The following is a 57,259-nucleotide window of genomic DNA, read 5'->3' on the forward strand; positions in this document are numbered from 1 at the left end:
TTCCATCCTGAGCTTCTTTTCCCGGCAGCCCTCGCACGAGTATCTGCAAGCCCTGACGCCGTGCACGCTGTGGTCGTTGGGTTACGAGCAGTTGCAGCACCTGTACCAGCAGTTTCCGGAGTTTAACTACATCGGCCGCGTACTCACCGAGAAATACTACGTGCTCAGTGAGCAACGGGCTCTGCACCTGCGCATGCTCTCGGCCCCGGAACGCTACGAAAAGCTTCTGCTCGACTTCCCGGATATCTTTCAGCGGGTTCCCCTGAAGCTGTTGGCCTCGCACCTGGGCCTCACCCCCGAAACGCTCAGCCGCTTGCGTGCCCGCCGTTCTTGATAAATGTCAAGAGTTGTCAGAAGCTGAACCCTCACCTTTGAGCATGGTTTCACCTTCTCTTCTGGCACTGTATGGACGCCCAGTTTCTTGCCCTGCTTTCCGGTAACGCCTTCCCAAGTTTAGGCCTACCCTCCTGGAGTGCCCCGCCCATGCTGGTGGTTATTTTCGTGGCCTTCGCCTTCTGCTTTGTGCTGGAACGGCTTATTCCGGGCTGGAAGCTCCCATGGGTGCCTACCTGGCCCGTACGGGTGCTAACTGTAAATCTGGCGCAGCTGCTGGTGGTCGTCGTGGCCGGGCTGACCTGGGAAACCTGGTTTTCGGCGTACTCCGTTTTTCACGTATCACGCCATGTTCATCCGGTAGCGGCGGGCGTCCTGGCGTACGTTATTGCCACCTTTATTTTCTATTGGTGGCACCGCTGGCGCCACACCCAGGATTTTTTGTGGCTGCACTTTCACCAGATTCATCACAGCCCCCAGCGCATTGAGGTCATTACCTCCTTTTACAAGCACCCGCTGGAAATGACCGTCAACTCCCTGATTGGGGGCCTGCTCGTGTACACCCTACTCGGGCTGAGCCCGGCGGCCGGGGCGGTTTATACCCTCTGCACCGCGCTGGGCGAGTTTTTCTATCATACCAATGTGCGCACGCCGCGCTGGGTAGGCTATATCTTTCAGCGGCCGGAAATGCACCGGGTGCATCATCAGTACCAGCAGCACAGCCATAACTACGGCGACCTGGTCATCTGGGACTGGCTGTTTGGCACGTACCGCAACCCCGCGGAGTTTCAGGCCACCTGTGGCTTCGATGCCGACAAGGAAGAGCAGTTGCTGGCCATGCTCCGCTTCCAGGATGTGCACCAGGAAAAGGAGTTGAGTAACTCCACCTCCAACTAGCCATGAATACCATAACGGCCACTTTGCTTTCAGCGCTTTTGCTGGCGGGCAATGTTCTGCTGGGCTACTACCTGGCACCGTGGGAAATCCTGCTGACCCCGGTAGTAATTGTAGCTACTACCCTGCTTCTGCTCACTGCCCGCTCTTCGCGCCCTACCCCCATGCTCCGCACGCTCCTGCTGGCCGGACTGATTTGCGGGCACGATATGGGAGTGAAACTCTACGGCGGCGGCAGCCACGACGCGGAAGGCCAGGGCTTTATTCATGCCTTTCTGTTGATGGGCTTGCTCCCTGCTTATGGCATTCTAGTCCTGAAGGTAAGTCAGCTTAAAGGGGTAGTGCCCGGGTATCTCCGAGTGGCAGCTTGCCTGCTGTTTCCGCTACTGTTGGCGCTGTACCTCTACTTTTTTGGCGAGGTAGGGTATGGCCTCGCGAATGAGTGCCGCTACGGCTGCTGACGAGGCGCTTAAAACCGGGCAATGACCCGCAGGTTCACCAGGCGGCGCGACAGGAAGTTGGGCACGGCGTAGGTGCGGCCGTTCAAATCCTGGATGTAATTGTAGCCGGCCAGGTTATCGGCGGCCAGAATGTTGAGAATTTCCAGACTGGCCCACAGGGTTTTCAGCTGCACGGCCCGGCCACTAGCTTCCTCCACCGGAGTGCGCAGGGTCAGCACTTTGGTAAAGCCCAGATCCACGCGCTTGTAGGCCCGGGTCAGCTCGCTGGTACCGCGCAGGTTGGGGTCGTCGGGGGGGCTAAAGGGCAGGCCCGTACCAAACACCAGGTTCACGTAGCCTTTCACCGAGGGGTTGCCCGGCAGGTTGTCCTGCAGAAATATGCCCAGGTTCAGGCGCTGATCCGAGGGGCGGCGGATGTAGCCCTTGGGCTGGCGGCCGATTACCGTGGTCCCGTCCTCGTCGTAGATGTTGAGAGAGTCGCCGGTCAGGTTTTCGCGGGTGGTGAGCAGGCCCAGGCTAAACCACGACTCGGTACCCGGAATAAACTCCCCGCTCACGCGGGCATCGAGGCCGGCGGCGTAGGCCGTGGCGTTGTTTTGGGCGTAGTAGCGCAGGCGCACGTTGTCGATGTCGTAGGGCACTACGTCGGTGAGGTACTTGTAGTAGGCCTCGCCGGTGAAACGGAATGGCCGCCCCCACTTGGTAAAGCGCAGCTCATTACCCACAATAACGTGCACAGAGCGTTGGGCCCGCAGCGCCAGGTTCAGCTGGCCCTGCTGGGCCTGGGGCGCCCCGGACTGGTAGCGCAGTTCCCGGTAGAACGGCGGCTGGTAGTACACGCCGGCGGCGGCCTTCCACGACACCCGCGGGTTGCGGGCGCTGGTAAAGGCGTACTGCACCCGCGGGCTGAAGGTCAGCTGGTCATTAACGGTCCAGTGGTTGAGGCGCAGCCCGTAGGTGAGCGTCTTCAGCGAATCGAACTGGTAGGTGTGCTGCAGGTAGCCCTGGGTGCGGGTGCTTTCCAGGCTCTGATCAGAAACCAGACGGGTGCGCCGGGCATCGGGCACGTAGTCGGCCGAGTCCGTGAAGCTGTACTCGTTGAGTTGGTCCCCGATTCTTTCCCGCCCCACTTTCAATCCCCAGCGCACGGCGCTTCGTTCGCCCGGCGTCCAGGTGCCGCGGGTTTCCAGGGTAGCAATACGGGCCGTGAGATTGTTGCGGGAGTGGTCGAAGCGGGAGCCGAGCCCGCGGCGGTTTACGTCCAGATTGTAGTCCGGCGAGTTCGGGTCGCGGTTAATTTCGGCAATGCTGTAGCTGGCTTCCACGTCGCGGTACTCAAACTCGCGCGAGTACAGCAGCCCCCCCAGCAGCTCCAGCTGCAGGTTAGGCCGCAGCGCGTGGCGCAGGTTCAGTCCGCCCTGATAGGTATCGTACTGCATGCGCTCCTGTCCCCCGTAAATAATATACAGGCGGGAAAGCTGATTGGCGGCCGTGCTGAAGGTGCTTTCCCCACTTTCCGGGTTAAAGCGGTAATCGTTGTGGGCGAAGGTATTCAGCAGGCCCAGGGTAGTACGCTCCGGGTTACCCTGGGGGCCCAGGGCTACGGTAATCAGGCTCTGCCCGTCGTAGAAGGTAGGGTTATAGCGGCCCTGCTGCTGCTGCAGGGAGTTGAACACGTAGGTGGCATTCTTGTAGCGCACCCCGGCCAGGTAGCTCACCCGCTTGTTTGGTGAGGACGCCTCTACGTGGGCCGTGCCGCCCACCAGGCTGGCCGTGGCCGAAGCCCCGAATTTCACGGGCTGCTTGTACTCAATATTGAGTACCGAGGATAGCTTGTCGCCGAACTTGGGCTGCCAGCCCCCAGTTGAAAACTCGACCCGATTGACCAGATCGGGGTTGATAAAGCTGAGGCCTTCCTGGGTGGCGGCCGTCACCAGAAACGGCCGGTACACCTCAAAGCCGTTGACGTACACCAGGTTTTCCTCGTAGTTGCCGCCGCGCACGGAGTAGGTGCTGGTCAGCTCATTGGTGCTGGCTACCCCCGGCAGGGTTTTGAGCACGGCGCTGAAATCACCGAAGGGCGAGGGAATTTCCTTGGCCGTGCGCGGCTCCAGCTGCAGGATACTCACTTGCTCCCGCGAGTCGGCCGCCTCGGCGCGGCCCCGCACGGTTACGTTGCCCAGGGCCCGGGAATCTTCGGTCAGGGTAAGGCTCAGCTCCCGCTTCTCCTGCAGGTTTAAGGGTAGGCGCAGGGTCTGGTAGCCCAGGCGGCGCGCCACCAACACGGGTTCCTTGCCGCTCAGGGGCCGCACCACGCTCAGGGCAAAACGGCCCCGGTCATCGGTATTGGTGCCCCCGGCCAGGCCCTCCACCCCTACCGCTACCTGCTCCAGGGGCTGGCCGGCCGCGTCGCGCACGGTGCCCGTTACCAGCACCCGCGCCGAGGCCGGCTGCTGGGCCTGAACCGCCCACAGCGGACCGGCTGCCAGCACCAGGGTAGCGCAAACGGGAAGCGGCCGGAGCAGCAAGGGCAGCCACAGCAGCGGATGAGAGCGGGAAAGAGTGGGCATCTGCGGGCTTAGTTGTAATCTTCCATATCAGCCGGCGCTACCAGTTGCTGGCGCATCTGGGCCAGGGTAGCGACGGGGTCGGGGGAGTTGAACACAAAGGAGCCGGCCACCAGCACATCGGCGCCGGCCTCTACCAGGGCACTGGCGTTATCCAGGGTCACGCCGCCGTCAATCTCAATCAGGGCCGCCGAGCCGCTATCTACCAGCAGCTCCTTCAGGGCCGCTACTTTGCGCAGGGTATTCGGGATAAACGTTTGACCGCCGAAGCCCGGATTGACGGACATCACGCAGACCAGGTCCAGGTCGGCGGCAATTTCCTCGAGCACCCACACCGGCGTATGCGGGTTCAGGGCTACCCCGGCCCGGCAACCCAGCTGCTTGATCTGCTGCACCACCCGGTGCAGGTGAGGGCAGGCCTCGTAGTGCACCGTGATATTGGCGGCCCCGGCGTCGCGGAAGGCGCTGAGGTAGTGCTGGGGCTCTTCTATCATCAGGTGCACATCAATGGGCTGTTGGGCGTGCCGGTGCACGGCCTGCAGCACCGGCATACCAAAGGAGATATTGGGCACGAAGCGGCCATCCATCACGTCGAAGTGCAACCAGTCAGCGGCAGAGCCGGCCAGCCGTTCGGTTTCAAATTGCAGGTTGCCAAAATCAGCGGCGAGAAGTGAAGGGGCCAGCAGCGGGGCCATACGGCGGGTCGGGTTCATAGCACGAAAGTAGCGGATTGCCGTGAGGTGCAAACAGGGTCAGCCCCGGATACTCCCCGGAAAGCCATGGGCAGTTCAGCCTGTTAGGCTGCCCATGTCATTTTCCCGGGCTACCTGCGGGCCCAGCAGGGCGCCACACGAAACAACGAGGCGCCGGAACAACTAGTGTTCCGGCGCCTCGGCTTCTATCAGGCAGCAGGCTAAAAGCTAGCTGGGCTTTTCCCAGGCCCGCCAATCGAGCTTGCCATCCTCGGTTTTACGCAAAAATACGGTTTGGTCGTCGTCCTGGCGCTTGCCAAAGGTCACGTCGCCGCGGCAATCCAAGCACTTCACGGAGGTGTACTTGAACTTATCCTGGGCTACTCGGGCCGTGAGGTCCAGATTCTCGGAGCCGCAGAGGCCGCACTTGGGCACGTCGGGAAAGCTCAGCCGGTCGTACTCAGCCACCACTTCGTGAAAATTGGCGCCCTGCACCGTGAAGTGAAACTGCCGGCGCCCGATGCGCTTGGAGACCATCATTTGTAGCATGCTGGAAGAGAGTTGAAAAGTGTATAAATGCCTTTATGGCCGTTCTTGTCAAACAAGGCCGTCCCCTGATGAGTGCCCCGTTGACTAATTAAATTTGCACATCACTAATCACAATAGCAAATCAAAAGCGACTATTCCTCAACACATGGGCAACTTTCCGAGCCTACGGCACCCAACGCGCCCAGCGCGGCCTAGAGTTTCACGAAGCGCACGGTGCGCTGCTCCCGGCCAGCACTCACGGTGCAGGTGTACACGCCCTTGACCAGCACGCCAGGCTGCAGGCGCACGGCCGCGGCCGTGGTGGCCGCTACCTGCTCTTCGGCTACCAGCGCCCCCCGGGCGTCATAAATCCGTACGCGCAGCGGCACGCCCTGGAAGCCAACGGCCAGCTGCAGGTACAGCTCCGTTTCTTTCACCGGATTGGGGTAGATAAACAAGTTCTGCTGGGCTGAGGCAGCCTGGGTTGCCAACGGGGCCCCGGGGTTGGCCAGGTTATAGGCCTGCACAAAGTCGGGGATGCCGTAGCCCACCTCATCGTTGGGGGTAGCAGCCCGGCTACCGGAACGCTGCAGAAAGCTGATAACCTGTTGGGCCGTTAGCTGCGGATTCGCCTGCCAGAAGCCGGCTACCATTCCCGCCAGTACCGGGCACGAGTACGAGGTGCCATTGCCCCGGTTCACGCGGCCGTCCGGCGTCACAATGGCGGTCTGCTCACCCATGGCGGCCAGATTGGGCTTGATGCGCCCATCGGCCGTAGGGCCGCGGGAGCTGAAACTGGCCCGCCCCCGCAAGGAGTCCACGGCTCCCACGGTCAGGATGGAGTCGGCATCGGCGGGAGCCGTGATGTAGCGCCAGGTATTGTTTCCCTCGTTGCCGGCGCTGTTGACCACCAGCATGCCTACCCGGGCGGCCAGGGTAGCGGCGCGGGTAGAAATAGCCGTGCGCCCGTTCAGATCGGCGTAGGTATAATCGATGGACGGGTAATCAAAGGTGGTATAGCCCAGCGAGGAGCTGATGATATCCACTCCTGCCGAGTCGGCGTACTCGGCCGCAATCAGCCAGTTGGCTTCCTCCACCGGATGCTCGGAGTAACTATCCTCCGTAATACAGAGGTGGTAGGTAGCCTGGGGAGCCGTCCCGATGTACACGCCGGGCTCGTTGGCGGCCATGGTGGACAAGCAGTGGGTGCCGTGGCTGTTGCGCTGATAAACCGCCTTATTCTTATCCACGAAGTTGAAGGTGCTGGCCAGCCGCTGCTCGTTGCGCAGGGCGGCAAAAGCCGGGGCCGTGTTCACGCCCGGAAAACCGGCGTCAAATACGGCAATCTGCAGGCCCTCGCCCCGAAAGCCCGCCTCGTGCATGCGCACGGCCCCAAGCATCTGGGCCTGGGGGTACGCCTTGCCGTAAGGGTTGGCGGCCGTGCTCTCCGGCGCAGTGGAGGTCTGTTCGCCTTCGCCCCGCTTGCGGCTGCCGGGCAGGCCCCGGTTCAGGGTCCGGGCCCCGCGCACGCACGGCAGGGCCTGCAGTTGTTGCAGGGTGGCCGAATCGCAGGCCACCACGGCGGCGTTAAACCAGCGGGAGGTGTACCAGAGCTGAGCGCCGGGTACGGCCTTTACCTGCTGCACGTAGGCCGGACTGACCGGCAAATCGCGGGGGAGCAGCGCAATGCCCTGCCGCTGCCGCCGCTGCACGGCCCGGGCCGAGAGAAACGTTTGGGGCCGGCTGAGTTGGTGGGGCGTGCCGGCTTTGTCCTTGAAATAAATCAGATGCTTACGTACGGTACCAGGGGCCGGTGAAGCAGGCCCGGGGGCCGCCGGCCGGGAGCTTGCTTCGGCAGGCGTGGGGGCCACTGATGCACTCAGCCCAAGGGCCAGCGCCAGGCCGGAAAAGAAACGAGAAAAAACCATTCGGATGGCAACTTGACTTGCCGGAAGATACAAAGGAATCCGGTCTTTTGTCCTTTTCCGGGGCCTTTTGTACGGCCTCACCTACTCCCTCGAAAGTAAAAAACCAGCTGGCGCAGCTTGCTGCACCGGCCGGTTTTGCTGGCAGGGGACTTCGCGCAAGGCGCCTACTTGCCCGAATCAATCAGCACCTCACTGCGCGACTGGCCCTGCTGGCGGAAAGCTGGGTTACAGCCAATGGCGTCGCAGCGGCTGATGAAGCGGCGGCGCACCCGGTACACCGGTCCTACCCCGCGCGCGAACGTTGTCCGGAGCACGGTGGCATAGGCAGCATTCACGTCCTGGGCTACGTCGTTGATGGTGGTAACGGTTTGGTTATACTCGTAGGTCTGGCCGTTGCGCGTAATCCGGAACGGCTGGCCGGCGCCCACGTAAAACCGGTTTACCACCGGCAGCGTGTCCAGGGTATTGAAGGCGTTGATGTTCCAGGACTTGCCCTCCCGCACCGGAAAGACCAGCTCCACGGTGCGGCGGTTGTTGCGCTGCTCGGTCAGGGCCCGGCCATTGGCCGTCACGGTGATGACGGAATCCACCTGCCAGGCCTGCGTGGGCAGCGTGCGGCGCGAGCGAATGATGCGGTACACGGGCTGCCCGGTAGCATCCGGTTCCAGCCCGGCATCTACCTGCTCCTTGAATTGAAAGCGGCTGACAGTGGGCACGTTGGCCTGGTAGGCAGTATCCACCACATCATACACCCGGTAGGCGCCCACCTCCAGGGGAAAATAGTCGCGGCCCAACTCGGGTGCGGCTTCCGTCTGGTTTTCGCAGCCCGCCAGCCCGGCTGCCAGCAGCCCGCCCAGCCACAGCCCGGCCCGGCCCCCCAACACGAAAGGTGCTAGTGAATACTTCTGATTCATACAGTCTTAATAAGGGCCGAAAAATAGCACAGGAATCTGACACCTTCCCCTGCCGCCGGCTGAAACCCTATTCATTGCCGACCGGTTCCGTCGCTGGCCCCGTCAGCCGGTAACACGGGGGGCGCACACTTACGCTTGCGCCCCCAGTGTTGCTCGTGCCCTACCCTACCGGCCGGCCCGTAGGCTTAGCCGGCCGCGGCTACCGCGGCCGAAGGCTCCGGAATTTCGCCGATGGTATGGCGCTCAATCCAGCCGCCGCCCAGCACATCCTGGCCCTCGTAGAACACGGCGGCCTGGCCGGGGGTTACGGCGTGCACCGCTTCCTCGAAGTAGATGTAGATTTTGTCGCCTTTCTGCTCCAGAAAAGCCGGGGAGCCGTCGTGGTTGTAGCGGATTTTGGTGATGCTGGGCACCAGCCCGCGCCCTTCCAGGGAGGCGTACTTGCCCATGTTGAGCTTGCCAACTACCGTGCGGGTGCTGGCCAAGTCCTCGAAGTTGCCCAGCACCACCCGGTTGGTTTCGGGGTCGATGGCCGTGACGTAGGCCGGGAAGCCCAGGGCCACACCCAGCCCTTTGCGCTGTCCGATGGTGTAGAAGGGGTAGCCCTCGTGCTTGCCCACTACGGTGCCGTCGCGCAGCACAAACTCGCCCCCGGCCACGCGCTCCTCCAGGCCCGGCACCCGGCGGCGCAGGAAGCCGCGGTAGTCGTTGTCGGGGATAAAGCAGATTTCGTAGCTCTCGGGCTTGTTCACCAGCTCCGTGAAGCCCCGCTCCCGGGCAAAGTCGTAGATGGCCGTTTTGCGCAGCTGCCCCAGCGGAAACAGGGTGCGGGCCAGGCTTTCCTGGGTCACGCCCCAGAGCGCGTAGCTCTGGTCCTTGTTTTCGTCGATGCCTTTGCTGATGACGTAGCGGCCGTTTTCCTCGCGCACCTGGGCGTAGTGGCCCGTGGCAATAAACTCGCAGCCCAGCTGGTCGGCCCGGCGCAGCAGCGCGTCCCACTTGATGTGGGTGTTGCAGAGCACGCAGGGGTTGGGCGTGCGGCCCGCCAGATATTCCTCGGTGAAGTTGCTGATAACAAAGTCCCCGAACTCGTCGCGGATGTCGATGATGTAGTGCGGGAAGCCGAGCTCCACGGCAATCTGCCGGGCGTCGTTGATGCTGTCGAGGGAGCAGCAGCCGGTTTCCTTTTTGCTGCCGCCCGCCGAGGCGTAATCCCAGGTTTTCATGGTCATTCCCACCACTTCGTAGCCCTGCTCGTGCAGCAGCACGGCGGCCACGGAGCTGTCGATGCCGCCGCTCATGGCAACCAGCACCCGTCCTTTCGTTGTGTTCATATGCAGTGAAATTGCGCCCGAAGCGTGAAAGGTTCCGGCCGAATACGCAAAGGTACGCCAATTGCCAGTTTTGCCGGTTGCCGGGGCGTTCGTTTCTGCCTGTGGCCCATTTGGGCTGGCGATAGTACCCGCCCCACGCGAAACGGTTATTTCTTTTAGCGGGCTAGCGGCATGTTTTAGAGGCATTTGTCCGCTCCGGATCAAGCACTTCATACTAGGCACATAAAAATCTCCGAATATTGCACTCCCATACCGCGCTGGCGTCTTCGTCAGGGCTCCGCTCCTTCGGTTTCTTTTTGCCTCTGCTTACTCTTTTTCTATGCCTTTGATTGTTCCCGTGATGGTGCGCGGCATCAATAACCTCTCCGATGCCCGGTACTGCGCCGGCATGGGCGCCGACTCGCTCACCTTCCGTCTCGACTCCGCCTTCCCCGATGCCCTTACGCCGGAAACCGTGCAGGAGCTCAGCAGCTGGGTGGCGGGTGTGCAGCTCATCGGCGAGTTTGACACGCTGCCCATCGACCAGATTAATTCCCTGGCCCGGCAGTGCGGCCTGCACGCGGTGCTGCTCCACCGCCGCCACACCCCCGATGAGCTGGCCGAGCTGACTATTCCGGCCCTGCGTGCTATCAACTGGATTCCGGATATGCTGCCCGAGGATGTGGATATGCTGCTGCGGGAGCAGGCGCCGCACTACGCCGGCTTTGTTATTGCCACTGCCCCCCAGCCCCTACCGAACCCGGCCGAAGTAACCCGCCTCACGGAGCATGCCCGCATGTACCGCATCTGGCTGGGCGCCGGCTTTGCGCCCGATAACCTGCGCAGCTACGTAGAGGCCGTAAACCCGGCCGGTATCGTGCTGCAGGGCGGCGACGAAATCAAGCCCGGCCTGCGCGACTTCGACGAGATGGAAGCCGTCTTCGAGCAGCTGGAAGACTAGTTCAGCGAGCCATATGCATACGTAACGGGGCCCTTCTCTGCGCAGAGAAGGGCCCCGTTACGTTTAGGGATGCCGGTACTTTCTAAGCCATTACCGTGAGCAGAGAATACACTGGAGCCGTTAAGAGCTCTGGCCCCCGTAGCACCAGGCGGGTTTTGGCCTCGGCGAGGGGTAGGCTTTTAGTGAGCAGGCGCCACGCTACCTCGCCGGGCAGCTTTATATCGGCAGCTACGGGGCCCCCGGTATAATTCTGCCCCAGAACCCAGCCCGCTGCCGTCCGGAGCAGAAACCATGTATCGCCGCCCTCCCCGGTAACGTGAAAGCGCACCGCCGTCCCTTTGGGCGCCGCCACGGCCCGGTAGTGGTGCGGCAGAGCCTGCAGGCTGGTGGCCAGGAAAGGCCGGTAAAGCTGCGGGCTCAGCAGGGGGGGCCCCTGCCCTACTGCCTGCCGGATTTGCTGCTGATGATGCCACTTCTCGGTGTACTCGCGGGCCACGTGGAAGTGGTTGGTTGACTGTGCCTCCCCGGCCCACGCCACCGCAAACATGGCCGGCGCGGCGGGGTCCAGCGAGGCCAGGAAGGCGTTGTACTCGGGCCCTACCCCTTCCAGCAGCCCAATCAGCACCGCCGGGCTGAGCCGCTGTCCCACCTGTACCCAGGAGTTGTTCAGCTCGTTGAGGTAGCGTACTACGTCCGGGTACTCGCCACTGGCGGGGCCGGGCCCGGCGAAATGGCCGTCGCGGAGCATGGAGAGGCTGCGCAGGCTGCCATCGAGTAGGTGCAGGGCCACGTCGCGCACCGTCCAGGCGGGGGCTAGCGTGGGCCGCGCCCAGTCGGCCGCAGACAGGCTGCGGAGTACTTCGAGCAGCAAACGGTCCAGCTCCGGGAACAGCGGCAGGGTATCGGGGATAGAAGCAGGTGTCATGCCGCTAAACTAGTAGTTTCGGGCTTTTCTCCTACCCCCGCTACCGACCCGAACCCTAACTCAGCTGAAACTGCAGGTACTTGATAGGTACGCCCAGCGTGCGGTATTTCCGCTCAAAGGTCGTCTGGATGTCCTCGGCGTGCGGGAGCAGCTCGGGGGTTTGGTAGAGGTCTTTGGTGTGGGCGAGGATGGTAGCGCCGGCCCGCTGCTGGAGGGTTTCGAGAGAGAAATCGAATAAGCCTTCGTTATCGGTTTTGAGGTGCACGAGGCCGCCGGGGCGTAGCACCTGCTGGTAGAGGTCCAAAAAGCGCGGGGCCGTGAGGCGGCGCTTGATGTCCCGGTCGCGGGGGCGCGGGTCGGGGAAGGTAATCCAGATTTCGTGCAGCTCACCGGGCGCGAAGTGGGTAAGCAAATCATGGGCGCGGGTGCGCAGGAAACCCACATTGGTCAGGCCCAGAGCCTCGGCGCGGGTGCTGCCCCGCCAGATCCGCTCCCCCTTGATATCAAGGCCCAGAAAGTTGCGCTCGGGGTAGCGTTCGGCCAGCCCCACGGTGTATTCGCCCTTGCCGCAGCCTACTTCCAGGGTAATGGGGTTGGGGTTGCGGAAGAACTCTTCGTGCCAACGTCCGCCTAGCTGCTGGTAGGTAGCCTTACCGGGTTCAATTACGTCGGGGCGCTCAGCGTTATCGGCGAAGCGCTTCAGTTTAACTCGACTCAAAACGAGGAAATGGTGAAATAGTGAAAGGGTAGGTTTGAACAGCCGACGGGGGTAGCAGCCCTCCGCTAGTGCTCAGAATTGAGAAAGCAGAACCGAGAACCAGGCGACCTTCTTGTGCAGAGACGTAGAAGCGCCAGAGCCGCTACAGCTCCTCGATTTCGGCCACTACAAAAGTACTACCCCCAATGAAGACCACATCATCGGGCGCGGCGGCGGCGCGGGCGGCGGCTACGGCAGCTGGCACGGGTCCGTACGCCTGGCCGTGCAGTCCCACGGCAGCGGCTCGCTCAGCCAGCTCGGCAGCCGACAAGGCCCGCGGAATGGTGGCCTGGCAGAAATAATACGTGGCGTGCCGGGGTAGCAAGTTCAGCATCTTGCTCACGTCCTTATCATTTACTACCCCCAGCACGAAGTGCAACTGCCGCTGCGGCAGCCGCGCTAGCTGCCCGGTGATGAATCTAATGCCCGCTTCGTTGTGGCCCGTGTCGCAGACCACCAGGGGCCGGCGGCCCAGAATAGTCCAGCGGCCCCGGAAACCGGTAAGGCGGCCTACTTCCCGCAGTCCTTCGCGCACGGCTGCTTCGGGTATCACGAAGTCCTGGCGGCGCAGCTCATCCAGCACGGCCAGCACGCCGGGCAGGTTCAGGCGTTGGTAGTCGCCCACCAGGCCTAGCGCTACGTCTTCCAGATAGGTTGCATTCTGGTAGGTCAGGCGCAGGCGTTGGGTGTCTTCCTCGGGGGTAGGCTCCTGCAGCAGCTCGGCGCGGTAAAGGGCGTCAGCAAACAGCAGTGGGGCGCCTTCCTGCTGAGCTTTCTGCTCGAACACCGGGGCTACCTCGGGCTGGGTCTGACTGATGATGGCCGGTACGCCGGGCTTGATGATGCCGGCCTTTTCGCTGGCAATCAGGGGTAGCGTATTGCCCAGCAGGTTCTGGTGGTCGAAGCTGATATTGGTAATCAGGGAAACCAGAGGCCGGATGATGTTGGTGGAATCGAGGCGCCCGCCCAGACCGACTTCCACCACGGCAATGTCCACCTGCTCCTCGGCAAAGTAGTCGAAGGCCAGGGCCACGCACATTTCAAAGAACGAGGGCTGCACCTCCTCGAAGTATCCGCGCCAGCGTTCCACCCAAGCCACCAAGTAGTCGGGGGCTAGATCCTGGCCGTTTACTTTGATGCGCTCGGTAAACTCCTTGAGGTGGGGCGAGGTGTAGAGGCCGACCTTGTAGCCGGCCGCCTGCAGCACGGCCGCCAGCAGGTTCGAGGAGCTGCCTTTGCCGTTGGTCCCCGCTACGTGCACGCTTTTGAACTTCCGCTCCGGGTTGCCCGTAGCCGCCGCCAGGGCCTCCGTGCGCTCCAACCCCGGCTTGTACCCCGCTTCCCCTACCCGCTGAAACATGGGCAGCTGCTGGTAGAGGTAGTCAAGGGTTTGCTGGTAAGTCATGGGTAGCATAGCGAGGATTCAGACCGCAAAGGTAAGCGGCTACATCTGCTTTGTGTTCCCACCATTAAAAGCCAAAAGCGCCGCCCTACGTGGTAGAGCGGCGCTTTTGGCTGTCATTCCGAGCTTAAGTGAGGAATCTGGGTTAGCCTCTCGTGAGTAACCCAGATTCCTCGCTCCGCTCTGGATGAAAAATTTACTGAACGGTAAAGCGGAACGTGTAGAACCCGGTAGCTCCGCCCTCTGCCGAGTTGGTGCGGCGGAACTCCACATTTTCCAGAGCGTCGCGGCAGACCTTTTCCTGAGCTGGCGTCACGTTGCCCGAAACTTTGGTCACGGACTCTACCTCGCCATCGGCGTTAATCTTGATTTTGAAGCGCACGAAGCCGGAATTGTTGTCCAGGAACTGCGGATTCGGCTTGCTGACCACGGCCCAGCCGGCCATTTCCAGGCCGCCGCTGCCGGGGCTGGTGCCGCGGCCGCCTTTGCCCGGCTCGCCGGAATAAGCGGTGCCGCCGTAAGTGCCGCGCGGGTCGCCTTTGTCACCCACGGTGCCGGGGTTGTCGCCGTTGTTGTTGCCGGTGGGTGCGTTGCTGGTGCCGTTCACCCCATTACCACCCCCATCGGCGCGGTTGGCGCGCGGCGTAAATACGGCCCGCTGATCCACCTTCGGGCGCGGTGGTTCAGGCTTCACTTCTTCCCTGGGCGCCTCGGCTACCTTCTTCACGGGCGGCACTGTTACGGGGCTTTCCTCGGCCTCACTGGTGACTACCCGCTGCTCAGTGGGCGGTGTGGGGTCGGGTTGGGCTACGGGGCGGGGCGGGGTGGGGTCGGGCTGCGAGGCCGGCGGACGGCTGTCCTCCCGGTTCTTCGACTCGTTGGCCGGGGCCTGACTCTGGATGTCGCCGGAGCCGACCTCATCCACCCCGTAGTTTAGCTCTACCCCGTCGCCGCCGGCCAACTCCTCCAAGGGCGGATCGGGGCCTTTGAACACGGTAAAGAAGAACAAGGCAGCCAGCGCCGCATTTATCATCACCGTGCCCAGGAGGGCTTCCCGCCGATGCTCTTCCCGATATTCGGTTGCCATGGGACTTGTATTTTTAAGAATGCTACCCCGCCGGCAACAGCCAGCTGGCAGCTTCTGGTAATCAATACGCCCCGCTCCGAAAAACGGCAGACGGGGCGCTGTATTGCTTTCTATAACGGCCGAACCCGCTTAGCTGGTTCACGAGCCGCCGGCTGAGGTAGCGACCTACTTACCCGACGCTTGCTGGGCCTGGGTGGCCATGACCATTTTAATCTTGAGGCGGTTGCCTACCTCCAGAATATCGACCAGCTTCTGTACGTTCAGCGAGGCATCTACGCGCAGCACGGCCGTGGGACTTTCCAGGCCCTGCACGCGGCGAGCCAGCTCGGGCTCCAGCTGATCGGGGGTGATGTTCTGGCGGTCAATGAAGTACTTACCGGCCGCGTCCACGGAAACCGTGATGGGCTGCTTCATGGCCTGCTTGCCCGAGCGGGCGTTAGGCAGCATAAGCTTAATAACATTGGGGTTCACCATCGTCGAGACAATCAGGAAGAACAGCATCAGGAAGAACATGATGTCGTTCATCGAGCTGGTCTCGACGTGGGAAGAAACTTTGCGGCGCCGGCTGAGGTCCATGCTGAGTTGTCAGTTGCCGGTTGCCAGTTGCCAGTTTGTTTTTGCTACCACTTCAGGCTTTCCCCTGTTGGCAACTCGTAACTGGCAACTGACAACTGATTAGTTGTCCTGAAGAATGTCCATGAACTCGATGGCCGAGTTCTCCATGCGGAACACCATGCGCTCCACCATAATGCTGAGCCAGTGGTAGCCGATATGGGCCACGATACCCACGATAAGGCCGGCCGCCGAGGTGACCATTTTGGTGTACAGACCGCCCGAAATCTGGGCAATACCGAAGTCGCCGGTGGAGCTGATGGCATAGAAGATTTTGATTACGCCAATAATTGTACCCACAAAGCCGAGCATGGGCGCAATACCGGCCACGATGCCCAGCACGTTGATGTTCTTCTCGAGGCGGGCAATTTCAATCTTCCCCACGTTTTCCACGCTGGTTTCGATTTCCTTGAGGGGTAGGCCAATGCGGCGGATACCCTTCTCAATCATGCGGGCCAGCGGCGTGGGGTTCTGGGCGCAGAGCATTTTAGCTCCCTGCAAATCACCTTTCACCATCAGCCCCCGGATGCCGGGCATAAACGACTCAGGCACGGCCCCAGCCTTACGGATGGTCAGGTAGCGCTCCAGAATGATGTAAACGGAAACGAAGAAGAGCAGAAACAGCGGCACCATAATCCAGCCCCCGGCCAGAATCAGGTCGATAAGCGAGAGGCCGGGCGCGGCATTGGCGGCCGCGTTGGCTGCGGTAGCAGCCGAGTCGGCAGCGGCGGGCGAAGCGGCCGGAGCCGCGTCGCTGCCAACCTGGAGTTGCAGCAGCAGGGAGAGCAGGTGCGTCATGCGTGGGGTGAGGTGAGAAGCAAAAGAATAGCTAAAACACTCGAGGCTTTTATTACTCTGCCTGAGCGTTTTAGCTATTCAAATTTTCTAGTTACTGATTCAAGTTCTGGTTAGTAGTTTTTAATCCACAGGTCGCCCATGCGCTTGCGCAGGATGCTGGCCTGACGGTCGGCCGAAGCCCGGTCGGGGAAGTCGGCCACCGACAGCATGTACTGGCGGCTACCGGGCGCGGGCAGAATCACGCGGGCCGGGTGGCCCAGGCGCACCAGGGCCTGGCGGCCCTTCTCGGCGTTAGCCAGGCTGGTGTACGAGCCCGCCACGATGTAGTAACGGCCCGTCCGGCTTTTAATTGTCGCGGCCGAGGCCCCGGCGGTTGCATTGGTAGCGGCCGCTTTTTCCCAACCCGGTGCTTTGGGCTTAGCGGCGGGCTTGCTTTTTACAGTTTGTACCGGGGCGGCGGTTACCGTGGCGGCAGGCTTAAGGGCCGAAGCGGGTACTGTGGCCTTCGCAACCGGTTTAACTGCCTTGGCGGGGGTAGTAACGGGCTTGGCGGCTGGCTTCAGGGCGGCTTTGGGAGCAGCAGCCGGGGTAGCGGCTTTCTCCCACTCCTCGTGGGCAGCGGCTTCGGCGGCCGTGATGGCCGGCGTGGGCGTAGCGGCCAGCTCCGAGGGCCGGGCGGTATTCACTAGGTCTGCCTGCTGGCGCAGTACCGGCTTGGCGGCCAGCGTGGGGGTAGCAGCCGGAGCCTCCGCCGTGGTAGCCGACAGGGCGTTAAGGCGCAGGTTTTCGGGGAGGTAGCCGAACATATCGGCAAAGATGTAGTTGGCCGACAGTACCAGCCCGGCAATAGCCACCGAGCCGATAACGCGGAAGACGCGGGCGGCCCGTGCCGAGCGGCTCGAAGCCAACAGGGGCGCGGCCACGGGCCGCTCGCGGGCCAGCAGGGCGTCCGTCGCGCGCACGGGGCGCGACACCAGCTCGGGCAGCCCGAAGCTGGCGCTTAGCAGGTTCTGACCGCCGGTGTACTCAAAATCCAGGCCGCGACCGGGGGCCCGGCGGAAAACGCCTACCCCTTGCAGCTCGGTGCGCTGACCGGTTTCCAGCTCCGTTTCCATGCGTACCACGGCCTCGCGCACCAGTTGGCGGGCCTGGGCGGTGCTCACGTTCAGCTCCCGGCTCAGGGCATCTACCAGCAGGCCGTCGTTGCGGGTCAGGGACTGGTTGAAAGCCACGCGCTTGGTCGGCGGGGCCAACGTGTGCCGCACCGGATGAATCTGGGCGGGCGCATAATCGGCAATCAGGCCGCCAAAATCGGGGATGATGACGCAGTCATGGTCCCGGAGCAAGGTGCGGATATGGTCAGATAGCATGCTGAAGGAGGCGAGGTGGGAAGAAGGTGCGGCGGGAGCCAAGGTAGCAGCCCAGGCACGGCAAAGGACCTTATCAGCGGAGAACGGAACGCTGGTACGTTGGCGGTTCTCGCGTGATAAGGTCCTTCGCTGTGCTCAGGATGACAGATGGCCGGTGCCGTGCCGCATCAAGTTCAGATCAGATTAAAAGTCGTAGGTGACACCGGCCAAGACGTTGATTCCTTTCACGGGGTAGTTGAGGAATCGTTCGTATTTCTTGCCGATGAGGTTGTTGCCCAGAGCAAATATGGACAGATTTTCCATAATGCGGTAATCCCCGCGCAGATTCAGGTCGATGACCGTGTCGGTGGGGCGCACCACGGCTTCGAAGGGCACGCCGACCGTGGTGGGCCGCCGGTAGCCCGTACCATAGCTCGAACTATAGGTGTACAACTCGGCGCCTAGCAGGAGCTTGTCGTAGAGATTATACGTGCCGAACAGCACCGATTGGAAGGCTGGGCGGTGGAAGGCTTCGGCCAGGGTTTTCACGTTGTACCCGTTGTAATCGGCCTTGAAACCGAGGCGAAATTGCTCGGCGGCGTTGTAAATAATTTCGCCGTGTACGTTAATCAGCTGGGTCGCCTTGGGGTCGTACACCAGGTCAAACTTGCTGGAGTCGCGGCGGGAGTTGTTGTAGAAGTACAGGTTCCGGTCGTTGGACAGGGTCACGCGGGCGTTTACCTGCAGGGCCCGGGCCGGGGTAGCATTGAAGCCGAAGTAGAGGGTAGGCCCACGGCGGGTGTCGGCCACGCGCACATTGGGAGCCAGCCAGGGGTTCTCCGTGGTCAGGTCGTACATCGTCACGCGCTGGATGGCGCCGCCGAGGCCCGCAAAGGCCACGAACTTATCTTCGGTTACAGTGTAAGCGACCCGCACGGCCGGGTAGGCGTTGAACTGCCGGGCCTTGCCGATGGTGTCGCCGGTGTAGCCCAGAGTAGCGCCCACCGACAACGCCAGCCGGTTCAGGGTCACCTCGTAGGCGGGGGTTACCTGCACGAAGGGCCGGCTTACGGTCAGGGAATCCTTATGAGAGAGGAACGACACGTCGCCGTTGATGCTCACGCGGCTGGTTTCGCCGAGGCGGTAGCCGGAGCGCAGGGTGGCGTACACGTTGCTTTCCCGGGCCTGGTAGTAGTCGCTCCAGTAGTTGAAGCCTAGGCCCAAGTCGTACTGGAAGGCAGCGTCCTGGGCGCGGTTGCGGGCGTACACCTTGATGGCCGCGCGCTTAAACACCTGCTTGATGCTGTCCTGGGTGGGCAAATCGGCTACGTTGCGGTTGTAACCATAGAAGTTATACCGCTCCCGGCCCAGGTCAATTTTGGCGCCCAGCGCCACGGGGCCGCTGTAGGTTTCGCCGTTGAGGCCTAGGCTGGTTTGGGCCTGGCTGGAGTTCTTCTTGTCAACTGGCCCGCGGGAGGACGACAGGTGCTGGAAGTCGAGGCCGTAGGAGGCGGTTTCGGAGCGGGTGTTGTGCAGGTAGGCCCGGCCGTAGGCGGTGCCGTAGTTGCCCAGGGCGGCCTTGAGGTAGTTGCCCGTGAGCGGAGCCAGCTCTTCCTGCCGGATGGTAAGCACCCGCACCGAGGGATTAAGCTTATCGGCCGGGAGGCGGAAATCGGGGTAGGTGTAACCAACGGCCTCGCCGGTTTTGGCTGGGGCTTCCATCTTTACTTTCTCGAAGTTGCGGGTAGCTTCGGGCAGCTCATTCACCCGCTCCTTCACAATCTCAATTTCGGCGTCCTCAATCTTGCCGCGCGTCTTCTGCGCCCAGGCATCCGTAGCCGGAACGGTGGTAGTCAGCAGGGCCGCGGCGGCCAGTAGTTTATGCTTCATATAGGGTCTTGGGGACTTGGGGCTTCGGGTCCTGAATGATGCGCATAGGCTCATTCTTGCTTGCCACCCCTCTCCTATTATTTTCTGACTTTGAATGATTTACAACCTTCTTCCTGAACATATACTTCAGGAAAATCCCTACCGCAACCCGTCCCGCTCGCTGCATGCCGGATTGCGGTAGGGTCGGCTACTCTTCTTGGGGTGAGGCCGTGGAGTTGGTTGTAGAATCGGTGGGCACGGCCTCGCTCGGCACCAGGGAACTGCGCACCGACGTTTTGCCGGTAGCGGGCTTGCTGGTGGTTTTACCGGTAGCCGGTTTGGTAGCCGGCGTGGTGGCTTTGGGCGTGGCCTTGGGGGTAGCGGGCGTAGTCTTGCCCGGTTGGGTTTTGGGCGCGCTTGGGGCCGGCGTGGCGGCCGGGTCGGCGGGCAGGGCGGCAAGGCGCTGCTTAGCACCCTCCACAATTTCCGCTACCGGGAATTTATTGTCGATGATGGAGTTGAGCGTGGCGCGGGCCTGGAAGATTTCATTCTGCTCCTTGTACACGTCGGCAATCAGCAGGAAGGCCCTCCCCAGCCACAGGTCGTAGTTGGCGAAGTCGGAGTTGCTCTTGTAGGCCGCGTCCAGGGCTTCGGGGTATTTTTTCTGCTGGTAGAGCGCACTAGCAATGAGGTACTGAGCTTCGGCCCCGCTCTCATCCTTGGCCGTGTTAGCCGCCGTGGTCAGCTCGCCAATGGCCTGCTCCAGGCTGCCGGCTTTGTAGCTGGCCTTACCCATATACAGCAGGGCCAGGTTGGTAGCGTTGAGGGAAGCCCCACCCTGAGCCTGCAGTTCCTGCGCTACCCGGCGGGTGCCTTCCAGGTCGCCGGCCTCGTAGTAGCTCTTCATCAGCCCGATGCCGGCGTTGGCTACCTCGCGCTTGTTCTGGGATACTTCGCGCAGGCGGCTGTAGTAGCGGGCCGCTTCGGAGTAATTCTTGTTTTCAAACTCCAAATCAGCCACCCGGCCCACGGCCCGGTTCACAAACTCGCTCTTGCCCTCCTCTACCACGGCTTTCAGGCGGGGCAGGGCGTCGGCTTTGCGGCCCGTGCGCAGGTAGGCGTCGGCCAGGAAGTAGCGGCCATCGGCGGCCAGGGTGGTGTTGGGGTACTGCTGCAGATAGCTTTCCAGGCGCGGAATGGCCTGGGCGTACTTCTCCGCCAGATACAAGGACTTGGCGGCCTCAAATTCTACGCTTTCGGTGGCCTTGCTGTCGGGGTTCTGCTGCTTGAACTGGGCCAGGTATTGGTCGAACTCCTCGGTTTTGCCCTGAGCCGACAGGCTTTCCTGCAAACTGTAGATGGCGCTGCCGGCCGCCTTCGTGCGCGGATACTGGCTGAGCACCCGCTTGAAGTCCTCGGCGGCCTTGGCGTGCTGCTCCAGGTTCTGGTAGGCCACCCCGCGCTTCTGCAGAGCCTGTGGAATCAGGGGGGAGTTGGGGCGGTTGGTAATCAGGCGGGAGAAGCCCTCCACGGCGGGCTGGAACGAGCCGGCCTCGAAGTCGAGCTGGGCCTGCTGGTACACGGCGTCATCGGCGTAGCGCGAGGTAGGCGAGGTTTTCAGCAGGGTGCTCAGGGTGCTGCTGGCTTCCTCGCGGCGGCCCATTAGCCCCAGCGTTACGCTCTTCTGGTAGTAGGCGTAGTCCTTGTCGGCGGCGTTGGCCTGAATGACTTTGTTGTACTGCTCCAGGGCCTGCGGGTACTGCTTGGCCACGTAATAGGTGTCGCCGAGGCGCAGGGTCACGTCGTAGTAGTTCGGATCGGCGGGCTTGGCTACCGGGTCCTGGAGCCAAGCCTGGAACTGCTGGCGGGCCCGGTCGTACTGCTTGGTGTTGTAGTAGGCGTAGCCCAGGCCGTAGCGGGCTTTCTGGTCGAAGTCGGTTTCGGAGGCCGAGCCGGTGCGGGCTGTGCGCGCGGCCGCCGTGTAGGCCGTAATGGCGGGCTGGTACTGCTGGCCGTAGCTGTAAATTTCGCCTTTCAGCACCTGAGCGGCGGCGCGCAGGGCGTCGTCCTGGGGGTACTTCAGGCTCTTATCGAGTACCGGCAGCGCGTCCTGGTAGCGGTTGTTGTTGTAGAGGGTAGCGGCCTGCAGGTAAGCCACGCGCTGGTAGGTAGCGTTGAGCTTAGTGCTCCGCTCGTCGAGGTTATCGAGGTAGTTGAGGGCCTGGGCGTAGTCAGAGGAGTTCAGGAAACTCTCGCTCAGAATGTCGTCGGCGGCCGCCTGGTTTTTGGAGCGAGGGAAACGCTTCGAGAAGTCGCGCAGGGCGGCAATAACTTCCTGGGTGTTGCCCAGCTCGTAGTTTACCTGGGCGTACTTCAGGGTCGCGTTTTCCGTGATGACCTTGTCAAATGTCACCTTGCGGGCTGCATCGAAAGAATTCAGGGCCAGCGGCTTCTGGCTAGTTTTCAGGTAGCTCAAGCCCAGGTGATAGGCGGCGTTCTGGCCCAGGGAGTCGCGGCGGGCCGCTACCCCCTTCAGGCTACCGATAGCGCCTTTAAAGTCGCCCTGCTTGAAGTTGGCGTACCCGATTTTGTACTGCACCTTGGGGTCGATGTTCTTGCGGCCGGCGGCGTACTTATCGAAGTACTCAGCGGCCTGCTTGAAATCCTCCTTCTGGTAATAGGCATCGCCCACCAGCAGCTGAATCTCGTCGGCGCTCTGGGGCGGTGGGGTTTGCTGCAGGGCCTGGGTGCCGTAGGTAATCAGGCCCTCGTAGTCGCCTTCCTTGTAGTAAATCTGCGACATGACGGCCGGCACCACGGGCTTGTAGGCGTCGTTCTGCTCGGCCACGGCCAGGTCCTTGCGGGCCCCGGCGTAGTCGCCGGCCCGGTAGGCCAGGTAGCCGGCGTAGTAGGAACTGGCGTAGCGGTACTCGCTGGCTCCGGCCTTGTTGCGGTCGAACTGCAGCTTGGCCTTGTCAAACTCCTTCTGGGCGAAGTAGCTGTAGCCGAGCTTGAATTCGGCTTCGGCCCGCTGGTCGTCGGAAAGGTTGTCGGGCCCTACCTTCTGCAGGTAGTCAATGGCCTTCACGTAGTCCTTCTTATCGAAGTAGAACTTCCCCAGCTCGAAATAGGCCTGCGCGGCTTTGGGGTGGGCCGGGTTGTTGGTGGCAAAAGCCAGAATGCGCGACTCCGAATCGGGGTGGAACAGGTACAGACCCGACACGGCGTAGTAGTACTCGGCATCGGTGGTGCGGCCGGGGGCCAGTTCGCCGGTGCGGCGCTGGGTTTGGTCGAGGTAGCGCTGGAAGGCTTGCTGGGCCGCGCCGTACTTGCCGCGGTCGAAGAGTTCGAGGCCTTCCTGGTAGTGGCGTTCGTCGGCGGTGAACACCTGCGTTTGCTGGGCCTGCGCGGCCAGGGGGGCGGCAGCGGAAAGGGAGGCGGCCAGCGCCAGGCGGGGGAATAGTTTCATCAGAAAGCGTTACGCACAAGGGAGGCCGGCGCCGCCAGGGCACCGGGAAGCAGCCAAAAGTAGCGAAAAGTTCGGCCGAGGTTGCCCGGAAACGGCCCTTTTTGCCGGTGGTAACGCGGTGCGCGGTCGGTTTGGTGTACCTAAGTGGGCTAGCGCCTCAGGTTTCTCCTCTCGTCTCACCTTATTGTCACCTGACTGCTAACGCGCCAAAGCGTAGTCCGCAGCGGTTATCGTGTAGCTGAACCGGCTGGTTTGCTCACTCAAGGCCTCCACTTGGTATTGATTCAATGCCAGAAGATTACGCAATGGCAGGCACTGGCCGCCGGTTTGCTGGGCCTGCGGGCAATAGTGCAGCAATTGCTTTCCGTCCTGGAATAGTAGCCGAACGGAATCACCCTGCGAAAACAGCTCCGGATACGCAATATTGCCCGCCCCGCCATAGCTCACACGCTCTACGCTTGTGGTATTAGGCAACCGCAGAATCAAGGGCAATTGCTGGCGGTTTCCGGTGCTGTATATTTTCAGCTCAAGGTCCTGGCCGGACTGATTGGTAATAATAAAAACGCCTTTCTGTTCCTCATCCACCGTTGTTTGGCAAGCGCTTAGCATTGCTGCGCTTAAGAGAAGCAAAGTCCCGTAGTGCAAATACTTGTTCATCTTTATTTCCGGTAAAAATCAGAGCTAGTTACTTCCCTTACCAATAGCGCTACTTAGTTGTTAGAGCGTGTTTGGACTGCTACTGGCGCCGCTAAATGTAGTGAAAAGCTCAACCGATTTTAAGTCGGTACGCGGCTGGTCTAGTGTAGAAAACCCGAGGATTCTGCCGTGTTCAGAGAACCTATTTCCTATATAGCTCTATGCAACGGTTCTATTCTGCTTTGTTAACCGGGCTTATCGGCCTCTGCCTCGGGGGGTGCTCCGCCCCTGCTTCTCCTACCCCTGCTTACCCGCAAAACCCCGCCATTTCCGATGCGCAGGGCAGACCGCGGGACTCTACTACGTTTTACTTTCCGGCGGCCACGTGGCTTGATGCCGAATATGCTCTAAAGGATAGGAGTTCGAAATTAAGCGTAGATAATCAGCCATTCGACGAACATAGAGAAACGTGTCGGTTAAGCATGAAAGCGGCTTCTGAAAATCTCTATTGCTTTGGGGCGCCGGTACTTTCCAACTACTACCTAGGCACCGACACCTACCGTTTCCTGTGGTTGCGCTCCTTCCAGCGCCCAGTATTGCTCACATTACAACACCGCCCCGATGGCAGTATACTTCGCACGCAGTTACTTACAAAATGGGCCATTTTACCGAAGACCAAGCTGAGTGAAATTATTTTTGCCTTGCCTAATTCTACTCCGACTCAGCTTGAAAAACTTCGCGCTGAACACAAAGCTCAACAGCAAGATCCCGAAATTCAACACCAGTTGGCGGAAAAAAACCAACCAGCTGTTCAGGTAATCGCCCAAGAAACTACTGTAGCAGTTACACTGGAGCAAGAACAACACTTTCACACCCTGCTTCAAGACTCCCATTTTCAACTACTTCCGGCTTGTCAATCTAGCCCTGACATGCTCGATGGCGCCTACTGGGTCTTAGAATCCCACCAAGCCAGCGGCTACCACATGGTATTTCGCTACAGCCCAGATGAGGCTGACGGTTTCCGCAAAGCCTGTGAGTATTTGCTGGATCTAAGCTCGGCACGCAACGAGGAGCGACACTAAGCCAAACCGGGTGCTTGGGTAGCTAAAGGCAACCTTCCGCTCGCCGGGCGGCTCCCTTAGCCAACTCCCTACCTCCTTTCCATGCGTCTGTTTACTTATCTACTCTGCCTGCTGAGCCTGGTTACTACCCCCCGTTTACTTGCCCAAACCCTGCTGCAAGGTACCGTGCTGGATGCGCAGACCCAGGCACCGGTGCCCTTTGCCTCGGTAGGCGTATCGGGCAAGCCGCTCGGGACTGTGGCCGATGAACAGGGGCGTTTCCGGTTTACTACCCCCACCGACCTAGCTGAACCCGTAGTTGTTTCGTGCGTGGGCTACCAGTCGGCCACCGTTTCCGCGGCTACGTTGCAGGCCACCGGACAGGTAGTGCGCCTACGCCCCAGCGGCGTTAGTCTGGCGGCCGTGACGGTGCGGCCGGGCAAGGTGAAAACCAAGACATTTGGCCGCACCAGCAGCTCCACGCTCATGGGGGCCAGCCTGTACACCGAGGCCGATCTGGTGAGCGACGCCCTGGCCAAAGAGCAGGGCACCATCATTGGCATTGATAAAGACTGCCGCCTGCGCGACTTCAACATGCACGTTGCCTTCAACCGGTTCAAGTCCGTGAAGTTCCGGCTGAACCTGTACAGGGTGAAAGCCGGCCTGCCCGACCAGCCCCTGCTCCGGCAGGATGTACGCTTCGACGTGACCCAGCCCCGCGGTTGGGTGCGGGTGGATCTGTCGCCCTACCAGGTGCAGCTGCAGGGCCAGCGGGAGGTAGCCGTAACCATTCAGTGGCTGCAGAGCGAGGCCCTGGAAGGCAGCCCGAAGGCCTTTGGGGTATCGGCGGTGCCCACGCCGGGCCACAGCATCCTGACCCGCAACAAAAGCCAGGCAGCGTGGCAGCAGAAATCCGGCTACCTCAGCTTCTACCTCACCGCCGACTCTTACAGCTCCAGTAAAGCCGCGCCCACTACCCCTGCTCCTGACTACGAACTACCCGACAGCCTGCGGTATCTGCGCTACCTCGCGGCGCCTACCCTGCCTAACCTCTCCAACCCTCAGCACTACGGCGAGAATGCGCAAGCGGGCCATTACGTAGCCGTGAAGGGCGGGCGGCTGTACTACGAGCGGTACGGGAAGGGCACCCCACTCCTGCTCCTGCACGGCAACGGCCAGTCTATTGCCGCGTTCCAGCGGCAGATCGGCGAGCTGGCTCGCCACTTCGAGGTACTTGCCGTGGACACCCGCGCCCAGGGCCGCAGCCAGGACCACACTACCGCCGACTTCACCTACGACCTGTTTGCCGAGGATACGCGCCAACTGCTCGACTCGCTGGGCTTGCGCCAAGTAGATATCCTGGGTTGGAGCGACGGGGGCAATACCGCCCTCACGCTGGCGCTCCGCCACCCCGCGTACGTGCGGCGCCTGGCCATTATGGGCGCCAATCTATTCCCAACTCCTGAGGCCATTGAGCCCGATTTCCTGGCTTTCTTGCGCCGGCAGCGGCGGGAAGAGCAGCAACTCCCGGCGCAGGACCTGAACCGTACGCGCTTACTGCGCATCCTGCTGCAAGAGCCCTACCTGACGTTTGCCGAGCTGCAGGGGGTAGCAGCTCCTACCCTGGTTATGGCCGGTCAGCACGATGTGATTCTGGAAGCGCATACCCGGGCCCTGGCGAAGGCCTTGCCCAAAAGTGAGTTGATTATCTTCCCCAACGCTACCCACTACGCGCCCCAAGAGGCCCCGGAGGCATTTAATAAAGCTGTACTACGGTTCCTGCAGCAGCGCTAGCAGCCAGCGCGGCTCTACCCCTGGCGCACTATGAACCACTTAGGCTTTCCGTTATCCTGCCTACTCAGCCTTACTTTTCCTCCCTCCTCCATGGCCTGGTAATTCGCTTTACCCTCTGGCTCCGGTTTTCTTTAGGGGAGAAATTATAGAAGTGAAGCTACCCCGGCGCCCAGCCTGGAAATGCGTATTGCTCGCTACCCTAACCAGGCTCCGGGAGCAGACCAGAGTAGCGAGCAACAGGTTGAAAGACTGCTAAATGGTATCCAGGCCGGGTAAGCTGAGCAGACCAGCGGCACGCCGCGCTACGGTTTTGACGCTAGCAACGTCCGGGCCGGTAATGGTGAGGTGGCCCATTTTGCGGCCTGGGCGCGCTTCGGCCTTGCCGTACAGGTGCAGGTGGGTGCCCGGCAGGCTCAGCACGGCTTGCCAGTCCGGTTCGCGTTGCTGCCCGCTGGCGTCGAACCACACCTCGCCCAGCAGGTTCAGCATGATGGCCGGGGAATGCTGGCGCGGCTGCGGCAAGGGCAGGCCCGCCATAGCATGCACCTGCAAGTCAAACTGCGACGCGTTGCAGGCATCCAGAGTGTAGTGGCCGCTGTTGTGCGGGCGCGGGGCCATTTCGTTCACCACCAGGCCGCCGTGCGCACTGCCGTCGTTCACCACAAAAAACTCAACGCACAGCATCCCGACGTAGCCCAAGTGCTGCGCAATGGCCACGGCCGCGTCGCGGGCACTAGTTGCCAGGGCAGGCGGCATAGCGCCTTCGTAGGCGTGGGTAACGGCTAGAATGCCAGCTACGTGCACATTGCGCTGCGGGGCATAGCTCACGACTTGCCCATCCCAGCCACGGGCCACCAGCACCGAGCACTCGGCGGTAAGCGGCAGCATCTTTTCCAGCACGCAGGCCACGCTGCCCAGCTCCGCCCAGGCGGCGGCCAGCTCATGGGCAGTCTTGACACGGACCTGGCCCTTGCCGTCGTAGCCCATGCGGGCGGTTTTCAGAATGCCGGGCAGCAAATCAGCCCGGTTCTCCTGGATAGCCTGTAGCTGGGCCGGCGTTTCAATCACGGCGTAGGGCGCGCAGGTTACCCCCGAAATGTCGGCGCAGGCGGCGAAGTGGGCTTTTTCCTCGATGCGGTCTTGGGCAATGCCCACCACGGCCGCGCCCGGTGCTACGGGCCGGGTCTGAGCCAGTGTTTGCAGGGCCTGGGCGGGCACGTTTTCAAACTCGGTGGTGATGGCCTGGCACAGGTCGGCGAGCTGGGCCAGGCCGGCCGGGTCGTTGTAATCGGTTTGGATGTGGTGGTGGCTCACCAGTCCGGCCGGACTTTGCGCGTCGGGGTCCAGCACAGCGGTGAAGTACCCCAGGCGCTGGGCAGCATGCACAAACATCCGGCCCAGCTGGCCCCCGCCCATTACCCCCAAGGTGGCCCGGCGGCCGGCGGCGTCCTTACTGCCCGGAAAAATCGGGGTCATAGTTCCGGCGTTGCTAGTGGCGCTCATACGGGCAGAGTCATGGCGCGGGCGGCTTCGGTTTGTTCGGCGCGAAACGCCTGCAGCTTAGCTGCCAAAGCCGGGTCGTGCAGGGCAAGCATGCTGACGGCGAATAGAGCCGCGTTGGCTGCCCCGGCATTGCCAATGGCAAATGTAGCCACGGGCACCCCTTTGGGCATCTGCACGATGCTGTGCAGCGAATCTACCCCCTGCAAATGCCGACTAGCCACCGGTACGCCCAGCACGGGCACAGTGGTTTTGGCGGCCAGCATGCCCGGCAGGTGGGCGGCCCCACCCGCGCCGGCAATAATGGCCTGCAAGCCGCGCGGGCCAGCTTGTTCGGCGTAAGCAAACAGGTCATCGGGCATGCGGTGGGCCGACACTACGCGGGCCTCGTGAGCCACGCCGAACTGCGTGAGAATCTGCACGGCGTGCTGCATGGTGTCCCAGTCGCTGCTGGAGCCCATGACCACGCCAATTAGGGGTTTGGGGGTATTGGGGGAGGAAGGAGTATTCATTGAAATTATTTAGTCGTCATGCTGAGGGAGGTCAAAGCATCTCTACTGCTTCTCTGTTTTTATGGTCATACCCTTATGCAATTGGAATAGATGGTAGCCGCAATGTTCAGTAAAAACGGCTATTTCCTTTAATTCAGGCGCCTCAATGGCGAAGGCATATCTGAACTCAATCTTTGAGTCATCCTCGAACTCAATGTGCACCATGCTCTCAGCCGGGAAGTCAGAAGCACTGAGCGTTTCACGATTACTACCTTTTGCAGTTAGGTAATCTTGCAGCTTGGTTTTCCAACGTTCGGGCAAATCTGAATGACGCATCTAGTCAGTGATTTTGAGGACGTAACGACATCATCTGAAATAAGTAACGAAGCGGTAGAGATGCTTCGACTACGGCTGCGCCTGTGCTCAGCATGACGTTCTTTCTTCAGCTAGGCTCAAACTTCTACCGCTCCAGCAGAACTTCTGCACCTAAAATCACCAGGTCCACGCGGCCCTTCAGGGTTTGGTCGATGAAGGGGGTGTTCTGGGACTTCGATTTCATGAATTCCCGCGTAAAGGTCGTTTCTGCTTCCGGATCGAACAAGACGCACTCGGCTTGCTGGCCGACTTCGATAGTGGGGACCGGCAGGCCCATCAGGCGGCGCGGCTCCGCTGAGTAGCGCTTCACCACCAAATCCCACCCGAATTTGCCGGGCTCCACGAAGAAGTGATGCAGCGACACCAAGGCCGTATCCAGGCCCGTAATGCCGTTGGGGGCGCTGATGAAATCCTGGGCTTTCTCAAATGGGGTGTGCGGGGCGTGGTCGGTGGCAATGAGGTCGAAGACGCCTTCCTTAAGCCCCTCGAGCAGGGCGTCGCAATCGGCCTGGGTGCGCAGGGGCGGGTTCATTTTGTAGTTCGTGTCGTAGTCGCCGATGTGCTCGTCGGTGAACAGCAGGTGGTGGGGGGCCACTTCCGCCGTCACTTTTACATCGCCCCTGGATTTCCACCAGCGGATGGTTTCCATGCCTTCCTTGCTGGAAACGTGCTGAATGTGAACGTGCGCGCCCGCCGCCCGGGCCAGCCGGATGTCGCGGTCGATGATGATTTCCTCGGCGCAGGCCGGTGAGCCTTTGATGCCGAGGCGGTAGCTAATCACGCCTTCGTTGAGGGCGCGCGGTCCGGCCAGCTCCGGCACCTCGCAGTGACTGGCGAAAAACATCCCGAACTCGGTGGCGTACTGCATGGCCCGCAGCAGCACGGCCGGGTCGCTGGTGGTGTCGCCGTCGTCGGTGAGCATTTTCACCCCCAGCTCACGCATACCCTCGATTTCCGCCAGCTCCTTGCCCTCGCGGTTCTTGGTGACGCAGCCGGAAGTATAGACCGGAATGCGGGCCCGGTCGCGGGCATTTTCCAGCACGGAGGCCACCGCAGAAGCCGAGTCGAGGGCCGGGCGGGTGTTGGGCATCATCACCACGCCGGTAATGCCGCCGTTGATGGCCGCCTCGCTGCCCGTGGTAATGGTTTCCTTGTTCTCGAAGCCGGGGGCGCGGAAATGAACGTGGGCATCAAACATGCCCGGCATCAGAATACGGCCGCGCGCGTCGATGACCCGCGCACCCTCGGGAATGGCCAGGCTGTTGCCGATATCCTGGATTTTTCCTTCGACAATCAGGACATCGCCCTCGAGTAGTGCGGGTGAGTTTTCGGAGGCTATGCGGGCGTTTTGAAGGAGAAGCATGAAGTGGGTAGTGGGTTCGGTAAACCGCTTAGGGGTAGGGAAGAAACAAGGGAAAGAGCAGAATGGGGTGGCCTAGCTCAGGCTTAGGGCAGCACCACCGACGCAGAAGCTCGCTGCGGGGCGGCATAGGCCTGTTGGCGCGGAAACTCCCCGCCCGGCGTGAGCCAGTCGAGTACGGCCATGCGCACGGAAATGCCGTTTTCGACCTGGTTGGTGATAAGGCTGCGCTCGTAGTCCATCACGGCGTCGCAGAGCTCCACGCCCCGGTTCACGGGACCAGGGTGCATGATGTAGAGGCCCCGGTCGCGGATTTCGGCCAGCCGGGCCGTAGTGATGCCGTACACGCGGTGGTATTCCCGGACGCTGGGGAAAAACTGCACGTCCTGGCGCTCCATCTGCACCCGCAGCAGGTACACCACATCGGGCGCCCAGGCCATGGCGGCCTCGTAGTCGGTGAAGCGGCGGATGCTTTCCGGCACGTACTTGGGTACCAGGGAGCCCGGCCCGAGGTAGGCCACCTCCACGCCCAGCTTTTGCAGCAGGGTGCTGGTAGAGCGCGCAACGCGGGAGTGCAGAATATCCCCGATGATGAGGACTTTTTTGCCCCTGGGGTCGGGGAATTTCTCCCGGATGGTGAAGGCGTCGAGCAGGGCCTGGGTGGGGTGCTCGTGCGCGCCGTCGCCGGCATTGATGACGGAGGCCGTGGTCTGGCGAGCAATCATGCCGGGCAGGCCGGGGTGGCTGTGGCGCACCACAATGTAGTCGGTGCGCATGGCCTGGAGCGTTTCAATGGTTTCGCGCACCGACTCACCCTTACTGATGGAAGAGTGAGCGACGTCGAAATTCGTGACCTCCGCCGAGAGGCGTTTGGCCGCCACCTCGAAGGAAGAGTGCGTCCGGGTGCTGGCCTCGTAGAACAGCATGAGCACCGACTTGCCCTCGAGCGCCGGGATTTTCTTCACCGAATGGGTGAACAACTTCTTAAAAGACGTGGATTGGTCGAGCAGGAACTCGATTTCCTCGCGGTGAAGGGATGCAATGTCGAGCAGGTCTTTACGTGCCATACCGAAGCTGAGGAAAAGTGAAGTTATCTAGCTAAAACGAACGGGGTGAAAGCTGTTTTGCCACTACCCCTGACGGAGCAACGGACTGCCGGTGCGGACCGGGGCGCTGGTGGCGGCGGCACCGCTTGGGCGCAAGGGCGGCGTCGGCCAGAATAGGTTTGAGTTCAGCCCTAGCGCTATGCATTGACCGCGGGGCAGCAGCCGACGAACTCAATGGGCATAAAAAAACCGTTTCGAAATCCGAAACGGCAGCGGGGCAACACCCAGAAAAAACAACAGAAATACCAGAGGTAAAATCGAAAAAACCGATGGTGGCGAAGACCTTCTGGTCCACTCGCGGTTCCTTGCCGAGCAGGGTTCCGCGCTTCGTCGACAGGTTTTTTGATTGAAGCACGATGCAAAACTACAGCATTATTGCGGCCGGCAACACATAGTCGATGCTGATTTTTTTCGTACCCCTGTTCCCACATTTTATTTTAGTCCCCCTACGGACTACACGACACAGTCCGCAAATTTTAGTAGCCCCCTACCCCTGGCGCACCAGCGTTACCTCGTCGCGCGTGAAATCGAAGCGGCTTTTTTCGACGGGCGTGCGGCTCACAGCTACGCGGGGCGGTTGGAGCTTGCCCTTGCGGCCGGCTTCAATCTGGGCCTCGCCGGTGATGTCCAGGGTGGCTACTACCTCTTCATTTAGGCGCAACTCCCATGGGCCGGGCTTCATGGGCCCTTCGAGCCGACCTACCAGGAAAACTTCTTTCGGTGACATAACAATAATGTCGAGCACTTGCATGGTGGGGGTTTCGGGCATGAGGCAGGGGTAGTAAATGGGCGGAGTGTAAAGCTGCGGATTTTCGGGCAATAGCAAGCTACTTCGGACCGGGTCGTTCTTTCCTACCCCCGACCCAGCGTCTAACCCTTCTGGCCTAATCAAACAACTCCAGCAATTCCTGCTTCGAGAGGGTTTTCAGCAGGGCCGCGTCGGTGCGGATGAGGTCCTGGGCCAGCTCGCGCTTGGTTTCCTGGAGCTGCATGATTTTCTCCTCCACGGTGCGCGGACAAATCAGGCGTACGGCTACTACCTTCTTGGTTTGCCCGATGCGGTAGGCGCGGTCGATGGCCTGGTTTTCCACGGCGGGGTTCCACCAGGGGTCCACCAGGTACACATAATCAGCTTCGGTAAGGTTGAGGCCGGTGCCCCCGGCTTTCAGGCTGATGAGAAACACCCGCACCTGCTCGTTTTGCTGGAACTCCTGCACGGCCGCGGCGCGGTGGCGGGTTTGGCCGGTGAGCTGCTGGTAGGGAATGTCGTGGGCTTCCAGCATGGGCCGGATCAGGTCGAGCATGCCCACGAACTGGGAGAAAATAAGAATTTTGTGCTGGGGCGCGTGGCTCTGTAGCTCTTCCAGCAACACTTCCAGCTTGGCCGAGGCCGCCCCGTAATCGGGCCCGTCGGGGAGCAGGGCGGGCGAGTTGCAGATTTGCCGGAGGCGCGTGAGGCCCTGCAGCAAGTGCATGTGGTCTTTGCCGAGCACGTCTTCGCGGCGGCCCAGCAGCAGGTTGCGGTAGTCTTCCTTGCAGGCCTCGTACACCCGGCGCTGCTCGGGGCCCATGTCGCAGTAGAGCACCATCTCGGTTTTGTCGGGCAGCTCGGGGGCTACCTGGGCTTTGGTGCGGCGCAGCACAAAGGGGCGGATTTTCTGCTGCAAGGCGCGGGCCTGGCTGTCGTCCTTGAACTTATCAATGCGGGTAGCAAAGTGGGCCTTGAAGTGGGCCCGGCTGCCCAGCAAGCCCGGACAGGCAAAGGACAGCAGCCCGTAGATGTCGTAGGTGTTGTTTTCCAGGGGCGTGCCCGTGAGCACCAGCCGGTTGCGGGCCTGCAGGCGGCGGGCCGCCTTGTAGCGCTGGGAATCCGGGTTTTTAATGGCCTGGGCCTCGTCCAGAATTACATAGTTGAAGTGGTAGCTCTGCAGGGCCCGCACGTCGGCCACCAGCGTGCCGTAGGTCGTCAGCACGATATCGTAACCGTCAAACTCGGCGGCGTGCTTAGTGCGGCTGGCTCCATGCAGGGTGTGCACCCGCAGCGTGGGCGCGAACTTCGCTACCTCGGCCTGCCAGTTAAACACCAGAGAAGTCGGCACGACCACCAAACTGGCGGACCGCTCCCCTTTTTCGCGCTGAAGCAGCAGAAACGCCAATACCTGCAGGGTTTTGCCCAGGCCCATATCATCGGCCAGGCAGCCCCCGAAGTTGAAGGTGTCCAGGAAATTTAGCCAGTTCAGGCCTTGGCGCTGGTAGTCACGCAGGGTAGCCTGCAGCCCGGCGGGCACGGGCGCGGCTTGGATGCCGCCAAAATCAGCCAGGGCGGCGCGGTAGTCGGCGAGTTGGGCGCGGGCCTCGGCAATCAGTTCCTCCGGCTGATACAGCTCCTCCACGGCCGCGAAGTTGACGGCGGGCGTGCGCAACTGGTCTTCTACCACCTCCGCGGCGGCAAAGTAGCGGGTGAACTTATCGAGCCACTCCTGGGGTAGGATGCCGCGGGTGCCGTCGTCGAGGGTGACGTAGCGGCGCTGGTTGCGCACGGCCTGGTAAAGCTGGGGCAAGGTGGCGTGCTGCTTGCCAAAGCGCACGCCCAGTTTGGTGTCAAACCAGTTTGTTTCCCGGCTCACCTGCACCGTAACCCGGGCCTTATGCGGGTTGAGGTTATTGCCCTTGAGCTGGTTGAAGCCCAGAATGGTGATGCCCTGGGTGCGCCAGTCTTCGAAGGCCTCCAGAAACCAATCCTCGTCCAGAAACTGCTTTTTCGACACGTACAGGGCATCGAGGTGGAGTTGCTCCTCGAAATGGGGGTAGTGGCGCAGCAGAGCCTTTAGCAGCCGGGTTTCGGCCGCCGCGTCACGAGTCACGGCAAAGACTTGGCTCAGCGCGTCGGTGTCCTGGAGTTGCTTGCGCGAAAGCACCGACACTTCACGCTCGCCGTAGCGCATCACGGGCAGCACCTCTACGTGCGCGCCTGCCTCGGAAAGGTAGAGCAGCGCCTTGGGTGCTTCATCGTAGCCGCCCAGGGTCAGCTGCTGGAAGGTGGCAGGCCGCACATAGGTGTAGTGGATGTGAAGCTTGTCTTCGAGGCCGGCCAGCACGTCCTGCTGAAATTCCGGAAACTTGCTCTGGTGCAGCAGCAGGGTGTTGCTGCGCTTTTTGAAAAACTCCACCACCCGCCACACGTCCAAATCATCAAGCAGGTACAAGTTGTCGTGCACAGCCACGAAATAGTCGTAGCGAATGGTTACGTCTTTCAAATCCAGCAGCTGATCCAGCACGCTGAGCTGGCCCGACACCCGGTAAAACTCGCCCTGCTCGGTCACCAGCAGGCGCAGCTCCAACCGGGCCCGGTGCACCCACACCGGCACTACCGACTGGGCCGTGGGTTTCTCGCCTTGGGCGGCCTGGTGGGCATACACGGGCAGTGCCAACGGATTTTTCACTACCACCCGCAACGCCTCCAGCGCCTGCGCCGACCGTTCTTCCTCGTAATTATGCTGGAAGCGCGCCAAGCCAGTGTAAAACTTGAGCACCTCGGGGTCCTGAATATTCCAGAGCCCATCCAGCGGGTTCAGAGTAGTCAGCGGGTTTTTCAGCTTGCCCGCGGCGGTGGTTTCGGCTTCGATAAGTTGCAGCGTCAGGTGGCCGTAGTAGCGGTGGCGGGTGAGCAGTACGGCGCGCGTGGCGGCAGTCGGGGCCGAGGGTAGTTGCCGCTTTTCGGGCAGCAGTTGGCGCACCAGCTCCTGCTTACTGGCGGCCGTAAGGGGTAGCAGCTCCGGCTGCCGGGGCGTAATGCTGGTTTGCCCTTCGGCGTAGGTTAGCTGGAAATGCTCGTCGAGGTCGGGTTGCTGCTCCAGCCCGTAGTCCCGCGCTACGGCCCGGAGCCGGTTCTGGCGCAACGGAGCATCAAAGAAGATCCGCAGCTCCCGGCGCTGCACCAGGGCCAGCAGTACCAGGGCCTCGTGCGCACACAAGTGCCCGGCCGGGGCAGCGCAGGTGCATTGCAGTACCAGGTCCATATTCTGGTCTACCGTCACCTCAGGGCCTACCCCTCCGCCCAAGCTAAACCTCCCCTGATTAATAGTTAACTCCTCAGGGGCCACCGCGTTCAGCGCCCGGCCCTCCGGCGCTACTTCGGCACCGTGGTGCTGCTCAATGATGGCGCTGGTCAGGTCCGGGAGGGTGAGCCCGGGGAAAGTGAACTGGTGGTTGTAAGGTTGCTCCGGCGTGTTGGGCATTGCTCCCGCTTCGGTGGTCAAGGCGCGTGCTCGCGTCTTATTCGTGGTTTAGATTGTCATTCCGAGCAAAGCGAGGAATCTGGGTCGAACTCAAGAGAGTAACTCAGATTCCTCCTGCGTCGGAATGACAGCTAGTATCGGTTGTTCTGGCGTCAAGAGGCTAATATGCGTCTCTATAACCTCTACCCTACATCAACGGCTTTAATGCGCGCGTCAAAGCTGAATTCTTCTCGCCCTACTATCTGAATACGCTTGAACTCGGGGTGGCGGCTGTTGAGGATGTAGTTGTGCTCCTGCGGAATGATGGACGAAGGCACCCGCAGCACCGCCGACTGGCGTGCCGCGTACCAGGCCGCGCCCAGGGGCTGACAGAGGGCGTAGCGGCTGGCCTTCTCCCAGTTTTTGGGTAGCTGAGCTAGGTCTATTTCCTCAATTATCAGATCGTCGGGCACGTCAATCACCAACACCCGGAACTGGTCGTTGAGCCCCTCTCCGCTTCGGTGCACTACGTTCTCAAGGCAGGCTAGGGCCCGCGACGAGGCCGTGTAAATCACGAACTGGTCTTTGTAATTCCAGCGCGCCCGGTAGCCGGAGGCAAACAGGTCATCGGCGTATTTGGCCAAGCAGATGCGGTATACCAGCATACCGGAGGGGCTAGGATAAGTCGCCGTAGGCAATGCGGGTCAGTTCCTCGGCCACCAGGTCAATGCCGCCGCTGGTTTCCAGCAGCCGCAAGGGTACTTCCTGGTCGAGGCCGTGGGCGGGCTTATCCAGCCACCGCAGAAACGCGGCCGCCTCCCCGAATACTTCCAGCCCCAGGTTATAGAGGCTGATAATCTTCAGGGTCTTCTCGCTGCTGGCTGCGCTCAGGGTTTTCTTTTCCTGCGAATACGTCCGCAGGGTTTTCGTGGATAGCTCGTAGATGGCCTCCAGCTCGTTAGCCTGCAGCTGAAAGGCTTCCGCCACCTCAAATGCCGTGGCGGCCGGCACCCCTTTGCGCGCTTCCATTACCAAGGCAAACGCATCTTGGCCCGCTTGCCCCCAGGCTGCCCACTTCTTGCGCAGGGCCGCGGGCATGGTGGCGGTAATTTTCGGAGGATGAGCAGTGGCAGCCATAGGTGTGGTGGTTTGACAGGTCGAACGTAGGGAAATTTTTCCGATTAACGCGGAATTTTTTCTTTGGGTTCACGCCATCTGTCATCCTGAGCGCAGCGAAGGACCTTCTCACGTTGAAACGACTTCCGATGCAACGTGAGAAGGTCCTTCGCTGCGCTCAGGATGACAGCTAGTACAGATAGTATAAAAACGGCTACATCCCTACCACGGCGTGCAGCGGCACGGGGTGCAGAATCAGCCACACCAGTTCCCGCAGGATTTCACCATCGGTCATGGAGCCCGAGTCGATGCCTTTACTTTGGGCGTCGGCGCGGCGGATGAGGTGGACGATGTCGCGAGTACGCTCGAAGGGGAAGACCTTCAGGCCGGTTTGGTAGTCGCGGCGGGCGTAGCTATTAGCCAGGTTCAGGCGCTTCCAGTCCGCTTCGGTGGGGTTGGGCAGCTGGTGCAGGGCCAGCAGGCGCGAGAAGTAGTTGAACAGCAGCGTCAGGTTCGGAATGAGCGGGTTATTCTTGGGGTTGGCCTCGAAATAGAGTAGAATGCGGTTGGCCTTGAGCACGTCGCGGCGAATAAGCGCCGACTGCAGCTCGAAGATGTTGTACTCCTTGCTGATGCCCACCATGCGCTGCACCAGGTCCTCATCAATACTGTGGCCCGGCAGCAGGTTGATAAGCATCTTATCGACCTCGTTCGTGAGCCTGCCCAGTTCCGCCCCGATGTATTCGGCCAGCATGTTGGTAGCCTGGGGCGTAATCTGCTGGCCCTTTGAGCGCACGTAGTTGGTGAGCCAGGGCGCCACCTGGTTGTCGTAGAGCTTTTTGCTGGTGAGCAGCACCGTGCCGGCCGGAGCCGGGTTGTTTTTGTCGCCCGAGAGCAGCTTGCCCAGCTTCTTGCGGGCATCCAGGGTTTTGTGCTTGTAGCACAGCACCAGCACCGTGCTCTGCAATGGGTTCTTGAGGTAGGCCTCCAGAAACGGCCACGACTTCTCCGCTTCCAGATCGGCCACGGCTTGGGCTTCCTTCACGATGACGACGGAGCGCTCGGCCATCATGGGGAAGCGCTTAGCCTGGCTGAGGATGCCGGCCACGTCGGTATCCTTGCCGTAGAGCACCACCTGGTTAAAGCCTTTTTCGTGCTCCTGCAGCACGGTTTTTTCCAGCAGATCGGCTACCAGATCAATATAGTACGGCTCCTCCCCTTGCAGAAAGTACACGGGCGCAAACTGCCGCTGCTGGAGCTGCTTCAGAATCTCGTCGGCGGTGAGGGTCAATTCAATGAAGAATTAAAAATTAAGAATGAAGAATTGGTGGGTTGTTGGTCACCTAATCTTCCCTGTCAAAGGTACGGCCTGCCTCTTACCTTTGCGGACTGCTTCCCGAGAATTGCGTAGGTGTTGTTTCCGTAACACGGCAGGTTTCCCACTGTCCAGCCGCCTAACTCAATTCTTCATTCTTCATTCTTCATTCTTCATTCTTAATTGACCCCTTGGATTTAATAGAAGAACTGCGCTGGCGGGGCATGTTTCACGACATGATGCCCGGTACCGACGAGCACTTACGCCAGAACGCGCCCATCACCGGCTACATCGGCTTCGACCCTACGGCACCCTCCCTGCACATCGGCAACCTGGCTACCATTATGCTGCTGGTGCACCTGCAGCGCGCCGGCCACCGCCCCCTGGCCCTGGTAGGCGGCGCCACCGGTATGATTGGCGACCCCTCGGGTAAGTCGGCGGAGCGCAACCTGCTCGATGAAGAGGCTCTGCGCCGCAACCAGGCCGGCATTCGGGCGCAGCTGGAGAAGTTTCTGGTGTTCGACGACTCGCCTACCGGTGCCCGCGTGGTGAACAACTACGACTGGTTCAAGGAGTTTGGCTTCCTGCAGTTCCTGCGCGAGGTAGGCAAGCACCTCACCGTTAACTACATGATGGCCAAAGACTCGGTGAAGCGCCGTATTAGCGGCAACGAAGAGTCGGGCGCCGAGGGCATCAGCTACACCGAGTTCAGCTACCAGCTGCTGCAGGGCTACGACTTCTACCACCTCTACAAAGAGCTGGGCACCACTCTGCAGATGGGCGCTTCCGACCAGTGGGGCAACATCACCACCGGCACCGAGCTGATCCGGCGCATGTCGGGCGGCGAGGGCAAAGCCTACGCCCTCACCGGCCAGCTCATCACCAAGGCCGATGGTACCAAGTACGGCAAGAGCGAAACCGGCACCGTGTGGCTGGATGGCTCCATGACGAGCCCCTACCAGTTCTACCAGTTCTTCCTGGGTGCCGCCGACGCCGACGTGCCCCGCCTGATCCGGGTGTTCACGCTCCTACCCCAGGCCGAAATCGAAGCCCTGGAAGCCGAGCACGCCCAGGCGCCGCACTTGCGTACCCTGCAGAAAGCCCTGGCCCAGGACGTCACCATCCGGGTGCACGGCCAGGCGGCCTACGAAGCGGCCTTATCGGCCTCGCAGGTGCTTTTCGGGGGCGGCGACCTGGCTACCTTGGATGAAGCAACGCTGCTCGACGTGTTTGCCGGCGTGCCCCGCCTGGAAGTATCGCGCGCCTCGCTGCTTGAGCAGAACGTTATCGGGCTGCTTAGCGAAGCTACTAATGGCGCTATCTTCCCATCGAAAGGCGAGGCCCGCAAAATGATTCAGGGCGGTGGCGTGAGCGTGAACCGCACCAAAGCCACTCCGGAGCAACAGGCCACCGAAGTGCCCCTGTTACTGGGCCAGTACATCGTGGCTCAGAAGGGCAAGAAAAACTACTACCTGATCAAAGTAGTGTAAGCCCACCAAACGCCGCGCGAAGTCAAACCCCTGTTGCCCTTTGTGGCAGCAGGGGTTTACTTTTCCGGAATAGCCAGAATGCCCCGGTCCGCCGCCACAGGCCCTCATCCGCTGGCCTCGCGCTGATACCTGAAGGGTTGGGCCCACTTTAGGGGGTAGGCGGAACTTGTTCCGGCGGTGCGAATGGTGCGGATGTTAACTGACCGGACGACAGCAGCGTTCGGCCCGAGCGGGGGCCTCCTACCCCGCGGCCAACAGAAAGGCCCCACCAGTAGCTGGTGAGGCCTCACAGGAAGCTATTACCACCGCAGAAGCTGCGGTGCCGAACTACTTCTTTTTAGCGGGAGCGGCTTTCTTAGCGGCCGGAGCGGCAGCTTTCTTAGCCGGAGCAGCTTTAGCCGGAGCGGCTTCGCCACCTTCGTTCTTTTTGTTCTGCACCTCGGTGCGGATGGTCTGGGCCATGTTCTTCAGCTCCTGCATGCCCTTGCGCACGCGGGTGCCAGCGGCCGAGTTGCCCTTGTCATAGAACTTCTCGAAGTCAGCTTCCAGCGACATCACGAGGTCTTTCAGTTGGCTAAAATTGCTCATTTGGGAGGGGTTGTTTGGTGTGGAAAAATGTGTTTAACCGGCTCTAATATACAGGGATTTCAAATACAAGCAAGTTGCCAAGTTTTTTTCTCAAACCCGTTTTCAAGCCTGCTAAGGCACTTTTTATACGTAAACAACTCAACAATAGGTTACCCACCCAGTAGCACATTCTTTAAATAATACTAAAACAAAAAGCCGACTCCCATGTAGAAGTCGGCTTTTGCACTTAGCGAAGCTCCGGTTAGCCCTGCAGGCCGGCAGGCACCTCGGCCTTGGAGTATAGCCCGTTGCGGAGCTTCTCCTGCACGGCCTCAAAGGCCTTAATGGTGATGGCTACGTCGTCGAGGGTATGCACGGCCGTGGGGATGATGCGGAGCATAATCACGCCCTTCGGCACCACCGGATACACCACGATAGAGCAGAAAATGCCGTGATTCTCACGCAGATCGAAGGTTACCTGCGTTGCATCGGGGATTTGGCCTTCCAGCAGCACCGGCGTTACGGGCGAGGTAGTGGTGCCAATATTGAAGCCTTTTTCGCGCAGACCGCTCTGCAGGGCCCGCACAATGGTCCAGAGGTTTTCCTTCAGCTCGGGGCGGGTGCGCAGCAGCTCCAAGCGCTTCAAAGCGCCCACTACCAGCGGCATGGGCAGGCTTTTGGCAAAAATCTGGCTGCGCATGTTGTAGCGCAAATATTCAATTACGTTTTCCGGGCCGGCCACGAAAGCGCCGATGCTGGCCATGCTCTTGGCGAACGTCGAAAAATAAAGGTCGATGCCGTCCTGCACGCCCTGTTCTTCGCCCGTTCCGGCGCCGGTAGCGCCCATGGTGCCGAAGCCGTGCGCGTCGTCCACGAACAGGCGGAACTGGTACTTCTCCTTCAGGGCTACTACCCCGCGCAGGTCGCCTTGGTTGCCCGACATGCCGAACACGCCCTCAGTAATTACCAAGATGCCGCCGCCGGTTTCGTCGATGATGCGTTGGGCGCGCTCCAGCTGCTTCTCCAGGCTGGCCATATCGTTGTGCACGTACACAAAGCGCTTGCCCGCGTGCAGGCGCACCCCATCAATAATGCAGGCGTGCGACTCGGCATCGTACACAATCACGTCGTGGCGGCCGACCATGGCATCAATAATGGACACCACGCCCTGGTAGCCGAAGTTGAGCAGCATGCAGTCCGGCTTCATCACGAACTCAGCCAGCTCATTTTCCAGCTGCTCGTGCAGATTGGAGTTGCCCGACATCATGCGCGCGCCCATGGGCAGGGCCATGCCGTATTCCGCGGCCGCCTCGGCGTCGGCTTTACGTACTTCAGGGTGGTTAGCCAGGCCTAAATAGTTATTCAGGCTCCAGGTGAGAACCTCTTTACCGCGGAAAATCATGCGCGGCTTAATCTCACCTTCCAGCTTGGGGAAGGTAAAATAGCCGTGTGCGTAATGTGAATGGCTACCCAGCGGGCCGCGGTTGGCGGCAATCTTCTCAAATAGATCCACGAGGGAACGGGTTGAATGTGAAACGAAAACGAGCGGTTGTGCCCAAGGACCTAACGCCCGAGTAATGTACAAAGTTATGGCAATCCGCAAAGGTAGCCGCTTTCGGGCGGCATCCAACCTTCAGGAAAATGCCCGCCGGCGTTTTCTGGTGCGCCCGGAATGGCGTTTCTTTGGGTGCTGAATGTCATTGGTCAGTCTCGTTAGCCCGTCATTCCGAGCGAAGCCGAGGAATCTCGCGTGCTGACGTTGTGGTAATAACGCTCCTGTTGAGCTTACCGAAGCATCTTTACCACTTTAGCAAGGTTGCCCTTGACATGAGCACGCGAGGTGCTTCGGCAAGCTCAGCATGACGTTCTTACACTAAAAGCCCTACAACCTCCTCTCCCACCCGCCTACCCTCTCCCATGAAGAAAATCACCAAGCTGCTCGTTGCCAACCGGGGCGAAATTGCGTTGCGCGTGCTGCGCTCGGCCAAGGAAATGGGCCTGCAAACCGTGGCTATTTATTCCGAAGCCGACCGCAACGCCCTGCACGTCCGCTACGCCGATGAGGCCGTATGCGTGGGCCCGCCGGCCTCCAAGGACAGCTACCTGCGCGGCGACAAGATTCTGGAAGTGTGTCGCCAACTGGGCGTCGATGCCATTCACCCCGGCTACGGCTTCCTCTCGGAAAACGCCGAGTTTGCCCGCATGGTGAAGGAAGCCGGGCTGATTTTCGTGGGCCCCTCAGCCGAAGCCATGGACATCATGGGCGACAAGCTTTCGGCCAAGCAGGCCGTGCAGGCCTACAATATTCCGCTGGTGCCCGGTACGGCCGAAGCCATTTCGGATGTGCAGGAAGCCAAGCAGATTGCCCAGCAGGTGGGCTTTCCCATTCTGATTAAGGCCTCGGCCGGCGGCGGCGGCAAGGGCATGCGCCTCGTGTACAACGTAGAGGAGTTTGAGGAGCAGATGCAGTTGGCTATTAATGAGGCCGTGTCGGCTTTCGGCGACGGGGCCGTGTTTATTGAGAAGTTCGTGACCGGCCCGCGTCACATCGAAATTCAGGTGCTGGGCGATGAGCACGGCAACATCGTGCACCTGTTTGAGCGGGAGTGCTCCATTCAGCGCCGCCACCAGAAAGTAATTGAGGAAGCGCCTTCCTCGGTGCTTACGCCGGAGCTGCGCGCCGAAATGGGCCGCTGTGCCGTGGACGTAGCCCGGGCCTGCAACTACACCGGAGCCGGCACCGTGGAGTTCCTGCTCGATGACCAGCGCAACTTTTACTTCCTGGAGATGAACACCCGCCTGCAGGTAGAGCACCCCGTGACGGAGCAAATCACGGGCCTTGACCTGGTAAAGGAGCAGATCAAGGTGGCCCAGGGCCAGCCCCTCGCCTTCCGCCAGGAAGACCTCCAGATTCAGGGCCACGCCCTGGAGCTGCGCGTGTACGCCGAAGACCCGCAGAACAACTTCCTGCCCGACATTGGAACGCTGACGACCTACGTGCGCCCCCAGGGCCCCGGCGTGCGGGTAGATGATGGCTTTGAGCAGGGCATGGACATTCCGATTTATTACGACCCCATGATTGCCAAGCTCGTCACCTTCGGGGCTACCCGCCAGGAGGCCATCGAGCGGATGCTGCGCGCCATCGACGAGTACCAGATTACCGGCATTGAAACCACTCTGGGCTTTGGCCGCTACGTGCTGCAGCACCCCGCCTTCGTGAGCGGCAACTTCGACACCAACTTTATCAAAGACCACTTCACCCCCGAGTCGCTGAAGCCCGCCGCCCCGGACGAAGCCACCGCCCAGCTCGCCGCCGTGCTCACGGCCATGCTCCTGACCGAAAAGAAAGCCCCGGCAGCCGCTTCGGATGCGCCGGCTACAACTACCGGCTCAGCCTGGAAGCGGAACCGGTTGGGCGTGCGGTAAAACTTATCAATCCCGATAAAGTAAAATGCCCGGCCTAATGGCCGGGCATTTTACTTTGCATTTATGGTTCTGGCTAGTCCACCAATTAAATAATACTATACTTTGAACTAAGCTTATTACCACTGATGCATGGGCATTTTTTTAAGAATATTATTTCTTTGTTCCTTGGACAGCGGTTCTAAGATTAAGTACAATCCTTTTTTGTCAAGAATATAAACTTTACTCCCCCATAAAACTTTACCGCTTACATCCACTTGCATTGATGTTGATACATTTTTTTCGCGGTTAAAAACAATCATAGACCTTATATTATCATAACTAAAACTGTCTATACTGCTCATCTTAGTGTCGTTCATCCATTTTTCAATATTCGATAATAATTTACTATTATCTATCGTTTTGCTAACAGCACAAACATTTTTAATATTAGTACTATCAATATTGAACCTGGTAAATCCGCTTATAGGCATCACATAAAGATCAATGCTTGATGTACTTTTCTTTATAAATAAATTTGATGTACAGGAAAATACAGCAAGAGTGAAATTGAATATTAATAAGCATTTAACTAAAATTTTCATATCAGGGTTACTTGTGTAGTATTGCTTATTTAGTGGGCCAGTGAAAAAGGGCAAACTCCTCATCCGATAGGCCAAGAACTATTATCAGTTGCTCATGTACAGCCCCCATGTATCCTATCCTTCCCGATAGCCGGGCCTGATTTAAGACACTGATCAATGCTGGAGCATCTCTAGGCGTAACCAACACCACTTCGCGGGCTGGTTGTATTTAGCTGGGAAGTAGCATCAATAGACAGTTGAGGATTGACATAAGAACAACCTGGGTAAGAACCACAATTTTCATAACAAGATATAGTGCCCGAAGAAAAACTACCGAATCCTAAGCGCGCTTATAGGACAACTTGCTTAAATAGGCTGCTAGCTCAGCCTTGGCAGAAGCTGTTTGTTTCGGAACCAGCCAGCGGCGCAGAGCCCAGTGGGTAGGCAGATACACGACCACCAGCAGGGTCAAAAGCCAGCCTATCAGATAAAGGGGAGCCGGCAGCCAGGTTTGCGGATGCGCGTCGTCGAAGCCGAACACGTAGTTGATGTTGACAGGAATCTTAGGATCAGGCAGCACAGTCCCGGCCGGTGGCAGGAAGAAGTAAGCCACCAGGCACAAGCCCCAGGCCAGCAGCGTCCAGGCCGGTAGGGCACGGCGGTCATACCCCAGGCGCTTCACCAGAAACAGGATCAGGAAGGGCAGCCAGCCGTGAAAGAAGGAAAGCCCGCGCAGGAAGAAAGACCGGTTCGGGTCGAACATGTAGGCCGTCAGGCCCACCAGATGAAAGCCGAACAGCTCGCCCAGAAAGTCGGCGCACCACAGCACTTGGGGCAGCAGAATGCCCACGGCGGCCATGGAAGCCGGCAGGCGGCGCTCGGTCCATATGCTGAGCAAGCACAGCAGCAGCGCCACGTCGCAGAAGTACAGGAAATTGGTGGGGCCGTAGTTCACCCAGTACACCGGCACCATTACGGCCAGGAAGGCGCTAAAACTCAGCTTTAGGCTTAGGGGCAAAGAGGCTTTTACAGTGCTCATACTACAGAGAAAGAGTAGCAGGTTCCAGGCAGCGGCCGGGCTACCCTAGCCTTACCGCGAAAGAAACCTGGCACCAAGTAGCAGATAGCTTCTCCGAGTGCCGCACGAATAGAATGATAGATCAGACTTTTGACCGCACGCAAAACAAATCATTTAATAGCGCATAGCTCGCTTTAAGCATAATAATCAGACTTTTCAAAGGACTTGATATAAGAAAAAACAGGAGCCAAGCTGGTAGAATGGCTCCTGTTTTTTCGCTGGTTTCTAAATCAGCTCCGTCACCTCCCGCACGCCTAGGGGCCGCTCCCGGGTGAAGCCCTCCCCGAACTCTACCCCAATCAGATGGCCGAACTCGCGGGCGCGGGCTTCCATGAAGTGGCTGAACACCGGCGTGGAAAGGTAGGTTGTGGGCTCGGTGCTGGTGGGGTCGTGGAACTGGGTGCGGTAGGCCTGAATGCTTTCCCACTTCTTGGGCCAGTGAGCCGAAATATCCACCACGAAATCGGCCGGAATCTGGCGGTCCTGGATGTAGTGGAACACGAGGCGGGGGCGCCAGGGCTGCTGGGGCTGCCCGTCGTCGCCGAGGGTTTCAATCATGCGCAAGCCCGAAAGAAAGCACGACTCCGACACCAGCTGGGAGCCGCGGCCGTGGTCGGGGTGCCGGTCGTGGATGGCATTGCAGAGCACGATGTCGGGCTGGTAGCGGCGCAGGGCCGCAATAACGGGCAGCTGGTGCTCCCGGTCGTTGCGGAAGAAACCGTCGGGCAACCCCAGGTTTTCGCGGGCGCTCAGGCCCAGAATGCGGCTGGCGGCCTCGGCTTCCTGGGCGCGGGTAGCGGGCGTACCGCGGGTGCCCAGCTCGCCCCGGGTCAGGTCTACAATACCAATTTTCTTACCGGCGGCGGCGGCGGCCAGCAGCGTGCCGGAGCAGGACATTTCTACGTCGTCGGGGTGGGAGCCAATGGCCAGGATATCAAGTTTCATGCGGTCAGGAGAGAAATTGCAGAGGGGAGCGGCCAGGTTCCGGCGGCGGAGCATAGCTGCCAGGGCGCTGGCAGGGGCGGCAGCAAAAGTAAGAGGTTACAGCTCTTTCAGGGGGTAGCAGGCGCCCAGACCCCAGGCAGCTGAAAACCCAAGAAGGCATCCGGAGGTTATTCAACCCGATTTCCAACCGGCGCGAAGCCATCCGTCGGTTCCCACCAGCGGCGCATGCGCGTCCCTACCCCCTCTCCCATGGAATACAGACAGCTGGGCCGCTCCGGCCTGCGCATCCCGGTGCTGAGTTTCGGCACGGCCACGTTTGGCGGCGGCAATGAGTTTTTCAAAGCCTGGGGCAGCACCCAGGTCGAGGAGGCCCGGCGCCTGATCGACATCTGCCTGGAAGCGGGCGTTACCCTCTTCGACACGGCCAACGTGTACTCCCAGGGCCTGTCGGAAGCAATCCTGGGCAAGGCCCTGGAAGGGCGGCGCAGCGAGGTACTGATTTCTACCAAGGCTACCTTCCCCATGGGCGAGGACCCGAACGGCTACGGCTCCTCGCGCCAGAGCCTGGTGCGGGCCTGCGAGGACAGCCTGCGCCGCCTCGGCACCGACCACATCGACCTTTACCACATGCACGGCTTCGATGCCCATACGCCGGTGGAGGAAACCCTGCGCGCCCTCGACGACCTGGTGCACAGCGGCAAGGTGCGCTACATTGCCTGCTCCAACTTTTCGGGCTGGCACCTGATGAAGTCCCTGTCGGTATCGGAGCGCTACGGCTGGGCCCGCTACGTGGGGCACCAGGCGTACTACTCTCTGGCCAACCGGGAGTTTGAATGGGAGCTCCTACCCCTCGGCCTCGACCAAGGGGTAGGCACCATCGTCTGGAGCCCCTTGTCGGCGGGTCTGCTGAGCGGCAAAATCCGGCGCGGCCAGCCCGTTCCCGAAAGCAGCCGCCTGGCCCAGGGCGGCGGCCAGGGCCCCCAAGTGCCCGACGAGCGGCTGTTCACCATCATTGATGCTCTGGATGAGGTAGCCGCGGAAACCGGCAAAACAGTGGCCCAGGTAGCCCTGAACTGGCTTCTGCAGCGCCCAACCGTAGTGAACCTTGTCATCGGGGCCCGGAACGAAGAGCAGCTGCGTCAGAACTTGGCTTCTGTAGGCTGGAATCTCACGCCCGAGCAGGTTGCCCGGCTGGATGCCGCCAGCGACACCCCGCCCATCTACCCCTACTGGCACCAGCGCAACTTCCCCATGCTGCACCCCAAGCTGGTGTAGTGATCAGTAGCGCGAAGCTCCCGCTTCGCGCTACTGGCGCAAAAAAGCCCCGCTGAAGGTGGACCTCAGCAGGGCTTTTTGTTTCTATAACCCACCAGACAGCCTACTTAATGCGCAGGGTCCGGCCGGGACGTAGTACGCCCACGTTACCGTTCAGGCGCCGCAGCTGGGCCTGGGAAACCCCGTACTTATCCGCAATTTCCGACAGCGTATCGCCGCTCCGGATTTTGTGGGTTATCACCCGCCGGGCCGCCGTGGGTTTGGCGCTGCCGCCGCTTCCACTGCCCGCTCCTGGCACACTCCCACCTCGGTATTTCAACGATTTGCTGTAGTAGGCAAACAGGGCCGAGGTAATCTGGAAGTTATCCTTGATGAGGCGGTAGTCGGGGAAGTCGTACATGCGCTCCGGGTCGATGGGGTTGCCCTCGTAGCGCACCTCGAAGTGCAGGTGGGAGCCGCTGCTACGCCCCGTGCTGCCGCCCCAGCCAATGAGCTGCCCGGCCTTCACGAAGGTGCCCGGCGTCACCAGGGTCTTCTGCATGTGGCCGTAGAGCGTCTCAATGCCGTTGTAGTGGCGCACCATGGCGTAGTTGCCGTAGCCCGAGCCGTCCCACTTCACAATCCGTACCACCCCATCAAAAGCCGCCTTTACCGAGTCGCCGGTTTCCAGGTCCAGGTCCACGCCGTAGTGCCAGCGGTACCCGCGGAAGCCAAAGTCGGAGGTAAGGGGCGTGCGGCCGAGAGGCATCTTGGCGTAGCGCTGCTTTTCCGGCTCCGTGAGCTTGAGGTTGAGCGTGTCCTTGATGCGGCGCCCATCTACCCGGTAGGGGTTGATATTGTGCGTGTCCCAGATGGCGTAGTAGCCAGCCACCTGAATCCAGCTGGAGTCAATTTGCACTTCCTCTTTTACCTCCACAATGTGCTGCTCGCCTTCGTTGAGCGTGGAAGTATCCTCGCTGACAATGGACAGCTTTTTGGCCGGGTTGAAGAAGATGGATTTGGCCGCGTCGGAACCCTCGTCGGGCAACTCCTCCGTTTCAATGAGGATAGTCGTATCGGGCCGCACGTAGCGGATAGTGGGGGATTTGATGCGGAAGAAGTCTTTCCGCTTGCCCGCCGAGCCGGCTTTCGCCTTGGGCTCGGGTACTTTGCGCCGCTGGGCCTGCAGCTGGCCGGGCAAGCCAAGAAACAGCCCGATCAGTAGCAGCGGCAGCAGCCAATGTTTTACAAAATGCAGCAAGAGAAAATTAGTGAAGTGGTGAGGTAGTGAGATGGGGAGTAGTGAAATGGCAGGTTTCCGGCCCGGTAGCGCCGTTGGCGTCGACAGAACGATGAAACTCACCATTTCACTATATCACCACCTTACTTAGTGGTCGCCGAGGGCAGCGAGGTAGCGCTCGGCGTCCAGGGCGGCCATGCAGCCCGAGCCGGCGGCCGTCACGGCCTGACGGTAGGTAAAGTCCTGCACGTCGCCGCAGGCAAACACCCCGTCCACATTGGTTTTGGCCGTTCCCGGAATGGTTTTCAGGTAGCCCTGCTCGTCGTGGTGGAGGTAGGGCTGGAAGATTTTGGAGTTGGGCTCGTGCCCAATAGCCACGAAGAAGCCCTCAATGGCAATGTCGCGGGTGGTGCCGTCGAGCACGTTCTTGATGCGGGCGCCCTCCACGGCGTGCTCGCCCAGAATTTCATCGGTCACCGAGTTCCACAGCACTTCAATCTTGGGGTTGTCGAGCACGCGCTTCTGCATGATCTTGGAGGCGCGCATCTCCCCTTTCCGCACAATCATGTACACCTTGGAGCACAGGTTGGCCAGGTAGGTCGCCTCCTCGGCGGCCGTGTCGCCGGCGCCCACAATGGCTACCTCCTTGCCCCGGTAGAAAAACCCGTCGCACACGGCGCAGGCCGACACGCCCGAGCCGTTCAGGCGCTGCTCCGAGGGCAGCCCCAGCCACTTAGCCGACGCTCCCGTAGCAATAATGACCGTATCGGCGGTCAGTTCCAGCGTTTCGTCAATCGTGACGCGGTGCGGGTGGCCCGAGAAGTCCACCGCCGTGGCAATACCGTAGCGGATATCAGTGCCGAAGCGGGCCGCCTGCTTTTTCAAATCCTCCATCATCTCCGGACCCATGATGCCGTCGGGGTAGCCCGGGAAGTTCTCCACGTCGTTGGTGATGGTGAGCTGACCACCGGGCTGCAGCCCCTGGTACATCACGGGTTTCAGGCCCGCGCGAGAAGCATAAATAGCTGCCGTATAGCCCGCTGGGCCGGAGCCAATAATCAAACACTTGAGGTGTTCGGAAGAGGTAGTAGACATACTAAGAGGTAACGCAAGCATCAGCCTGCGCCGTGAAGGGTTAAGGGAATCAGGGGGCAAAGGTAAGCAGGACTCCCTACCTGCGTAAAGCAGGCGGGGCCCCGACCTCTGCAGTACAACAAAAAACCCCAACGCGAGGTCGGGGTTTTGTGCTGTAGGGGTAAAAAGTTTACCCCAGGTAGGGCTTCAGGGCTTTGCTGCGCGAGGTATGACGCAGACGACGGATGGCTTTTTCCTTGATCTGGCGTACCCGCTCGCGGGTCAGGTTGAACTTCTCCCCGATTTCTTCCAGGGTGAGCGAATGTTCTCCATTCAGGCCGAAATAGAGGGTAATAACGTCGGCTTCGCGCTTGGTGAGCGTGCTCAGGGCACGCTGCACTTCCTTGCGGAGCGAGTCGTTCATCAGCCCCGTATCCGGCGACTCCTCGTCCTCATTTTCGAGCACGTCGAGCAGACGGTTTTCTTCCCCCTGCACAAACGGAGCGTCTACGGACACGTGGCGGCCCGAGATTTTCAGGGTATCTACTACCTCCGAGGTCGTCAGCTCTAGCACTTCGGCAATTTCTTCGGGCGAAGGCTCCCGCTCGAATTTCTGCTCCAGCTCGGAGAAAGACTTAGAGATTTTATTGAGCGAGCCCACCCGGTTCAGGGGCAAGCGCACAATGCGCGACTGTTCGGCCAGGGCCTGCAGAATGGACTGGCGAATCCACCATACGGCGTAGGAAATGAATTTAAAGCCACGGGTTTCGTCGAAGCGCTTAGCGGCTTTGATCAGGCCGAGGTTGCCCTCGTTGATCAGGTCGCCCAACGACAAACCCTGGTTTTGGTATTGCTTAGCCACCGACACCACGAAGCGCAGGTTGGCTTTGGTCAGTTTTTCCAGCGCTTGCTGGTCACCTTCCTTGATGCGTTGCGCCAGCGTCACCTCCTCGTCGGGGGTCAGCAGATCCACCTTGCCAATCTCCTGGAGGTACTTATCCAGCGACTGGCTTTCGCGGTTGGTGATCTGCTTGCTGATTTTTAGCTGTCTCATTGCGGGCGCGTGAGAATTGAGTTAGGGATGCTTGTAAACGTCGTTGTCAAATCCGATGTACGGAAGATACCCCAATGCGGGTACCGGCATTAATTGTGTCCAACACGCCGGTACCCGCGAAAGTTCGGGGAGTTCTAGTTACGCGGCGCCGTTCGCGTCAGCAGCACGCTCCGGCTTGGGCAGAAGCACCTTGCGCGAGAGGCGGTATTTGCCCGTTTTCTTGTCGATATCGAGCAGTTTCACGTCAATTTCCTGCCCTACTTCCAGTACGCCTTCCAGCGAAGCCAGACGCTCGTGCGCTACCTCCGAAATGTGCAACAGGCCATCTTTGCCCGGCATGATTTCCACGAAAGCACCGTAGGGCTGGATCGAGCGAACCTTGCCTTTGTAGGTTTCGCCAACTTCCGGCACGGCGGCAATGGCGCGAATCCGGCCAATGGCAGCTTCCATGTCTTCTTGGTTGGAAGCGAAGATGCTTACGTGGCCTTTCTCGTCCTTCTCCTCGATGATAACCGTAGCGTTGGTATCCTTCTGGATCTGCTGAATCACCTTGCCACCCGGCCCGATTACCGCACCAATAAACTCTTTGTCGATGAGCATCTTGTGCGAGCGGGGCGTGTGAGGCTTCAGCTCAGCGGCGGGGGTAGCAATGGTCTTGGCCATTTCACCCAGGATGTGCAGACGGCCTTCGCGGGCCTGGTGCAGGGCCTTGGTCAGGATTTCGTTGCTCAGGCCCTGGATTTTGATGTCCATCTGGCAAGCCACAATGCCCTTCTCGGTGCCAGTCACCTTAAAGTCCATGTCGCCGAGGTGGTCTTCGTCGCCCAAGATGTCCGACAGCACAGCGTACTCGCCGGTTTCCTTGTCCTGCACGAGGCCCATGGCAATGCCCGATACAGCGGCGCGCAGCTTAATGCCGGCGTCCATCAGGGCCATCGACGAAGCGCACACCGTCGCCATCGACGACGAGCCATTCGATTCCAGAATATCCGATACTACCCGAATGGTATAGGGGTTTTCGTCCTCTGAGGGCAGCACTTTCTTGATGGAGCGCATGGCCAGGTTGCCGTGGCCCACCTCCCGGCGGCCGGGGCCGCGGTTAGGCTTCACTTCGCCGGTCGAGAAGGCCGGGAAGTTGTAGTGTAGCATGAACTTGTTGTAGCCCGACACCATGGCCGAGTCCACAATCTGCTCGTCGAGCTTGGTACCCAACGCTACTGAAGTCAGCGACTGGGTTTCGCCGCGGGTGAACAGGGCCGAGCCGTGGGCACCGGGCAGATAGTTTACCTCCGACCAGATGGGACGGATTTCCGTCAGCTGACGACCATCGAGGCGGGTGCGCTCCTTGATCATCATGTCGCGGATGGCTTTCTTCTCAGCCGAGCCGTAGTAGCGGCCAAACATCTTCATGTCCAGCTCGGGATTCTCGGCCTGCAGCTCTTCTACCAGCGCCTTCTTAATAGCGCCGAAGCCTTCCTTGCGGCCTGACTTGCTGGTGTTGCCCGACTGGGCTACGGCGTAAGCCTTCTGGTAAACTGCCTCCGTGATGCGCTGCTTCAGCTCGTCGTTTTCTTCGTACTTGGGGTAGTCGCGCTTTACGTGCGACTTCTCCACGGCGGCGGCCAGCTCCAGCTGCACGCGCACCTGCTCTTTGATGGCTTCGTGGGCGAAGGCAATGGCTTCCACCATTTCCTCTTCGCTCACTTCGTCCATCTCGCCTTCCACCATGGCCACCGAGTCGGCCGTGGCGCCCACGATGAGGTCGATGTCGGCGCGCTCAATGTCGGCGGTTTTGGGGTTGATCTGCAGCTTACCGTCGATGCGGGCTACCCGCACTTCAGAAATCGGGCCGGCAAACGGAATATCAGAAACCGACAGGGCAGCCGAGGCAGCCAGCGCGGCCAGCGCATCGGGCTGCACGTCTTTGTCGGCGGAAATCAGTGAAATCATTACCTGCACCTCGTAGTGATAGTCCTTCGGGAACATCGGGCGCAGAATACGGTCCACGAGGCGCGAGACGAGCACTTCGTAGTCGGAGAGGCGACCTTCGCGGCGCTGGAAAGAACCGGGGATTTTGCCGGCACCGCCGAATTTTTCCTGGTAATCTACCGACAGGGGCAGAAAGTCCACGTCGCCGCGGGCGCTGGGTTGCGACACCACCGTGGCCAGCAGCATAGCGTCGCCGAGGCGAACGACCACCGCGCCATCGGCGAACTTGGCCAGCTTACCGGTTTCGATGGAAATCTGCCGGCCATCGGGCAGGGTAATGTGTTTGGTAACCGCGTTGTAATTGGGCATCTTCTGGGGTTGCTTTTTTAGAAAGCGTGCAGCGGGCGAGCAGCCGTAAAAACGGGGCCGCCAGTGGCCCCGCTTTGCTCTGGGGAATGATTCTTCGGGGGAGTAAACAACGAAACCGGCAGAATAATGCGGCCGGCTTCAGACAAAAAAAGAGCAGGGAACCTCCCCCAGCGGAAAGGCTCCCTGCTCCGGAGCGTGGGCTTACTTACGAATACCCAGTTCCTTGATGATGGCGCGGTAGCGGTTGATGTCGCGGTGCTGGAGGTAGTCCAGCATCCGACGGCGCTTACCAACGAGCTTGAGCAGACCCAGACGGGTCGAGTAGTCCTTCTTGTTCACCTTCAGGTGCTCGGTCAGGTGAGAGATGCGGTGCGTGAACAGCGCAATCTGCGACTCGGCCGAACCGGTGTCGTTAGAGGACTTCTGCAGGCTGTTTTTTTCGAAAATAGCCTGTTTTGCTTCAGTAGTGAGTTGCATCGGCAGATAGGTTTCCCCGTCTTGGATTAAAAAATGAAAAGAAATTCACCCCGCACTTCGGGGTGGCCGCAAAGGTAACGGTTTAATGCGAAACCCCCATTGAAATATTCCTTTCTTCCCAGCAACGCAGCACCTGCCTTCTCTTTAAGCTGCTTTTTTATAGCCTCGCAGCGGCCAGCGGAGCCAAGAGGGAAAAAGCTGCGCCCAGTTGACATCGAGCAGACCAGAGTCGTGGCGGGCTTGGTAGAGAAAGAAAAGGCCGATGGGAAGCAGGACGGTAGCAGCCATCCACATGCCTATGCCAACGGGCATCACCATCTCGCGCCCATATTTTTCTCCCATGATGGATACTACATAGTACACGATAAAGAAGACAATGGAAACGAGAATAGGCACGCCCAGGCCCCCTTTCTTAATAATGGCCCCTAAGGGAGCCCCGATCAGGAACATGAGCAGAATAGCCGCCGACTGCGTGTACTTGCGAAAGCTCTCAATCTGGTAATTGGCGGTTTCCTTTGTGAAGTTGGTGAGTCGCTCGGCGGAGGTACCCAGGAAGGAGCGCACGTTGCGGGCCCGGTTGGCGGCCTGCTGCGCCACCGACATAGTAACGGGCTGCAAACGGGTAACGGGCACCTGCCAACTGGTAACTCGTTGCAAGGCGGCCTGCCCGGTGGTATCAAACCGCAGGTACGTGTAGTAGGGACTTAGCTGGGTTATAAGCTGTACGCGCTCCGTCTGCAGGCGCTGCTGCAGAGAATCGGTATAAAGATTAAGCTGACGCAGGTTCAGCATCATCTTGTTATCCTTAAACAACTCCTTCTTCGTACGGTCCAGCCCAAACGACTCCAGGGAGAAGGTTATCAGGTTGCGGCTGAAGTTCTGGCGCGTAAACGTAGCGCCGGACCGGTTGCTGGCATCGGGCTGTTCTACATAAATACGTCCCCGGAACAGTTCCAGTCCGAGGTACTGCCCGCCAAACCGGGTGAACATGCGGCCTGAATCAGCAAGAATTACCCGCATACTTCCCGAACTCTGCGTATGGTCATAAATCATGATACCTTTGAGAATATCTCCATTCTCGCCCAGCTTCTGATTGACCTTGATGGTGCGGCCCGGAATACCGTTATAAAACACTCCCTCGCGGATATCGAGCGCCAGCTTTTGCTGGCGCACGTCCCAGAGCAGGCTATATGCCTCCAGGTTAGCCAGGGGTACAATGGTATTATTAAACCAGAACGCTCCACCCGCCAGCAACAGGCTGAAAAGTAAAACCGGCCGCAGAATCCGGGTTAGCGAAATGCCCGCCGTTTTGATGGCCGTCAGCTCGTGGTGTTCCCCGAGCGTGCCAAAGGTCATCAGGGAGGATAATAGCACAGCCAGGGGTAGGGAAATAGGAGCCAGCAGTACTGCGAAATAGAACAATAGCTGCGCAATCACACCAAAGCCCAGGTCCTTGCCCACCAGATCATCCATATACTTGAGCATGTACTGGGTGAGGAAGATGAACTGCACTACCGCGAAAGTGAGCAGGAAAGGCCCGGCGAAGGCTCGCAGGATAAGCTTATCGAGTTTTTTCATACAGACATGAAGCTTGGGCTTTGCGCAGCCAGCTTCCCGACAAAAGAAAAGGGAGCAAACGGGAAACGAAGATACGGCTCGTTTCGCGTCTGCTCCCCGGCAGCAAGTCAAACATCGGCTACCCGCCTACCTGTTCCCGCAGCTTTTGGATCAGGCTGTCCCACATTTCCTGCAATTCCACGGTGTCTGTTTCCTCCGAGTAGTCAACGATGCGTAGGTATACCTCCTGGGTCAACTGCGACTCATCAATCAGGAAGTCCAGGTAGTTGGCGTCGGGGGTATGTCGTCTATGTTCATCTAGGAAGACAAAGCGAGCAGAGCGATTCGTGCGGTGCGAGGCCATTTCCGCGTAATGGGGTTGGTTATCCCAAATGAAATTGTAGCGCCCCTCCTCCACCCGCACATCCTGGCAAAACCAGTGTGACAACCCGGAAGCCGACGCCAGGTAGGGATACAAGATTTTGGGAGAGGCATTAATGGGATACTCGACCGTGAATCGGTGTTTGAGGCGAGTGGCAGACAGGGGCATAAGCAAAACAGTGTAAAGAATTTAGCGAGCCAGCTTCCTCGAAAAGCGGCCCAGCAGCCAATATACATGGGTTTTTTTTTGCGCAACACTTGCATTACAATAAAACTTGTTCCTACATTTGCACCACCAAAACAGGGCGGGGTAGCTCAGTTGGTTAGAGCACAGGATTCATAACCCTGAGGTCACGAGTTCAACTCTCGTCCCCGCTACAAGTTAAAAGGCCTTCCTGCACTAGGAAGGCCTTTTCGTTTTCTACCCCTTTTTTGTGGCGAAATCTGCGCAAACTATCCTACTTGCCAAAACTGCAGGTTGACACGCGCAAATCGCCGATGACCTGTACCCTACTGCCACAGGCGCGGGAGTTGCTGATCAGAAACTGTTTTGTATTGTTGGGAAAGTGGGCCAGCCAGGTTTGAGAAAGCCTTGGGGTGCACTATTGCTCACAAGCGACGGGGCGATACAACGCGGGCTTTTACCAAGCCGTATCACAAGCAGTCATGGATTCTGTTTTTCTTGATTAGCTATGCGCACGCCCTTTATCAGACAACGCTCCCGAGGCAACGGCAATACGCCCCGCGAATCCGACGGTTGGCTGTGGTACGTAGTAGGGCTGCTCACTTTCTTCTGGCTGTTGTACACTTGGTTTTTTGAGTAATGAATGCCTAATAAACAGAAACGCCTGACCAAAATTGGTCAGGCGTTTCTGTTGTGTAAGCGTACTACCTGTTACAGGTGGGTGCTTACTTAATTTTCTCTACGATGCCTTTGAAAGCCTCGGGGTGGTTCAGGGCCAAATCAGCCAGTACTTTGCGGTTCAGGTCAATGCCAGCCTTTTTCAGGCCGCCCATGAGCTGCGAGTACGACAGCCCGTGCTCACGAGCCCCAGCGTTGATACGCTGAATCCAGAGGGCGCGAAACTCACGCTTCTTAACCTTCCGGTCGCGGTAAGCATACAGCAGACCTTTTTCAACCGCGTTTTTAGCAACGGTCCATACGTTTTTGCGGCGGCCGTAGTAGCCCTTCGCCAAACGCATTACTTTCTTCCGACGGTGGCGCGAAGCCACGTGGTTTACACTTCTTGGCATAACCAGTTTTTTTTGGCGGCCGGCGGCGGGCGTAGTGCCGCAGCTTTCGTTTCAGCCGGACGCCTGGTGAGAAATTAAAAATTAAAAACTATGAATTAAAAAAGCCTGCCAACTGGCTAGACTAGCTAACCAAGCATGTCTCTTTCTTAATTCTTAATTCTTAATTGACTAGATACCAAGCATGTCCTTCACGCGGTTCATGTCGGCCGAGCTAACCAGCCCAACGTGCGTGAGTGCACGCTTCTGCTTGGTGGTTTTCTTGGTCAAGATGTGGCTTTTGAAGGCGTGCTTGCGCTTCACTTTGCCCGTGCCGGTCAGCGAGAACCGCTTTTTGGCGCCGGACTTGGTTTTTACTTTCGGCATTGTAGTGGAGAAAAGGGTGAAAAACTGCGGCGGTCGGCTGCCTAGGGCCGGTGCGCCAGCGAAAAGAAGGAATTAAATTCCTCGAAAAATACTTACTCAGCCGTTTTGTCGGCAGCAGCCGGCTTGGCTTCTTTCGGAGCGTCTTTCCCAGCTTCTTTCGGGGCAGCCTTCCTGACAGGGGCCGCCGCCTTGGGCGCTAGGTACAGGAACATGCGCTTGCCTTCGAGCTTGGGCAGCTGCTCCACCTTAGCCAGATCTTCGAGAGCCTGGGCAAATTTGAGGAGCAGAATTTCGCCCCGCTCTTTGAAGACGATGCTACGGCCAACGAAGTGAACGTACGCCTTGATTTTAGCGCCTTCCTTCAGGAATTCCTGGGCGTGCTTGAGTTTGAAAGCAAAGTCGTGGTCATCG

Annotated in this window: 50 protein-coding genes, 1 tRNA gene and 1 pseudogene (2 of these 52 running past the window's edge); 11 read left to right on the plus strand and 41 right to left on the minus strand. The window is 59.9% G+C overall.

The features are described 5' to 3' along the window. From GGU46_RS13055 to GGU46_RS13065, 3 genes are all read left to right on the plus strand, one after another. Positions 1-334, plus strand: the 3' portion of a protein-coding gene (locus GGU46_RS13055) for a Crp/Fnr family transcriptional regulator (protein WP_183403966.1). 233 nt of this gene lie to the left of the window's left edge; only the last 334 of its 567 coding nucleotides appear in the window; the start codon falls outside the window, past its left edge; it ends in the stop codon at positions 332-334. 149 nt (positions 335-483) lie between these two features. After that, entirely contained in the window at positions 484-1,230 is a 747-nt protein-coding gene (locus GGU46_RS13060; RefSeq protein WP_183404284.1) for a sterol desaturase family protein, read from the plus strand. Positions 1,231-1,232: 2 nt separating this feature from the next. Next, entirely contained in the window at positions 1,233-1,688 is a 456-nt protein-coding gene (locus tag GGU46_RS13065) for a hypothetical protein (protein WP_183403967.1), read from the plus strand. Positions 1,689-1,696: 8 nt separating this feature from the next. On the opposite strand, the gene GGU46_RS13070 is transcribed toward GGU46_RS13065, so the two are convergent. From GGU46_RS13070 to mnmA, 6 genes are all read right to left on the minus strand, one after another. Beyond that, complete coding sequence (locus tag GGU46_RS13070) at positions 1,697-4,258, minus strand: TonB-dependent receptor (protein WP_183403968.1); 2,562 nt, start codon at positions 4,256-4,258, stop codon at positions 1,697-1,699. An 8-nt stretch (positions 4,259-4,266) separates the two neighbouring features. Beyond that, positions 4,267-4,968 (minus strand): ribulose-phosphate 3-epimerase, encoded by a 702-nt coding sequence (rpe, locus tag GGU46_RS13075; protein ID WP_246398984.1) that lies wholly within the window; start codon positions 4,966-4,968, stop codon positions 4,267-4,269. A 207-nt stretch (positions 4,969-5,175) separates the two neighbouring features. After that, positions 5,176-5,496, minus strand: coding sequence for a hypothetical protein (locus tag GGU46_RS13080; protein WP_183403969.1), 321 nt, complete (start codon positions 5,494-5,496; stop codon positions 5,176-5,178). Positions 5,497-5,687: 191 nt separating this feature from the next. Next, positions 5,688-7,403 carry a S8 family serine peptidase gene (locus GGU46_RS13085; protein ID WP_183403970.1) on the minus strand — a complete coding sequence of 572 codons (1,716 nt, stop codon included), beginning with the start codon at positions 7,401-7,403 and terminating at the stop codon, positions 5,688-5,690. A gap of 164 nt (positions 7,404-7,567) precedes the next feature. Then, positions 7,568-8,317, minus strand: coding sequence for a hypothetical protein (locus tag GGU46_RS13090; protein WP_183403971.1), 750 nt, complete (start codon positions 8,315-8,317; stop codon positions 7,568-7,570). Between the two features lie 185 nt (positions 8,318-8,502). Further along, a complete protein-coding gene (mnmA, locus tag GGU46_RS13095; protein ID WP_183403972.1) occupies positions 8,503-9,651 on the minus strand; it encodes a tRNA 2-thiouridine(34) synthase MnmA in 1,149 nt (382 codons plus the stop codon). 319 nt (positions 9,652-9,970) lie between these two features. On the opposite strand from mnmA, the gene trpF reads away from it, so the two are divergent. Continuing rightward, on the plus strand, positions 9,971-10,591 hold the full coding sequence (trpF, locus tag GGU46_RS13100) for a phosphoribosylanthranilate isomerase (RefSeq protein ID WP_183403973.1): 621 nt from the start codon (positions 9,971-9,973) through the stop codon (positions 10,589-10,591). An 82-nt stretch (positions 10,592-10,673) separates the two neighbouring features. Here trpF and GGU46_RS13105 read toward each other — a convergent pair whose 3' ends face one another. The 10 genes from GGU46_RS13105 to GGU46_RS13150 form a co-directional block, all read right to left on the minus strand. After that, positions 10,674-11,516: a maleylpyruvate isomerase N-terminal domain-containing protein gene (locus GGU46_RS13105; protein WP_183403974.1), complete on the minus strand. Its 843-nt coding sequence runs from the start codon at positions 11,514-11,516 to the stop codon at positions 10,674-10,676. A gap of 55 nt (positions 11,517-11,571) precedes the next feature. Further along, positions 11,572-12,234 (minus strand): tRNA (guanosine(46)-N7)-methyltransferase TrmB, encoded by a 663-nt coding sequence (gene trmB / locus GGU46_RS13110; protein ID WP_183403975.1) that lies wholly within the window; start codon positions 12,232-12,234, stop codon positions 11,572-11,574. Positions 12,235-12,376: 142 nt separating this feature from the next. Then, complete coding sequence (locus GGU46_RS13115; protein ID WP_183404286.1) at positions 12,377-13,678, minus strand: bifunctional folylpolyglutamate synthase/dihydrofolate synthase; 1,302 nt, start codon at positions 13,676-13,678, stop codon at positions 12,377-12,379. A gap of 193 nt (positions 13,679-13,871) precedes the next feature. Further along, positions 13,872-14,762 (minus strand): hypothetical protein, encoded by an 891-nt coding sequence (locus GGU46_RS13120; RefSeq protein WP_183403976.1) that lies wholly within the window; start codon positions 14,760-14,762, stop codon positions 13,872-13,874. Between the two features lie 165 nt (positions 14,763-14,927). After that, positions 14,928-15,338, minus strand: coding sequence for an ExbD/TolR family protein (locus GGU46_RS13125; protein ID WP_110979256.1), 411 nt, complete (start codon positions 15,336-15,338; stop codon positions 14,928-14,930). Between the two features lie 99 nt (positions 15,339-15,437). Beyond that, entirely contained in the window at positions 15,438-16,172 is a 735-nt protein-coding gene (locus tag GGU46_RS13130; protein WP_110979255.1) for a MotA/TolQ/ExbB proton channel family protein, read from the minus strand. A 110-nt stretch (positions 16,173-16,282) separates the two neighbouring features. Then, entirely contained in the window at positions 16,283-17,542 is a 1,260-nt protein-coding gene (locus tag GGU46_RS13135; RefSeq protein WP_183403977.1) for an HU domain-containing protein, read from the minus strand. 183 nt (positions 17,543-17,725) lie between these two features. After that, on the minus strand, positions 17,726-19,411 hold the full coding sequence (locus GGU46_RS13140; RefSeq protein WP_183403978.1) for a TonB-dependent receptor: 1,686 nt from the start codon (positions 19,409-19,411) through the stop codon (positions 17,726-17,728). 187 nt (positions 19,412-19,598) lie between these two features. After that, positions 19,599-22,859 (minus strand): tetratricopeptide repeat protein, encoded by a 3,261-nt coding sequence (locus GGU46_RS13145; RefSeq protein ID WP_246398983.1) that lies wholly within the window; start codon positions 22,857-22,859, stop codon positions 19,599-19,601. A 198-nt stretch (positions 22,860-23,057) separates the two neighbouring features. Beyond that, entirely contained in the window at positions 23,058-23,516 is a 459-nt protein-coding gene (locus tag GGU46_RS13150) for a hypothetical protein (protein WP_183403979.1), read from the minus strand. Between the two features lie 200 nt (positions 23,517-23,716). Between GGU46_RS13150 and GGU46_RS13155 the strand changes: the two genes are divergently transcribed. Then, a complete protein-coding gene (locus GGU46_RS13155; protein WP_183403980.1) occupies positions 23,717-24,577 on the plus strand; it encodes a hypothetical protein in 861 nt (286 codons plus the stop codon). Positions 24,578-24,658: 81 nt separating this feature from the next. Then, positions 24,659-26,350 (plus strand): alpha/beta fold hydrolase, encoded by a 1,692-nt coding sequence (locus GGU46_RS13160; RefSeq protein WP_183403981.1) that lies wholly within the window; start codon positions 24,659-24,661, stop codon positions 26,348-26,350. 252 nt (positions 26,351-26,602) lie between these two features. On the opposite strand, the gene GGU46_RS13165 is transcribed toward GGU46_RS13160, so the two are convergent. The 10 genes from GGU46_RS13165 to holA form a co-directional block, all read right to left on the minus strand. Further along, a complete protein-coding gene (locus GGU46_RS13165) occupies positions 26,603-27,826 on the minus strand; it encodes a 5-(carboxyamino)imidazole ribonucleotide synthase (protein WP_183403982.1) in 1,224 nt (407 codons plus the stop codon). Between the two features lie 23 nt (positions 27,827-27,849). Further along, complete coding sequence (gene purE, locus GGU46_RS13170; RefSeq protein ID WP_183403983.1) at positions 27,850-28,362, minus strand: 5-(carboxyamino)imidazole ribonucleotide mutase; 513 nt, start codon at positions 28,360-28,362, stop codon at positions 27,850-27,852. Positions 28,363-28,404: 42 nt separating this feature from the next. Next, positions 28,405-28,677 carry a hypothetical protein gene (locus tag GGU46_RS13175; protein ID WP_183403984.1) on the minus strand — a complete coding sequence of 91 codons (273 nt, stop codon included), beginning with the start codon at positions 28,675-28,677 and terminating at the stop codon, positions 28,405-28,407. 124 nt (positions 28,678-28,801) lie between these two features. Continuing rightward, positions 28,802-30,079, minus strand: coding sequence for a dihydroorotase (locus tag GGU46_RS13180; RefSeq protein WP_183403985.1), 1,278 nt, complete (start codon positions 30,077-30,079; stop codon positions 28,802-28,804). Positions 30,080-30,162: 83 nt separating this feature from the next. Further along, a complete protein-coding gene (locus GGU46_RS13185; RefSeq protein WP_139920943.1) occupies positions 30,163-31,143 on the minus strand; it encodes an aspartate carbamoyltransferase catalytic subunit in 981 nt (326 codons plus the stop codon). Positions 31,144-31,669: 526 nt separating this feature from the next. Next, on the minus strand, positions 31,670-31,951 hold the full coding sequence (locus tag GGU46_RS13190) for a hypothetical protein (protein WP_183403986.1): 282 nt from the start codon (positions 31,949-31,951) through the stop codon (positions 31,670-31,672). 115 nt (positions 31,952-32,066) lie between these two features. Next, positions 32,067-35,420 (minus strand): DEAD/DEAH box helicase, encoded by a 3,354-nt coding sequence (locus GGU46_RS13195; protein WP_183403987.1) that lies wholly within the window; start codon positions 35,418-35,420, stop codon positions 32,067-32,069. 182 nt (positions 35,421-35,602) lie between these two features. Next, positions 35,603-36,064 (minus strand): RES family NAD+ phosphorylase, encoded by a 462-nt coding sequence (locus tag GGU46_RS13200; RefSeq protein WP_183403988.1) that lies wholly within the window; start codon positions 36,062-36,064, stop codon positions 35,603-35,605. Positions 36,065-36,074: 10 nt separating this feature from the next. Continuing rightward, complete coding sequence (parS, locus tag GGU46_RS13205; RefSeq protein WP_246398982.1) at positions 36,075-36,536, minus strand: type II RES/Xre toxin-antitoxin system antitoxin; 462 nt, start codon at positions 36,534-36,536, stop codon at positions 36,075-36,077. 193 nt (positions 36,537-36,729) lie between these two features. Then, positions 36,730-37,806, minus strand: a complete 1,077-nt coding sequence (gene holA, locus GGU46_RS13210) for a DNA polymerase III subunit delta (protein ID WP_183403989.1) — start codon at positions 37,804-37,806, stop codon at positions 36,730-36,732. A gap of 215 nt (positions 37,807-38,021) precedes the next feature. Between holA and tyrS the strand changes: the two genes are divergently transcribed. Beyond that, positions 38,022-39,320 (plus strand): tyrosine--tRNA ligase, encoded by a 1,299-nt coding sequence (tyrS, locus tag GGU46_RS13215; protein ID WP_183403990.1) that lies wholly within the window; start codon positions 38,022-38,024, stop codon positions 39,318-39,320. Between the two features lie 414 nt (positions 39,321-39,734). On the opposite strand, the pseudogene GGU46_RS13220 reads toward tyrS, so the two are convergent. Together GGU46_RS13220 and GGU46_RS13225 are read right to left on the minus strand one after the other, a co-directional pair. After that, positions 39,735-39,908 (minus strand): annotated as a pseudogene (locus GGU46_RS13220) (histone H1); the annotation flags it as partial. Positions 39,909-40,149: 241 nt separating this feature from the next. Further along, on the minus strand, positions 40,150-41,400 hold the full coding sequence (locus tag GGU46_RS13225) for an aminotransferase class I/II-fold pyridoxal phosphate-dependent enzyme (protein ID WP_183403991.1): 1,251 nt from the start codon (positions 41,398-41,400) through the stop codon (positions 40,150-40,152). A gap of 404 nt (positions 41,401-41,804) precedes the next feature. On the opposite strand from GGU46_RS13225, the gene accC reads away from it, so the two are divergent. Next, a complete protein-coding gene (gene accC / locus GGU46_RS13230; protein ID WP_183403992.1) occupies positions 41,805-43,313 on the plus strand; it encodes an acetyl-CoA carboxylase biotin carboxylase subunit in 1,509 nt (502 codons plus the stop codon). A gap of 116 nt (positions 43,314-43,429) precedes the next feature. On the opposite strand, the gene GGU46_RS13235 is transcribed toward accC, so the two are convergent. The 3 genes from GGU46_RS13235 to bshB1 form a co-directional block, all read right to left on the minus strand. After that, the gene (locus tag GGU46_RS13235; protein WP_183403993.1) at positions 43,430-43,894 is read right to left on the minus strand and encodes a hypothetical protein; all 465 of its coding nucleotides are present in this window, start codon (positions 43,892-43,894) and stop codon (positions 43,430-43,432) included. A gap of 319 nt (positions 43,895-44,213) precedes the next feature. Next, entirely contained in the window at positions 44,214-44,912 is a 699-nt protein-coding gene (locus tag GGU46_RS13240; RefSeq protein WP_183403994.1) for a hypothetical protein, read from the minus strand. A 264-nt stretch (positions 44,913-45,176) separates the two neighbouring features. Then, complete coding sequence (gene bshB1 / locus GGU46_RS13245) at positions 45,177-45,896, minus strand: bacillithiol biosynthesis deacetylase BshB1 (RefSeq protein WP_183403995.1); 720 nt, start codon at positions 45,894-45,896, stop codon at positions 45,177-45,179. Positions 45,897-46,145: 249 nt separating this feature from the next. Between bshB1 and GGU46_RS13250 the strand changes: the two genes are divergently transcribed. After that, positions 46,146-47,171, plus strand: coding sequence for an aldo/keto reductase (locus GGU46_RS13250; RefSeq protein WP_183403996.1), 1,026 nt, complete (start codon positions 46,146-46,148; stop codon positions 47,169-47,171). 103 nt (positions 47,172-47,274) lie between these two features. Here the strand turns inward: GGU46_RS13250 and GGU46_RS13255 are convergent, their stop codons facing one another. The 7 genes from GGU46_RS13255 to GGU46_RS13285 form a co-directional block, all read right to left on the minus strand. Further along, positions 47,275-48,411, minus strand: coding sequence for a peptidoglycan DD-metalloendopeptidase family protein (locus tag GGU46_RS13255; RefSeq protein ID WP_246398981.1), 1,137 nt, complete (start codon positions 48,409-48,411; stop codon positions 47,275-47,277). A gap of 126 nt (positions 48,412-48,537) precedes the next feature. Beyond that, positions 48,538-49,485: a thioredoxin-disulfide reductase gene (gene trxB / locus GGU46_RS13260; protein ID WP_183403998.1), complete on the minus strand. Its 948-nt coding sequence runs from the start codon at positions 49,483-49,485 to the stop codon at positions 48,538-48,540. A gap of 169 nt (positions 49,486-49,654) precedes the next feature. Continuing rightward, on the minus strand, positions 49,655-50,518 hold the full coding sequence (locus GGU46_RS13265; protein ID WP_022823752.1) for a sigma-70 family RNA polymerase sigma factor: 864 nt from the start codon (positions 50,516-50,518) through the stop codon (positions 49,655-49,657). 138 nt (positions 50,519-50,656) lie between these two features. Then, positions 50,657-52,816 (minus strand): polyribonucleotide nucleotidyltransferase, encoded by a 2,160-nt coding sequence (pnp, locus tag GGU46_RS13270; RefSeq protein WP_183403999.1) that lies wholly within the window; start codon positions 52,814-52,816, stop codon positions 50,657-50,659. A gap of 201 nt (positions 52,817-53,017) precedes the next feature. Beyond that, positions 53,018-53,293: a 30S ribosomal protein S15 gene (rpsO, locus tag GGU46_RS13275; RefSeq protein WP_110979237.1), complete on the minus strand. Its 276-nt coding sequence runs from the start codon at positions 53,291-53,293 to the stop codon at positions 53,018-53,020. A 144-nt stretch (positions 53,294-53,437) separates the two neighbouring features. Further along, positions 53,438-54,871: an LptF/LptG family permease gene (locus tag GGU46_RS13280; protein WP_183404000.1), complete on the minus strand. Its 1,434-nt coding sequence runs from the start codon at positions 54,869-54,871 to the stop codon at positions 53,438-53,440. A gap of 118 nt (positions 54,872-54,989) precedes the next feature. Beyond that, the gene (locus GGU46_RS13285) at positions 54,990-55,400 is read right to left on the minus strand and encodes an START-like domain-containing protein (RefSeq protein WP_183404001.1); all 411 of its coding nucleotides are present in this window, start codon (positions 55,398-55,400) and stop codon (positions 54,990-54,992) included. A gap of 135 nt (positions 55,401-55,535) precedes the next feature. On the opposite strand from GGU46_RS13285, the gene GGU46_RS13290 reads away from it, so the two are divergent. Next, positions 55,536-55,609 (plus strand) — tRNA-Met (locus GGU46_RS13290). 314 nt (positions 55,610-55,923) lie between these two features. After that, on the plus strand, positions 55,924-56,055 hold the full coding sequence (locus GGU46_RS22330; protein WP_262890946.1) for a hypothetical protein: 132 nt from the start codon (positions 55,924-55,926) through the stop codon (positions 56,053-56,055). Positions 56,056-56,140: 85 nt separating this feature from the next. Here the strand turns inward: GGU46_RS22330 and rplT are convergent, their stop codons facing one another. The 3 genes from rplT to infC form a co-directional block, all read right to left on the minus strand. Then, positions 56,141-56,485 carry a 50S ribosomal protein L20 gene (gene rplT / locus GGU46_RS13295; RefSeq protein WP_183404002.1) on the minus strand — a complete coding sequence of 115 codons (345 nt, stop codon included), beginning with the start codon at positions 56,483-56,485 and terminating at the stop codon, positions 56,141-56,143. 168 nt (positions 56,486-56,653) lie between these two features. Next, the gene (rpmI, locus tag GGU46_RS13300) at positions 56,654-56,848 is read right to left on the minus strand and encodes a 50S ribosomal protein L35 (protein WP_183404003.1); all 195 of its coding nucleotides are present in this window, start codon (positions 56,846-56,848) and stop codon (positions 56,654-56,656) included. Positions 56,849-56,940: 92 nt separating this feature from the next. Continuing rightward, a protein-coding gene (gene infC / locus GGU46_RS13305; RefSeq protein ID WP_183404004.1) for a translation initiation factor IF-3 crosses the window boundary here: on the minus strand, positions 56,941-57,259 show its 3' portion. The gene runs 278 nt beyond the window's last position; only the last 319 of its 597 coding nucleotides appear in the window; its start codon lies beyond the right edge, outside the window; it ends in the stop codon at positions 56,941-56,943.

Origin of the sequence: Hymenobacter latericoloratus (genome assembly GCF_014199535.1) — a bacterium.
GTDB classification, from domain to species: Bacteria; Bacteroidota; Bacteroidia; order Cytophagales; family Hymenobacteraceae; genus Hymenobacter; species Hymenobacter latericoloratus.

Bases quoted from the DNA above. Each gene is read 5' to 3' on its own strand.
- GGU46_RS13150 (WP_183403979.1), bottom strand. From the start codon at position 23,516: ATGAACAAGTATTTGCACTACGGGACTTTGCTTCTCTTAAGCGCAGCA.
- GGU46_RS13130 (WP_110979255.1), bottom strand. From the start codon at position 16,172: ATGACGCACCTGCTCTCCCTGCTGCTGCAACTCCAGGTTGGCAGCGAC.
- rplT (WP_183404002.1), bottom strand. From the start codon at position 56,485: ATGCCAAGAAGTGTAAACCACGTGGCTTCGCGCCACCGTCGGAAGAAA.
- GGU46_RS13265 (WP_022823752.1), bottom strand. From the start codon at position 50,518: ATGAGACAGCTAAAAATCAGCAAGCAGATCACCAACCGCGAAAGCCAG.
- GGU46_RS13200 (WP_183403988.1), bottom strand. From the start codon at position 36,064: ATGCTGGTATACCGCATCTGCTTGGCCAAATACGCCGATGACCTGTTT.
- rpsO (WP_110979237.1), bottom strand. From the start codon at position 53,293: ATGCAACTCACTACTGAAGCAAAACAGGCTATTTTCGAAAAAAACAGC.
- bshB1 (WP_183403995.1), bottom strand. From the start codon at position 45,896: ATGAAACTTGATATCCTGGCCATTGGCTCCCACCCCGACGACGTAGAA.
- GGU46_RS13195 (WP_183403987.1), bottom strand. From the start codon at position 35,420: ATGCCCAACACGCCGGAGCAACCTTACAACCACCAGTTCACTTTCCCC.
- GGU46_RS13235 (WP_183403993.1), bottom strand. From the start codon at position 43,894: ATGAAAATTTTAGTTAAATGCTTATTAATATTCAATTTCACTCTTGCT.
- GGU46_RS13185 (WP_139920943.1), bottom strand. From the start codon at position 31,143: ATGGCACGTAAAGACCTGCTCGACATTGCATCCCTTCACCGCGAGGAA.
- GGU46_RS13120 (WP_183403976.1), bottom strand. From the start codon at position 14,762: ATGGCAACCGAATATCGGGAAGAGCATCGGCGGGAAGCCCTCCTGGGC.
- trxB (WP_183403998.1), bottom strand. From the start codon at position 49,485: ATGTCTACTACCTCTTCCGAACACCTCAAGTGTTTGATTATTGGCTCC.
- GGU46_RS13135 (WP_183403977.1), bottom strand. From the start codon at position 17,542: ATGCTATCTGACCATATCCGCACCTTGCTCCGGGACCATGACTGCGTC.
- GGU46_RS13180 (WP_183403985.1), bottom strand. From the start codon at position 30,079: ATGCTTCTCCTTCAAAACGCCCGCATAGCCTCCGAAAACTCACCCGCA.
- rpe (WP_246398984.1), bottom strand. From the start codon at position 4,968: ATGAACCCGACCCGCCGTATGGCCCCGCTGCTGGCCCCTTCACTTCTC.
- pnp (WP_183403999.1), bottom strand. From the start codon at position 52,816: ATGCCCAATTACAACGCGGTTACCAAACACATTACCCTGCCCGATGGC.
- rpmI (WP_183404003.1), bottom strand. From the start codon at position 56,848: ATGCCGAAAGTAAAAACCAAGTCCGGCGCCAAAAAGCGGTTCTCGCTG.
- GGU46_RS13080 (WP_183403969.1), bottom strand. From the start codon at position 5,496: ATGCTACAAATGATGGTCTCCAAGCGCATCGGGCGCCGGCAGTTTCAC.
- purE (WP_183403983.1), bottom strand. From the start codon at position 28,362: ATGAATACTCCTTCCTCCCCCAATACCCCCAAACCCCTAATTGGCGTG.
- GGU46_RS13160 (WP_183403981.1), top strand. From the start codon at position 24,659: ATGCGTCTGTTTACTTATCTACTCTGCCTGCTGAGCCTGGTTACTACC.
- parS (WP_246398982.1), bottom strand. From the start codon at position 36,536: ATGGCTGCCACTGCTCATCCTCCGAAAATTACCGCCACCATGCCCGCG.
- GGU46_RS13280 (WP_183404000.1), bottom strand. From the start codon at position 54,871: ATGAAAAAACTCGATAAGCTTATCCTGCGAGCCTTCGCCGGGCCTTTC.
- GGU46_RS13240 (WP_183403994.1), bottom strand. From the start codon at position 44,912: ATGAGCACTGTAAAAGCCTCTTTGCCCCTAAGCCTAAAGCTGAGTTTT.
- GGU46_RS13070 (WP_183403968.1), bottom strand. From the start codon at position 4,258: ATGCCCACTCTTTCCCGCTCTCATCCGCTGCTGTGGCTGCCCTTGCTG.
- GGU46_RS13165 (WP_183403982.1), bottom strand. From the start codon at position 27,826: ATGACCCCGATTTTTCCGGGCAGTAAGGACGCCGCCGGCCGCCGGGCC.
- GGU46_RS13085 (WP_183403970.1), bottom strand. From the start codon at position 7,403: ATGGTTTTTTCTCGTTTCTTTTCCGGCCTGGCGCTGGCCCTTGGGCTG.
- GGU46_RS13065 (WP_183403967.1), top strand. From the start codon at position 1,233: ATGAATACCATAACGGCCACTTTGCTTTCAGCGCTTTTGCTGGCGGGC.
- GGU46_RS13190 (WP_183403986.1), bottom strand. From the start codon at position 31,951: ATGCCCGAAACCCCCACCATGCAAGTGCTCGACATTATTGTTATGTCA.
- GGU46_RS13175 (WP_183403984.1), bottom strand. From the start codon at position 28,677: ATGCGTCATTCAGATTTGCCCGAACGTTGGAAAACCAAGCTGCAAGAT.
- GGU46_RS13105 (WP_183403974.1), bottom strand. From the start codon at position 11,516: ATGACACCTGCTTCTATCCCCGATACCCTGCCGCTGTTCCCGGAGCTG.
- GGU46_RS13155 (WP_183403980.1), top strand. From the start codon at position 23,717: ATGCAACGGTTCTATTCTGCTTTGTTAACCGGGCTTATCGGCCTCTGC.
- GGU46_RS13125 (WP_110979256.1), bottom strand. From the start codon at position 15,338: ATGGACCTCAGCCGGCGCCGCAAAGTTTCTTCCCACGTCGAGACCAGC.
- mnmA (WP_183403972.1), bottom strand. From the start codon at position 9,651: ATGAACACAACGAAAGGACGGGTGCTGGTTGCCATGAGCGGCGGCATC.
- trpF (WP_183403973.1), top strand. From the start codon at position 9,971: ATGCCTTTGATTGTTCCCGTGATGGTGCGCGGCATCAATAACCTCTCC.
- GGU46_RS13090 (WP_183403971.1), bottom strand. From the start codon at position 8,317: ATGAATCAGAAGTATTCACTAGCACCTTTCGTGTTGGGGGGCCGGGCC.
- accC (WP_183403992.1), top strand. From the start codon at position 41,805: ATGAAGAAAATCACCAAGCTGCTCGTTGCCAACCGGGGCGAAATTGCG.
- GGU46_RS13285 (WP_183404001.1), bottom strand. From the start codon at position 55,400: ATGCCCCTGTCTGCCACTCGCCTCAAACACCGATTCACGGTCGAGTAT.
- GGU46_RS13250 (WP_183403996.1), top strand. From the start codon at position 46,146: ATGGAATACAGACAGCTGGGCCGCTCCGGCCTGCGCATCCCGGTGCTG.
- GGU46_RS13115 (WP_183404286.1), bottom strand. From the start codon at position 13,678: ATGACTTACCAGCAAACCCTTGACTACCTCTACCAGCAGCTGCCCATG.
- GGU46_RS22330 (WP_262890946.1), top strand. From the start codon at position 55,924: ATGCGCACGCCCTTTATCAGACAACGCTCCCGAGGCAACGGCAATACG.
- GGU46_RS13060 (WP_183404284.1), top strand. From the start codon at position 484: ATGCTGGTGGTTATTTTCGTGGCCTTCGCCTTCTGCTTTGTGCTGGAA.
- GGU46_RS13145 (WP_246398983.1), bottom strand. From the start codon at position 22,859: ATGAAACTATTCCCCCGCCTGGCGCTGGCCGCCTCCCTTTCCGCTGCC.
- GGU46_RS13140 (WP_183403978.1), bottom strand. From the start codon at position 19,411: ATGAAGCATAAACTACTGGCCGCCGCGGCCCTGCTGACTACCACCGTT.